Source organism: Streptomyces sp. NPDC050560 (assembly GCF_044457285.1).
Lineage (GTDB): Bacteria > Actinomycetota > Actinomycetes > Streptomycetales > Streptomycetaceae > Streptomyces.
Map to the genome: position 1 here is coordinate 109,667 of NZ_JBITGT010000016.1, position 57,671 is coordinate 167,337.

At 72.4% G+C, this 57,671-nt stretch carries 42 protein-coding genes (1 of these 42 cut by a window edge); 25 read left to right on the forward strand and 17 right to left on the reverse strand.

From position 1 onward, the window contains the following. The first annotated feature begins 442 nt into the window (after nt 1-442). From ACIBIW_RS30770 to ACIBIW_RS30810, 9 genes are all read left to right on the forward strand, one after another. Nucleotides 443-2,104, forward strand: coding sequence for a PucR family transcriptional regulator (locus ACIBIW_RS30770; protein WP_399340759.1), 1,662 nt, complete (start codon nt 443-445; stop codon nt 2,102-2,104). A 220-nt stretch (nt 2,105-2,324) separates the two neighbouring features. Continuing rightward, the gene (locus ACIBIW_RS30775) at nt 2,325-3,770 is read left to right on the forward strand and encodes an aldehyde dehydrogenase family protein (protein WP_399340761.1); all 1,446 of its coding nucleotides are present in this window, start codon (nt 2,325-2,327) and stop codon (nt 3,768-3,770) included. Nucleotides 3,771-4,146: 376 nt separating this feature from the next. Then, nucleotides 4,147-6,093, forward strand: a complete 1,947-nt coding sequence (locus ACIBIW_RS30780; RefSeq protein WP_399340762.1) for an acyl-CoA dehydrogenase family protein — start codon at nt 4,147-4,149, stop codon at nt 6,091-6,093. A gap of 327 nt (nt 6,094-6,420) precedes the next feature. Further along, a complete protein-coding gene (gene dxr, locus ACIBIW_RS30785; RefSeq protein WP_399340764.1) occupies nt 6,421-7,683 on the forward strand; it encodes a 1-deoxy-D-xylulose-5-phosphate reductoisomerase in 1,263 nt (420 codons plus the stop codon). Further along, entirely contained in the window at nt 7,680-8,981 is a 1,302-nt protein-coding gene (locus tag ACIBIW_RS30790) for a M50 family metallopeptidase (protein ID WP_399340766.1), read from the forward strand. Before dxr ends, ACIBIW_RS30790 begins: the two co-directional genes overlap by 4 nt. A 161-nt stretch (nt 8,982-9,142) precedes the next feature. Beyond that, a complete protein-coding gene (gene ispG, locus ACIBIW_RS30795; RefSeq protein WP_399340768.1) occupies nt 9,143-10,297 on the forward strand; it encodes a flavodoxin-dependent (E)-4-hydroxy-3-methylbut-2-enyl-diphosphate synthase in 1,155 nt (384 codons plus the stop codon). Between the two features lie 460 nt (nt 10,298-10,757). Next, on the forward strand, nt 10,758-11,606 hold the full coding sequence (locus tag ACIBIW_RS30800; protein ID WP_399340770.1) for a GNAT family N-acetyltransferase: 849 nt from the start codon (nt 10,758-10,760) through the stop codon (nt 11,604-11,606). Between the two features lie 140 nt (nt 11,607-11,746). Continuing rightward, complete coding sequence (locus ACIBIW_RS30805) at nt 11,747-12,319, forward strand: GNAT family N-acetyltransferase (RefSeq protein WP_399340773.1); 573 nt, start codon at nt 11,747-11,749, stop codon at nt 12,317-12,319. 76 nt (nt 12,320-12,395) lie between these two features. Beyond that, nucleotides 12,396-14,093 carry a proline--tRNA ligase gene (locus ACIBIW_RS30810; RefSeq protein WP_399340776.1) on the forward strand — a complete coding sequence of 566 codons (1,698 nt, stop codon included), beginning with the start codon at nt 12,396-12,398 and terminating at the stop codon, nt 14,091-14,093. Between the two features lie 342 nt (nt 14,094-14,435). Here the strand turns inward: ACIBIW_RS30810 and ACIBIW_RS30815 are convergent, their stop codons facing one another. From ACIBIW_RS30815 to ACIBIW_RS30825, 3 genes are all read right to left on the reverse strand, one after another. Beyond that, nucleotides 14,436-15,428: an aminoglycoside phosphotransferase family protein gene (locus tag ACIBIW_RS30815; RefSeq protein WP_399340778.1), complete on the reverse strand. Its 993-nt coding sequence runs from the start codon at nt 15,426-15,428 to the stop codon at nt 14,436-14,438. 369 nt (nt 15,429-15,797) lie between these two features. Continuing rightward, entirely contained in the window at nt 15,798-16,304 is a 507-nt protein-coding gene (locus tag ACIBIW_RS30820) for a ferritin-like domain-containing protein (RefSeq protein ID WP_399340779.1), read from the reverse strand. Continuing rightward, entirely contained in the window at nt 16,301-16,660 is a 360-nt protein-coding gene (locus ACIBIW_RS30825) for a hypothetical protein (protein ID WP_399340780.1), read from the reverse strand. Before ACIBIW_RS30825 ends, ACIBIW_RS30820 begins: the two co-directional genes overlap by 4 nt. 670 nt (nt 16,661-17,330) lie before the next feature. Here ACIBIW_RS30825 and rimP point away from each other — a divergent pair. From rimP to ACIBIW_RS30865, 8 genes are all read left to right on the forward strand, one after another. After that, the gene (gene rimP, locus ACIBIW_RS30830; protein WP_399340781.1) at nt 17,331-17,879 is read left to right on the forward strand and encodes a ribosome maturation factor RimP; all 549 of its coding nucleotides are present in this window, start codon (nt 17,331-17,333) and stop codon (nt 17,877-17,879) included. Between the two features lie 2 nt (nt 17,880-17,881). Continuing rightward, nucleotides 17,882-18,874 (forward strand): transcription termination factor NusA, encoded by a 993-nt coding sequence (gene nusA, locus ACIBIW_RS30835; protein ID WP_399340783.1) that lies wholly within the window; start codon nt 17,882-17,884, stop codon nt 18,872-18,874. A gap of 127 nt (nt 18,875-19,001) precedes the next feature. Continuing rightward, nucleotides 19,002-19,292: a YlxR family protein gene (locus ACIBIW_RS30840; protein ID WP_399340877.1), complete on the forward strand. Its 291-nt coding sequence runs from the start codon at nt 19,002-19,004 to the stop codon at nt 19,290-19,292. A gap of 145 nt (nt 19,293-19,437) precedes the next feature. Further along, nucleotides 19,438-22,491, forward strand: coding sequence for a translation initiation factor IF-2 (infB, locus tag ACIBIW_RS30845; RefSeq protein WP_399340785.1), 3,054 nt, complete (start codon nt 19,438-19,440; stop codon nt 22,489-22,491). Between the two features lie 170 nt (nt 22,492-22,661). After that, nucleotides 22,662-22,955 (forward strand): DUF503 domain-containing protein, encoded by a 294-nt coding sequence (locus tag ACIBIW_RS30850; RefSeq protein WP_399340786.1) that lies wholly within the window; start codon nt 22,662-22,664, stop codon nt 22,953-22,955. 201 nt (nt 22,956-23,156) lie between these two features. After that, nucleotides 23,157-23,657 (forward strand): 30S ribosome-binding factor RbfA, encoded by a 501-nt coding sequence (gene rbfA, locus ACIBIW_RS30855; protein WP_399340788.1) that lies wholly within the window; start codon nt 23,157-23,159, stop codon nt 23,655-23,657. Beyond that, a complete protein-coding gene (truB, locus tag ACIBIW_RS30860; protein ID WP_399340790.1) occupies nt 23,654-24,562 on the forward strand; it encodes a tRNA pseudouridine(55) synthase TruB in 909 nt (302 codons plus the stop codon). Before rbfA ends, truB begins: the two co-directional genes overlap by 4 nt. Before the next feature lie 442 nt (nt 24,563-25,004). After that, nucleotides 25,005-25,970 carry a bifunctional riboflavin kinase/FAD synthetase gene (locus ACIBIW_RS30865; protein WP_399340792.1) on the forward strand — a complete coding sequence of 322 codons (966 nt, stop codon included), beginning with the start codon at nt 25,005-25,007 and terminating at the stop codon, nt 25,968-25,970. 302 nt (nt 25,971-26,272) lie between these two features. Here the strand turns inward: ACIBIW_RS30865 and ACIBIW_RS30870 are convergent, their stop codons facing one another. The 8 genes from ACIBIW_RS30870 to eccE form a co-directional block, all read right to left on the reverse strand. Beyond that, entirely contained in the window at nt 26,273-27,268 is a 996-nt protein-coding gene (locus ACIBIW_RS30870; protein WP_399340879.1) for an ABC transporter ATP-binding protein, read from the reverse strand. A gap of 458 nt (nt 27,269-27,726) precedes the next feature. Beyond that, the gene (locus tag ACIBIW_RS30875; RefSeq protein ID WP_399340794.1) at nt 27,727-28,857 is read right to left on the reverse strand and encodes an ABC transporter ATP-binding protein; all 1,131 of its coding nucleotides are present in this window, start codon (nt 28,855-28,857) and stop codon (nt 27,727-27,729) included. Further along, the gene (locus ACIBIW_RS30880) at nt 28,803-29,765 is read right to left on the reverse strand and encodes an ABC transporter permease (RefSeq protein WP_399340796.1); all 963 of its coding nucleotides are present in this window, start codon (nt 29,763-29,765) and stop codon (nt 28,803-28,805) included. Before ACIBIW_RS30880 ends, ACIBIW_RS30875 begins: the two co-directional genes overlap by 55 nt. Then, the gene (locus ACIBIW_RS30885) at nt 29,762-30,835 is read right to left on the reverse strand and encodes an ABC transporter permease (RefSeq protein WP_399340798.1); all 1,074 of its coding nucleotides are present in this window, start codon (nt 30,833-30,835) and stop codon (nt 29,762-29,764) included. The genes ACIBIW_RS30880 and ACIBIW_RS30885 overlap by 4 nt, the downstream gene beginning before the upstream one ends. A 110-nt stretch (nt 30,836-30,945) precedes the next feature. Next, complete coding sequence (locus tag ACIBIW_RS30890; RefSeq protein ID WP_399340800.1) at nt 30,946-32,844, reverse strand: ABC transporter substrate-binding protein; 1,899 nt, start codon at nt 32,842-32,844, stop codon at nt 30,946-30,948. 611 nt (nt 32,845-33,455) lie between these two features. Next, entirely contained in the window at nt 33,456-36,806 is a 3,351-nt protein-coding gene (locus tag ACIBIW_RS30895; protein ID WP_399340802.1) for an SCO5717 family growth-regulating ATPase, read from the reverse strand. A gap of 352 nt (nt 36,807-37,158) precedes the next feature. Continuing rightward, on the reverse strand, nt 37,159-37,974 hold the full coding sequence (locus tag ACIBIW_RS30900; RefSeq protein WP_399340804.1) for a hypothetical protein: 816 nt from the start codon (nt 37,972-37,974) through the stop codon (nt 37,159-37,161). Further along, nucleotides 37,974-39,194, reverse strand: a complete 1,221-nt coding sequence (gene eccE, locus ACIBIW_RS30905; RefSeq protein WP_399340805.1) for a type VII secretion protein EccE — start codon at nt 39,192-39,194, stop codon at nt 37,974-37,976. The genes ACIBIW_RS30900 and eccE overlap by 1 nt, the downstream gene beginning before the upstream one ends. 307 nt (nt 39,195-39,501) lie before the next feature. Here eccE and eccB point away from each other — a divergent pair, with 307 nt between their 5' ends. The 7 genes from eccB (at nt 39,502) to ACIBIW_RS30940 (ending at nt 46,962) form a co-directional block, all read left to right on the forward strand. After that, nucleotides 39,502-41,025, forward strand: a complete 1,524-nt coding sequence (eccB, locus tag ACIBIW_RS30910; protein ID WP_399340807.1) for a type VII secretion protein EccB — start codon at nt 39,502-39,504, stop codon at nt 41,023-41,025. Nucleotides 41,026-41,030: 5 nt separating this feature from the next. Beyond that, nucleotides 41,031-42,305 carry a type VII secretion-associated serine protease mycosin gene (gene mycP / locus ACIBIW_RS30915; RefSeq protein WP_399340809.1) on the forward strand — a complete coding sequence of 425 codons (1,275 nt, stop codon included), beginning with the start codon at nt 41,031-41,033 and terminating at the stop codon, nt 42,303-42,305. Between the two features lie 314 nt (nt 42,306-42,619). Further along, the gene (locus ACIBIW_RS30920) at nt 42,620-42,979 is read left to right on the forward strand and encodes a hypothetical protein (protein WP_399340811.1); all 360 of its coding nucleotides are present in this window, start codon (nt 42,620-42,622) and stop codon (nt 42,977-42,979) included. A 29-nt stretch (nt 42,980-43,008) separates the two neighbouring features. Then, on the forward strand, nt 43,009-44,835 hold the full coding sequence (locus ACIBIW_RS30925; RefSeq protein ID WP_399340813.1) for a WXG100 family type VII secretion target: 1,827 nt from the start codon (nt 43,009-43,011) through the stop codon (nt 44,833-44,835). Nucleotides 44,836-44,952: 117 nt separating this feature from the next. Beyond that, nucleotides 44,953-46,149: a S8 family serine peptidase gene (locus ACIBIW_RS30930; protein ID WP_399340814.1), complete on the forward strand. Its 1,197-nt coding sequence runs from the start codon at nt 44,953-44,955 to the stop codon at nt 46,147-46,149. Nucleotides 46,150-46,259: 110 nt separating this feature from the next. Then, on the forward strand, nt 46,260-46,601 hold the full coding sequence (locus tag ACIBIW_RS30935) for a WXG100 family type VII secretion target (protein WP_399340816.1): 342 nt from the start codon (nt 46,260-46,262) through the stop codon (nt 46,599-46,601). A gap of 58 nt (nt 46,602-46,659) precedes the next feature. Next, the gene (locus ACIBIW_RS30940) at nt 46,660-46,962 is read left to right on the forward strand and encodes a WXG100 family type VII secretion target (RefSeq protein WP_399340818.1); all 303 of its coding nucleotides are present in this window, start codon (nt 46,660-46,662) and stop codon (nt 46,960-46,962) included. A gap of 203 nt (nt 46,963-47,165) precedes the next feature. Here the strand turns inward: ACIBIW_RS30940 and ACIBIW_RS30945 are convergent, their stop codons facing one another. Next, nucleotides 47,166-47,486: a DUF397 domain-containing protein gene (locus tag ACIBIW_RS30945; protein WP_399340820.1), complete on the reverse strand. Its 321-nt coding sequence runs from the start codon at nt 47,484-47,486 to the stop codon at nt 47,166-47,168. A 166-nt stretch (nt 47,487-47,652) separates the two neighbouring features. Here ACIBIW_RS30945 and ACIBIW_RS30950 point away from each other — a divergent pair, with 166 nt between their 5' ends. Continuing rightward, on the forward strand, nt 47,653-47,838 hold the full coding sequence (locus ACIBIW_RS30950; RefSeq protein ID WP_399340821.1) for a hypothetical protein: 186 nt from the start codon (nt 47,653-47,655) through the stop codon (nt 47,836-47,838). 20 nt (nt 47,839-47,858) lie between these two features. Here the strand turns inward: ACIBIW_RS30950 and ACIBIW_RS30955 are convergent, their stop codons facing one another. The 5 genes from ACIBIW_RS30955 to eccCa form a co-directional block, all read right to left on the reverse strand. Next, the gene (locus ACIBIW_RS30955) at nt 47,859-49,946 is read right to left on the reverse strand and encodes a serine/threonine-protein kinase (RefSeq protein WP_399340822.1); all 2,088 of its coding nucleotides are present in this window, start codon (nt 49,944-49,946) and stop codon (nt 47,859-47,861) included. 185 nt (nt 49,947-50,131) lie between these two features. Continuing rightward, nucleotides 50,132-52,288, reverse strand: coding sequence for a protein kinase (locus tag ACIBIW_RS30960; RefSeq protein WP_399340824.1), 2,157 nt, complete (start codon nt 52,286-52,288; stop codon nt 50,132-50,134). Nucleotides 52,289-52,299: 11 nt separating this feature from the next. Further along, nucleotides 52,300-53,223 carry a serine/threonine protein kinase gene (locus tag ACIBIW_RS30965; protein ID WP_399340826.1) on the reverse strand — a complete coding sequence of 308 codons (924 nt, stop codon included), beginning with the start codon at nt 53,221-53,223 and terminating at the stop codon, nt 52,300-52,302. Further along, the gene (locus tag ACIBIW_RS30970; RefSeq protein WP_399340828.1) at nt 53,217-53,441 is read right to left on the reverse strand and encodes a hypothetical protein; all 225 of its coding nucleotides are present in this window, start codon (nt 53,439-53,441) and stop codon (nt 53,217-53,219) included. Before ACIBIW_RS30970 ends, ACIBIW_RS30965 begins: the two co-directional genes overlap by 7 nt. A 631-nt stretch (nt 53,442-54,072) precedes the next feature. Beyond that, nucleotides 54,073-57,671, reverse strand: the 3' portion of a protein-coding gene (gene eccCa, locus ACIBIW_RS30975) for a type VII secretion protein EccCa (RefSeq protein WP_399340830.1). The gene runs 370 nt beyond the window's last position; 3,599 of the gene's 3,969 nt are visible here — the last part of the coding sequence; its start codon lies beyond the right edge, outside the window; its stop codon occupies nt 54,073-54,075.

Genomic DNA, 57,671 nt, shown 5'->3' on the forward strand with positions numbered 1-57,671 from the left:
ACGGAGCGCTACGTCGCCGTGTGGCGGGGGAGTAGCGCCCGCGCGCGTGGAGCCGATCTGTTGCGACGTCGGTACGTCCTGCCGTGGTGAGGGTGACCGGCGAGTGACAGCGCCCGTCGGCGGCACGTAGCGCCCGCGCGCTCAGGGGGGCGCAAGGGCGCAGTGGTACGGCGTTCGCCGAGCCGGACGATTCCGTTTGTGCCCGATTGATGCTGTGCCCGTACCGTACAGTGAGGCAGAATCGATATTGACTGTTCATACGCGACGGCCAAGTGATCACGCGGCGCAAGATTCCGCAGGTCCGACGTGTCGTCCGCAGTACCGACCCGAGCCCACGACCCAGCCCCGTGGCCGTTGAGGCCGCCGGGACATCACGCCAGGCCCATGGCACGCATCCGTTGGACCGCCCCGCACGTCATCACTGACCGAAGGCCCAGGCCCCATGCCTCCCACCCTCGCCTCGCTCGTCCACCACTCCGCGCTCAGGCTGACGGTGCGCGCCGGTGAGGAGCACCTCGACCGGGCAGTGCGCTGGGCGCACGCGAGCGAACTCGCCGACCCGGTGCCCTACATGGAGGGCGGTGAACTTCTGTTGATCACCGCCCTCAAACTCGACGCCGAGAACCCCGAGGCGATGACCCGCTACGTGAAGCGCCTCGTGGGCGCCGGTGTCGTGGGTCTGGGGTTCGCCGTCGGGGTGCATTACAAAGAGGTGCCCAAGGCGCTGGTGGACGCCGCGACGACGGAGGGGCTCCCGCTCCTCGAAGTACCGCGGCGCACCCCGTTCCTCGCGATCAGCAAGGCCGTGTCGGCCGCCATCGCCGCCGAGCAGTACCGCGCCGTCACGGCGGGCTTCGCGGCGCAGCGTGAGCTGACGAAGCAGGCGCTGGGCGCCGGGCCCGAAGGGCTGCTCTCCGCGCTCGCCACCCAGGTCGACGGCTGGGCGGCGCTCTACGACGCGTCGGGCGCCGTCGTGGCCACCGCGCCGGAGTGGTCGACGCGCAGGGCCGGACGGCTCACCGAGGACGTCGAGCGGCTGCGCGAGCGCCCCGCCCCGGCCGCCGCCGTCGTCGCGGGCACGGAGGACCGCGTCGAACTGCACTCGCTCGGCACCGGGCGGCGCCCGCGCGCGGCGCTCGCCGTGGGCACCGCGGCCAACCTCGGCACGGCGCAGCGCTACGCCGTGCACGCCGCCATCTCGCTGCTCACGCTCACCATGGAACGCTCGCGCTCCCTGCACGCGGCGGAACTGCGCATCGGCGCCGCCGTGCTGCGCATGCTCCTCGCGAACGAACCGGACCACGCGCGTGCCGTCGCCGGCGACCTCTACGGCGGCCTGCTGGACGCCCCGTACCGGATGGTCATCGCCGAGGCGACGTCGGCCGCGTCCGCCTCGCGTGCGCTGGCGGACGTCCTGGCGCCGAGCCTCGGCAGGTCGGCGGTGGCCGGACCCGCGGGAGGCGGCACGGTGAACATCGACCCGCTGGAGGCGCTCGTCGACGTGGTCGAGTCGGCCGCCGCGCGGTCGGGCGAGGCGGTGCTCGCGGTGCCCGAGGGAGGCCGGCTCGTCCTGCTGGTCGGCGACGGGGGAGCCGCCGCCGACGCCTGCGCGGGTTACGCCGAAGCGCTGGAGATGGCCCGCGGCGTCGCGTCCGATCCGGCGAAGGCCGGCGACTTCGCCGTCGTCATGGGGTGCTCCGCCCCGGCGGGCCCCGTGGCCGCCACCACCGCGTACAAGCAGGCGCAGCAGGCGCTCTCCGTGGCACGGCGGCGTGGACGCGCGCTCGTGGAGCACGCGGAGGTCGCGGCCGGCTCCGTCCTGCCGCTGCTGGCCGACGACGCCGTACGGGCCTTCGCTGACGGACTGCTGCGCGCGCTGCGCGAGCACGACGCGACGGGGCGCGGCGACCTGGTGGCGTCGTTGCGCGCCTGGCTGTCCCGGCATGGCCAGTGGGACGCCGCTGCCGCCGATCTCGGGGTGCACCGGCACACGCTGCGTTACCGCATGCGCAGGGTCGAGGAGATCCTCGGACGCTCCCTCGACGACCCGGACGTTCGCATGGAGCTGTGGCTGGCGCTGAAGGCGACGTCGGGCACGGAGTAGGCACACGACGCGGACACCGCGCGGGAGGCCGCTCGCCGTACCCCTGGGGAAGAGCGCCGTTGCCAGCATGCCGCGGGGCAACGCTGCTCCGCCCGAGTGACGGCGGCCAATCTGTAGTAGCGGCCTGGCCGACTGCTACGTGGCGGACAAACGACCACCCCGCGCGTCGCCCCTACGGTGGGAGCCAAGAGACCCCATCGCGGAAGGGCCGGTCACCGAAATGACGTCCACCCACGCCTTCTGGCTCGCAGGCCGTCAGGCCACCGGCGAGCGCACCGTCGATGTCACGAGCCCCTGGGACGGGCGTGTGGTCGGGCGGATGGCCATCCCCACCGACGCCCAGGTCGAGGAGGCCGTGGCGGCCGCGTACGCGGTGCGCGACGAGTTCGCCCGCACCCCGGCCCATGTGCGCTCGACGGCGCTCGACCACGTCTCCCGGCGCATCGCGGAGCGCACCGAGGAGATCGCCGCGCTGATCTCGGCGGAGAACGGCAAGCCCATGAAGTGGGCCCGCGGCGAGGTCGGCCGCGCCATCTCGGTGTTCCGCTTCGCCGCGGACGAGGCGCGCCGCTTCAACGGCGGCGACGGGCAGCGCCTGGACACCGACCCCGGCGGCGCGGGGCGCCTCGCCTTCACCCGGCGCTTCCCCAAGGGCGTCGTCCTCGGGATCGCGCCGTTCAACTTCCCGCTGAACCTGTGTGCGCACAAGATCGCGCCGGCCATCGCCGCGGGCGCGCCCATCGTCCTCAAGCCCGCGCCCGCGACGCCCCTGTCGGCGATGCTGCTCGGGGAGTTGTTCTCCGAGACCGACCTGCCCGCGGGCGCCTGGTCCATCCTCCCGGTGGAGAACGACCGCATGCCCTCCCTCGTCCAGGACGAGCGCCTGCCGGTGATCTCCTTCACGGGCTCCGACAAGGTCGGCTTCGCCATCCTCGACTCCGTGCCGCGCAAGCACTGCACGCTCGAACTCGGCGGCAACGGCGCGGCCGTCGTCCTCGCCGACTACTCCTCCGACGCCGACCTCGACCACGCGGCGTCGCGGATCGCGGCGTTCTCCAACTACCAGGCCGGCCAGTCCTGCATCTCCGTGCAGCGGGTGATCGCCGACGCCTCCGTCTACGACCGGCTGGTGCCGCGCATCGTACGGGCCGTGGAGGCGCAGGTGACCGGGGACCCGGCCGACGACGCGACCGACGTGGGCCCGCTCGTCAGCGAGGACGCGGCGCAGCGCGTGGAATCCTGGGTCGACGAGGCGGCGGGCGCCGGTGCCACGGTGCTCACCGGCGGCAAGCGCGACGGTGCCGCGTACGCCCCCACGGTGCTCTCCGACGTCCCCGGCGGTGTCACGCTGGCCCACGAGGAGGTCTTCGGGCCCGTGGTCAGCGTCGCGCGCGCGGAGGGCGAGGAGGCGGCGTTCGCGGCCGTCAACGAATCCAAGTACGGCCTCCAGGCGGGCGTCTTCACCCATGACGTGCAGGCGGCGTTCCGGGCGCACCGCGCGCTGGAGGTCGGCGGCGTCGTGATCGGCGACGTGCCCTCGTACCGCGCGGACCAGATGCCCTACGGCGGCGTGAAGCGGTCCGGCGTCGGGCGGGAGGGCGTGCGCTTCGCCATGGCGGACTACACGTACGAGCGCGTCATGGTGCTCACTGGGCTCGACCTGTAGGCATACAACGCGCGCATTGCCCGCCGCGCCAGGTCCGCTCCGAACACTTCCTTCAGGGGGCGTACGAACTTTCATCGCGCGCCCCCTGAAAGTGTGTTGCGGGCATATGCGCGCGGGCCGTTCCCGGTCGCGGCAGGGACCCTCGCTTTCGGTGCGTCCGGCGCCATACGCGCGCGTTTTGTACGCGAACGGTGTGCGACGTAGCGGGAGGCGGCGCTTCCCCGGAGGACGGGACGCGGGGGAGCGCGGTGCTGCGCCGAACGGCCCCGGGCTGATAGCAATCGCGGCAAGCGGGTACATACGACCGAGTACAACCGGCCGGTAACCCGTCGACCGGAAGACTTCCCACAGCCCAGTCGCGGCGAGGTGACGCACTATGTCCGCACCCACGACCCCCACGCCCCGTCCCTCCGTCAGCGAACACGAGGCCCGCAAGGTCGCCGAGGAAGCCAGGGAGCAGGACTGGCACAAGCCGAGCTTCGCCAAGGAACTGTTCCTCGGGCGTTTCCGGCTCGATCTCATCCACCCGCACCCGCTCCCCGCGGACGACGACGTACGGCGCGGAGAGGCGTTCCTGGAGGCCCTGCGCGACTTCTGCGAGAACCAGGTGGACTCGGCGTTGATCGAGCGCGAGGCGCGCATCCCCGACGAGGTCATCAAGGGGCTCAAGGGCCTCGGCGCGCTCGGCATGAAGATCGACACCAAGTACGGCGGCCTTGGGCTCACACAGGTGTACTACAACAAGGCGCTGGCGCTTGCCGGTTCGGCGAGCCCCGCCATCGGCGCCCTGCTGTCGGCGCACCAGTCGATCGGCGTGCCGCAGCCGCTGAAGCTCTTCGGCTCGCAGGAGCAGAGGGACGCCTTCCTGCCGCGTTGCGCGCGTACCGACATCTCCGCCTTCCTGCTGACGGAGCCCGACGTCGGCTCCGACCCGGCCCGCCTCGCCACCACCGCCGAACCCGACGGCGACGACTACGTCCTCGACGGGGTGAAGCTCTGGACCACCAACGGCGTCGTCGCCGACCTCCTGGTGGTCATGGCGCGCGTGCCGGCCTCCGAGGGGCACAAGGGCGGCATCACCGCCTTCGTGGTCGAAGCTGGCAGCGAGGGCATCACCGTGGAGAACCGCAACGCCTTCATGGGGCTGCGCGGCATCGAAAACGGCGTCACGCGCTTCCACCGGGTCCGGGTGCCCGCCGCCAACCGCATCGGCCCCGAGGGCGCGGGTCTCAAGATCGCGCTGACCACCCTCAACACCGGACGCCTGTCCCTGCCCGCCATGTGCGCGGGCGCGGGCAAGTGGTGCCTGAAGATCGCCAGGGAGTGGTCGGCGGTCCGCGAGCAGTGGGGCAGGCCCCTGGCGCGGCACGAGGCCGTCGGCGCCAAGATCTCCTTCATCGCGGCCACCACCTTCGCGCTCGAGGCCGTACTCGACCTGTCGTCCCAGATGGCCGACGAGGACCGCAACGACATCCGCATCGAGGCCGCGCTCGCCAAGCTCTACGGCTCCGAGATGGCGTGGCTCATGGCCGACGAACTCGTCCAGATCCGCGGCGGCCGCGGCTTCGAGACCGCGGCGTCCCTCGCGGCCAGGGGCGAGCGCCCCGTCCCCGTCGAGCAGTTGCTCCGCGACCTCAGGATCAACCGCATCTTCGAGGGCTCCACCGAGATCATGCATCTGATGATCGCCCGCGAGGCGGTCGACGCCCACCTGTCGGTCGCGGGCGACCTCATCGATCCCGAGACGACGCTCGGCGACAAGGCACGCGCGGGCGCGCGCGCCGGTGGCTTCTACGCACGCTGGCTGCCGAAGCTCGTCGCAGGGCCCGGCCAACTCCCCGGCTCGTTCGCGGAGTTCCACCCCGCGGGCCACGCCGACCTCGCCGGGCACCTGCGCTACGTCGAGCGTGCCGCGCGCAAACTGGCCCGCTCGACCTTCTACGCCATGTCGCGCTGGCAGGGCCGCATGGAGACCAAGCAGGGCTTCCTCGGCCGCGTCGTGGACATCGGCGCCGAACTCTTCGCGATGAGCGCGTCCTGCGTCCGCGCGGAGATGCTGCGCACCACGGGCGAGCACGGGCGCGAGGCGTACCAGCTCGCCGACACGTTCTGCCGGCAGGCGCGTATTCGCGTCGACGAGTTGTTCTCCCGTCTGTGGACCAACACCGACGGCACGGACCGCCAGGTCGTGAAGAAGGTCATGGACGGGGCCTACACATGGCTGGAGGAAGGCATCGTCGACCCCAGCGGTGAGGGCCCCTGGATCGCCGACGCCGAACCCGGCCCCTCCCGGGCGGAGAACGTGCACCGTCCCATTCGCTGACCTGACCACCCGCGCGTATGGCCCGACCGCTCAGGACGTAGCGGGCGGGCCGCGCGACGTGGCGGCATCGGGGCGGACCGCACCGGGAACACGGAGCACGTCGCGTGACGGGGTGCACAACGGTGCGCGGAACGAGGCCGACGACGCCGCACCGTCCCACGCGCTCCTGCACCGTCGCCCGCCGCACCCCGCGCCGCCCCGTTCCGCCGCGTCCCGAGTCGCCCCCAGCCGCGCCGTACGGGGCCAGGAGGCCCGGTTCGCCCACTTCATGGCGGAAGTCCGGGGCGCCCTGTCAACGCGCACAGACGGAGCGGCAACAATGGGGGGATGACCGACAGGCCCTCACCGCTCGCAGACCCGCATATCGCCTTCGCCCCACACGGGGCGGCCGACGGCGCGCGGGACATCGTCATCCTCGGTTCGACAGGTTCGATCGGCACCCAGGCCATCGACCTGGTGCTGCGCAACCCGGACCGCTTCCGGGTCACCGGACTCTCCGCAGCGGGCGGGAAGGTGGGGCTGCTCGCCGAGCAGGCGCACCGGCTCCGGGCCGAGACGGTGGCGGTCGCCAGGCACGACGCGGTGGACGCGCTGCGCGAGGCGCTCCGCGCGCAGTACGGCCGGAACGACACCATCCCGGAGATCCTCGCGGGCCCCGAAGCCGCCACACAGCTCGCAGAGAGCCCCTGTCACACGGTCCTCAACGGCATCACAGGCTCCATCGGCCTCGCTCCGACCCTCGCGGCACTACGGGCCGGACGCAGCCTCGCGCTCGCCAACAAGGAATCGCTCATCGTCGGCGGCCCGCTGGTGAAGGCCCTGGCGAAGCCCGGCCAGATCATCCCGGTCGACTCCGAGCACGCGGCGCTGTTCCAGGCCCTCGCAAGCGGCACCAGGGCCGACGTACGCAAGCTGCTCGTCACGGCCTCAGGAGGGCCCTTCAGAGGCCGCAGCAAGGCCGATCTGGCCGACGTCACCCCCGAGGACGCGCTCGCCCACCCCACGTGGGCCATGGGACCGGTCATCACCGTCAACTCGGCCACCCTCGTCAACAAGGGCCTTGAGGTCATCGAGGCCCACCTGCTGTACGACATCCCGTTCGACCGCATCGAAGTGGTCGTGCACCCGCAGTCGTACGTGCACTCCATGGTGGAGTTCACCGACGGCTCCACCATGGCGCAGGCCACGCCGCCGGACATGCGGGGGCCGATCGCGATCGGACTCGGCTGGCCGGAGCGCGTGCCCGACGCGGCGCCCGCGTTCGACTGGACGAAGGCCCTGTCCTGGGAGTTCTTCCCGCTGGACGACGAGGCGTTCCCGGCGGTGGGACTCGCGCGGCACGTGGGGCAGCTCGCGGGAACCGCGCCCGCGGTGTTCAATGCCGCAAACGAGGAGTGCGTGGACGCGTTCCTGAACGGCGTCCTGCCGTTCAACGGCATCATGGAGACTGTCACCGAGGTCGTCGCGGAACACGGCACGCCTCGCGCGGGAACCTCACTGACCGTCGCGGACGTCCTCGAAGCGGAGACCTGGGCGCGCGCCCGGGCACGTGAACTGACGGCGAAGGCGACCGCGGAGGCCCGCGCATGACGGCACTGATGACCCTGCTCGGGATAGTCGTCTTCGTCCTCGGACTGCTGGTCTCCATCGCCTGGCACGAGCTGGGGCACCTGAGCACGGCCAAGATGTTCGGCATCAGGGTGCCGCAGTACATGGTCGGCTTCGGCAAGACCATCTGGTCCCGCAAGCGGGGCGACACCGAGTACGGCGTCAAACTGATCCCGCTCGGCGGCTACATCCGCATGATCGGCATGTTCCCGCCCGGCCCCGACGGCCGCATCGAGGCGCGCTCCACGTCGCCCTGGCGCGGCATGATCGAGGACGCGCGATCGGCCGCGTTCGAGGAGCTGGAGCCCGGCGACGAGACCCGCCTCTTCTACACGCGCAAGCCGTGGAAACGGGTCATCGTGATGTTCGCGGGCCCCTTCATGAACCTCATCCTCGCCGTCGCGGTCTTCTTCGGCGTCATGATGACGTTCGGCGTCCAGACCCAGACCACGTCGGTCGGCAAGGTCTCCGACTGCGTCATCCACCAGAGCGAGCAGCGCGACACCTGCCGCAAGGGCGACGCTCCCACCCCCGCCAAGGCGGCAGGACTCGAACCAGGCGACAAGATCGTCGCCATAGACGGCAAGCCGATGCGCAACTGGAACCAACTCCAGGACACCATCCGCGACACCATCGGCCCCGCCACCATCACCGTGGACCGCGACGGCGCCCAGAAGGACCTGCACGCGACGCTCATCAAGAACCAGGTCAACAAGACCGACAGCGACGGCGAGTACGTCGACGGCCAGTACGTCACCGCCGGCTTCCTCGGCTTCAACCCCGCCTACGGCATCGTGAGGCAGTCGTTCGGAGAGTCCTTCGACCGCATGGGCGACATGATCGAGTCGGGCTTCGAGTCCTTCGTCGACCTGCCGTCGAAGATCCCCGCACTGTGGGACTCCGCGTTCCACGACGCGCCGCGCCAGCCCGACTCGCCGATGGGCGTGGTCGGCGCCGCCCGCGTCGGGGGACAGGTGTTCAACCTCGACATTCCGCCCGAGAACCAGATCGCGATGATGCTGTTCCTGGTCGCGGGCTTCAACCTGTCGTTGTTCCTGTTCAACATGCTGCCGCTGCTGCCGCTCGACGGCGGCCATATCGCGGGCGCCCTCTGGGAGGCCGTCCGGCGGCATACCGCGCGCGTGTTCCGCCGCCCCGACCCGGGCCCGTTCGACGTCGCCAAGCTCATGCCGGTCGCGTATGTGGTCGCCGGGATCTTCATCTGCTTCACGATCCTTGTCCTGATCGCGGACGTCGTTAACCCCGTCAGAATCTCCTGACAACCGGCGATTCACCCAGGCCGGGCACCGTGGGGTGCCCGGCCGACTCCGATGGGGGCAATCGGGACCGGGTCGCGTCCGCCCGGCGGCCGGTGACGTAATCTCGAAACCCGAGCCCGCCGACGACGGGACACCGTCCAGATCTTGGGGATGCACAGCAGATGACTGCGATTTCTCTCGGTATGCCGACCGTACCGATCAAGCTCGCCGAGCGGCGCAGGAGCCGTCGGATCCAGGTGGGTTCTGTGGCGGTGGGTGGGGATGCGCCGGTGTCGGTGCAGTCGATGACGACGACGCGGACGTCGGATGTGGGTGCGACGTTGCAGCAGATCGCGGAGTTGACGGCGGCGGGGTGCCAGATCGTGCGGGTGGCGTGTCCGACGCAGGATGATGCGGACGCGTTGCCGGTGATTGCGCGGAAGTCGCAGATTCCGGTGATTGCGGATATTCATTTCCAGCCGAAGTATGTGTTTGCGGCGATTGATGCGGGTTGTGCGGCGGTGCGGGTGAATCCGGGGAATATCAAGCAGTTTGACGACAAGGTGCGTGAGATTGCGGGGGCGGCGGCGGGGGCGGGGACGCCGATTCGTATCGGGGTGAACGCGGGGTCGTTGGACAGGCGGTTGTTGGAGAAGTATGGGCGGGCGACGCCTGAGGCGTTGGTGGAGTCGGCGTTGTGGGAGGCGTCGTTGTTCGAGGAGCATGGTTTCCGGGATATCAAGATCTCGGTGAAGCACAATGATCCTGTGGTGATGGTGAATGCGTATCGGCAGTTGGCGCGGGCGTGTGATTATCCGTTGCATCTGGGGGTGACGGAGGCGGGTCCTGCGTTTCAGGGGACGGTGAAGTCGGCGGTGGCGTTTGGTGCGTTGTTGTCGGAGGGGATCGGGGACACGATTCGGGTGTCGTTGTCGGCTCCTCCGGTGGAGGAGGTGAAGGTGGGGGCGCAGATTCTGGAGTCGTTGGGGTTGCGGCAGCGGGGTCTGGAGATTGTGTCGTGTCCTTCGTGTGGGCGGGCGCAGGTGGATGTGTACCGGTTGGCGGATGAGGTGACGGCGGGTCTTGAGGGGATGGAGGTTCCGTTGCGGGTTGCGGTGATGGGGTGTGTGGTGAATGGTCCGGGGGAGGCGCGGGAGGCTGATCTGGGGGTGGCGTCGGGTAATGGGAAGGGGCAGATTTTTGTGAAGGGTGAGGTGGTGCGGACGGTGCCGGAGTCGAAGATCGTGGAGACGTTGATCGACGAGGCGATGAAGATCGCGGAGCAGATGGAGAAGGACGGCGTCGCCTCCGGCGAACCTGAGGTCTCCGTCAGCTGAGTTTGTGGCTTCAGGGCGAATCGCCCCTCATCGGTTGTGTCGACCGGTGAGGGGCATTGCTGTTTCGTGGGTGGCATTTCTTCGACATGCTTATTCTCGTATGAATTCGTCCTCGATTTTTGGAGCGTGGTGGCGTGCTCGCCGCGTTGGCGTGGGGCGCGAGCCGTGCGTGGGTGGTCGAGTGCCGGGCGCCGTTCTACGTCGCGCACGTCGCCGTGCCGCGTCGCGCTATATCGCGTGATGGCGACGTAGCGGGCGTCGGACCGCGCCGACGTCGCGCGTGGCGGGCGCACCGTGGCGGTGACGTAGCGCCCCGGGACGTCGCTACGTGTGTGCTCGGCTCCGCTCCGTCGTGAGCGCTCCGCCCGCACCGTTCCGCCCCCTGAACCGGGCGGCGTACTGAAGAATCGACAGGTACAGTGCGGAGACCAGCAGACCGTATGGTGAGGGCTCGCCCAACGTGTTGACTCAGACGACCACCAGGGTCCTCGAACCGAGCGACCTCTCCGCCGCTCTCGCGGTACTCGACCGTGAGCCCGTGGCCAATGCCTTTGTGGCGTCCCGTGTCCAGGTCGCGGGGCTGGACCCCTGGCGGCTCGGCGGGGAGATGTGGGGCTGGTACGCGGACGGAGTCCTGCAGTCGCTGTGCTACGCGGGCGCCAACCTCGTACCGATCTGCGCCTCACCGGAGGCCGTACGCGCCTTCGCGGACCGGGCCAGGAGGGCGGGACGGCGCTGTTCCTCCATTGTCGGCCCCGCGGAGTCCACAGCACGCCTCTGGCGGCTCCTGGAGCCCACCTGGGGCCCCGCGAGGGAGGTCCGCGCGCGCCAGCCCCTCATGGTCACCGACCGGCTTCCCGGCGACGTCGCCCCCGACCCGTACGTGCGCCGTATCCGCAGGGACGAGATCGAGGCGATCATGCCGGCCTGCGTGGCGATGTTCACCGAGGAGGTCGGCGTCTCGCCCCTCGCGGGCGACGGCGGGCTGCTCTACCAGGCACGCGTCGCCGAGCTTGTCTCGGCGGGCCGCTCCTTCGCCCGCCTCGACCAGAACGGCAACGTCGTCTTCAAGGCCGAGGTCGGCGCCGCCACCGACCGCGCCTGCCAGATCCAGGGCGTCTGGGTCGCCCCCGAGTACCGCGGCCAAGGCCTCGCCGCACCCGGAATGGCCGCCGTCCTGCGCTACATCTTCGCGGACATAGCCCCCGTCGCCAGCCTCTACGTGAACGACTTCAACACCCCCGCCAGGGCCGCCTACCGCCGCGTCGGGTTCCAGGAACACGGCGCGTTCATGAGCGTCCTCTTCTGACACTCCCCGCCGCGGGCCCGCGCCCGTATAAAGCGCGTTCCGTCTTCTACGGCTCCGGTTTCCAGGACGCTTCGGACCATTCGAACCAATAGCCGAAGATCCCTCGGGCCCGCCCACCACGGAGGGGTAGTCTCGCCGACATGCTGCGCATCCCCGGCCGCTCGGCCCACGCGCCCGACGACAACGTGCTGATCGGCCCCCTCGACCTGGCCGCACGCGTGGACGACGCGCTGGCCGTACAGGCCCTCGCCTTCGGCCTCACCGACGACGAGATCAGCGTGCGCAGGCAGATCGTGTTGCGCCATATCACCTACCCGGGCGCCCGCGCCCTGGGCGCCACCCGCGACGACGGCCGACTCGTCGGCTTCGTCTACGGCATGCCGAACAGCCGCGCCCACTGGTGGTCCACCGTCGTCGAGCCCTACCTGTACACGCGCGGGCAGAGCGGCTGGCTGGACGACTCGTTCGTCATCACCGAACTGCACGTCCTGCCGCGCTACCAGAACCGCGGCGTCGGCCGCGCCCTGATCACCACGATCACCGACAGCGCCGAAGAGCCCCGCTCGATCCTCTCGGCCATCGACATCGAGAGCCCAGCCCGCGGCCTTTACCGCTCCCTCGGCTACCAGGACCTCGCGCTACAGGTGCAGTTTCCGAGCGCCCCGCGCGCCTATGCCGTCATGGGCGCACCGTTGCCCCTGCGCCGTCCCTGAGGCCCCTTATCGATTTCCGCGCGTGTGCTCAGCCGGGCTAATCTCCTGCCACACCCGATCCCCGCAGGAGTTCACCATGGCCCACGTCCAGCGCATGTCCCGTCTGATGGCCAAGACGCTGCGCGACGACCCGGCGGACGCCGAGACGGTGAACCACAAGCTGCTGGTCCGCGCGGGCTACGTACGGCGCAACGCCGCCGGGCTCTGGAGCTGGCTCCCCCTCGGCAAGAAGGTCTTCGACAACGTCTCGCGCATCGTCCGCGAGGAGATGGACGCCATCGGCGCCCAGGAGGTCCTGCTGCCCGCCCTGCTGCCCAGGGAGCCCTACGAGACCTCGGGGCGCTGGGACGAGTACGGGGACCTGCTGTTCCGGGTGAAGGACCGCAAGGGCGGCGACTACCTCCTCGGACCCACGCACGAGGAGATCTTCACCCAGGTCGTCAAGGACCAGTGCACGTCGTACAAGGACCTGCCGGTCATCCTCTACCAGATCCAGACCAAGTACCGGGACGAGGCGCGCCCCCGGGCCGGAGTGCTGCGCGGGCGCGAGTTCCAGATGAAGGACTCGTACTCGTTCGACACCACGGACGAGGGCCTCGCCGCCTCCTACGCGCTGCACCGCGAGGCGTACCAGAAGATCTTCCGGCGGCTCGGCCTCGACTACCGCATCGTGTCCGCCGTCTCCGGCGCCATGGGCGGCTCCGCGTCCGAGGAGTTCCTCGCCCCCGCCGCCGCCGGTGAGGACACCTTCGTGCACTGCTCCGCGTGCGACTACGCCGCGAACACCGAGGCCGTCACCTTCACCGCGCCCCCCGCCGCCGACGCGGCGGCCCACGGGCCCGTGGAGGAGCTGGACACCCCCGACACGCCGACCATCGAGTCCCTCGCCGGCCATCTCGGCGTGCCCGCGTCCGCGACCCTCAAGAACCTCCTGGTGAAGGTCGACGGGGAGATCACCGCCGTCGGAGTCCCCGGCGACCGCGAGGTCGACCTCGGCAAGCTCGGGGAGCACCTGGCGCCCGCCGTCGTCGAACTCGTCACCGCCGAGGACTTCGAGGACCGCCCCGACCTGGTACGCGGCTACGTGGGCCCCCAGGGCCTCGAGAAGGTGCGCTACCTCGCCGACCCGCGCGTCGCCCCCGGCACGTCCTGGATCACGGGCGCCAACAAGCGCGACAAGCACGCGCGCAACGTCGTCTGCGGCCGCGACTTCGACGTCGACCAGTACCTCGACGTCGTGGTTGTCGAAACGGGCGACCCCTGCCCCCGCTGCGGCGCCGGGCTCCGCCTCGACCGCGCCATCGAGATCGGCCACATCTTCCAGCTCGGCCGCAAGTACGCGGACGCCTTCCAACTCGACGTCCTCGACCAGAACGGCAAGCCCGCGCGGGTCACCATGGGCTCGTACGGCATCGGCATCTCGCGCGCGGTGGCCTCTCTCGCCGAGCAGACGGCGGACGAGCAGGGCCTGTGCTGGCCGCGCGAGGTCGCCCCCGCCGACGTGCACGTCGTGGCCGCAGGCAAGGCGCTCCAGACGGAGCTGGCGCTCGACGTCGCGGAGCAACTGGGCGAGGCCGGAGTCAGGGTGCTCGTCGACGACCGCGCCGGGGTCTCCCCGGGGGTCAAGTTCACCGACGCGGAACTCATCGGCGTCCCCACGATCCTGATCGTCGGCCGCCGCGCGGGCGACGGCGTCGTCGAACTCAAGGACCGGCGGACCGGGGAGCGCGAGGAACTGCCGGTGGCGGACGCCATCGCGAGGGTCACGGGCTGAGCCACCGACCGAACTCTGCACCGTCGTCTGGCGTTCGTTGCCTGCCGCTACGTGTCGGCGGGCACGCGCGCCCGCGTGCGCGCGCCCGCGTGCGCGTGCCCGCGGTCGGGGGGTGTGGACGGAGCCGGAACGGTGCGGAGTGGCTGGGCGGGGCTACGTAGTGCCCTGGCTACGTCGCCCGACGCTACGTGCTGCGTGGCGCCCGCTACGCGGCACGTAGCGTCGACGGAGCGGGTTTCAGAGGCCACACGTCGCGTGAGAGCGTGCCGGACGGCACGGTGCCACGTCGCGGAGCTGCGCCGCCGTTGCCGGGCGCCACGCAGCCGAGCAGGGCATGGCCCGTCACAGCCACGCCGCGTACTCCAGGAGCAGTTCGCCGTCCTGGCTGCGGCCCGTGCGCAGGGCGCGCAGCGCGGACTCGACGGCGCGGAACAGCGTCCAGCCCCGTACGCGCTCCGCGTCCAGTTCCAGGGACTCGGCGAGGCGTCGCACCCGGCGGCGTGCCACCGAGGCGCCCGAGGGCGAGGCGATCAGGTCCTCGGCGCGGTCACGGACCAGGCGCGCCAGGTCGAAGGCGCACTCGCCGACGACGGGGTCGGGCCCCACGGCGAGCCATGGCACGCGGTCGGCGGCCAGGACCTTGCTCTGCCGGAACGTTCCGTGCAGCAGCCGCTGCGCGGGCGACGTCGCCGTGAGCCACGCGTGGGCCTCCAGCGCGGCGTCGGCCAGGGCATCGGCGCCCGGTACGTCGCGCACGCCGTCCACCGCCAGCGCGGCCCGCATCGCCGCGGCCTGGCGCTCCGTCCGCTCCGTCACCGTCTCGAACACGCTGTGCGCCGGCGGGGCGACCCAGAGCCGCCTTACCGTTTCTGCGGCCTCCAGCACGGAGCGGCTCTCGGGCAGCGAACGCAGCGACACGTCGGGACGTAGCCGCTCCAGCAGCATCGCGCCGTCGCCCGCCACGTCGCCGCCGTCCGCGGAGTCCAGCAGCCGTACGGCGCCCACGCCTGCCCAGTGCGCGAGTGCCGCGCGCTCGTCTCCGGGACGGGCGGCGTCGGGCGCCAGCTTCAGCACCGCGGGGGAGCCGTCGGCGCCGCGCACCAGGGCGACCACGCTGCTGCGTCCGCCGGGAGCGTGCACGCGCTCGACGGCGACGTTCCGACGGTCGGCGGCCTCCGGGAGCAGCGTGGGCAGGGCGGCCAGCCAGGCGGCGCCGTCGCCATGCTCCTGGGCACCCGCATCGGCGGGAGACGTCGCCCCCGGCAAGCCTTCGCCCCCGGTCCACCGAGCCTCGTCCAGCGCCCGGGCCAGGCGCGGCGGCGGTTCGAAAGCCATGCGTTGCGGTTCCCTTCCGTGAGTGCCCACCACTACAGCACCGAGCCGACGCCCGTCTGACAGCGGTCTCGGCCTTCCGCGCGTCGCCGACCGTGTCACCGCACCGCGGCACCTTCCCTGCGGCGCGGGCGACGCCCCCTAGCGGCTACGTGCTCCGCGACGCCGCTACGTGCCACGAAGCGACCCACGTAGTGGCACTGCCTCCCCACATCGCGCTACGTCGCCCGCGGCCCGCACCGTCCCCGCTACGTCCCTCGCACCCGCTATATCGCGACATACTCACGCCGCACGGAGCGGCAGGCGGCTCCGTCCTGCCGCCGCCCAGCGCCGCCCGCCCTACCGTCGCTACGCCCCCGCAGCCCCGTCCCGCTACGTCCCCGGCTGTGCCGCCGTCGCGCCGCCCGCCACGTCGTCACCCGAGCGTTCCGCGAGCCCCGGGAAGGCTACGCCCGAGCCGCGCCAACGCGCCGCGCGCACCGCCGCCTCCCGCAGTGCGTCGGCGGCCGAGCGGCGGCGTTCCCCGGTGGCCGCCCGCACGAGGTCGGAGTACGCGCCCGCGACGCCGTCCTCAAGTTCGGCGGCGAGCCGGGCCGCAGAAGCGGCGTCGGTCACCTTGAACGGCAGCGCGTAGCCCGCGGCGGCCGCGCGCGGCACGGCGCCCAGGTCCCGCGCCGTCCTCGCCAGCGCGTCGCGGCGCGACCGGTGCGCGTCGTAGCCCGCCTGCGCCGCGTCGCGCCGTGCGTCGCCCGCCTTGGCGCCGACCACCCCGTAGCCGTAGACGGCGGCGTGCTCGGCGGCCAGGGCGGCCTGCACCGCGCGCACCACCTCGCCCTCGCCGTCCTCTCTGTCCTTCCCGCCCTTGTCGTCGTCCGTCACGCGCCGTCCTCCGTCAGCAGATACACGTGGGCCGCTCCGGCCGCGCTGACCGAGGCGAGCAGCCGGGCCAGTTCACCGGACACCTTGAGAAGCTGCGTCGCCCGACGGTCCGCGAGGGAGCGCTCCGCGTCGGCGAGCATGGTGCGCGCGCCCTTCTCGTCGTCCGGTACGTGCACGGCGGCGCCCGTCGACGGGGCGCCGTGTGGCGTCGACGTCGCGGCGCGGGGGGAGCCGGAAGGAGAGCGCCCAGGCGCTCCGAAGGCGCGCGTGTGCCGCACCGTCGCCGCGCGCAGCGGCGCGAGCCGGTCCGCCAGGGCGGGGTGCGCGGTGACCACCGCGTCGTACCGGGCCGTCATGTCCGCACTGTCGTGAGCGGCACGGGCGCGTGCCCGGCTGTCCGCGGGGGACGTCGCGGACCGCCCGGAAGGGCTGTCGTCCTGGGTGCAGCCGGTCAGCAGCGCGGCGCCGGTGCCCCCGGCGCCGAGGAGGAGTGTTCTTCTGCCGGGCCCGGACGGGGCTCGCGACGACGGGGACAGGGCCACAGGACGTCCTTGAGGGGATGCTTGCGCGACGACGGGCTGGAAGACGACCGAAGACGGGGGAACGGACCGGACCGGATGAGACGGGGCGGATGGGATAGGAGGGAGAAAGAGAACGGAACGACGGACGCTTCGTTCGGACACAAAAGCATTGCGGACCGCCAATGACCGGTAATGATCGACATTGACCCCGAAGGAAATGCCGACGAGTTGCGATCGAAAGTGGCGGGGAGAACGGACAGAAACGGAAGCCTTGATCACCGTACCTGTGAACTCTCCGTCACCGTCGCGGCCCCACGCCCCCGCGGACGCGAATACGCGCGTGTCGGCGACACGCGCGTACGGCGATCGGCGTGGACGGCGCCGCCGACCTGGGGCCTCCGCGCACCAGTGCGTGGACCGCAACACCCCCGGGGACCGGATAGGCTTTGAGCCGACCTGATACACGACCTTCTACAACAGCACACGCGGCCGAGGAGTCACCCGGATGAGCACCACCCAGAGCGAGAGGCTGCGAGCACTGCTGGAGCCAGTCGTGGGCTCCAGGGACCTTGACCTCGAAGAGATCACCGTGACCCCGGCCGGCAGGCGCCGTGTACTGCGTGTCGTCGTGGACTCGGACGAAGGCGTGCAGCTCGACACCTGCGCCGAGCTGAGCAGGGAGATCTCCGACAGCCTCGACGAGGCGGACGCCATGGGCGACGGCGAGTACGTGCTGGAGGTGACGTCGCCGGGCGCCGACCGGCCGCTCACCGAGCACCGCCACTACCGGCGCGCACGAGGGCGGCTGGTGAAGTTCAGACTCACCGCAGACGCCGCCGCGCGTGAGGGCGCTGCCGAACTCACCGCGCGGATCACCGCCGTGGACGGCGACGGGCTCGACCTTGAGGTGCCCGGCGTCAAGGGCCGCAAGCCCACCGGCCGCAGGCTGGAGTTCGCGGACATCGACAAGGCCAGGGTCGAGATCGAGTTCAACCGCAAGGACACCGGTACCGCGCCTCCGGCGAAGGCTGCCGAGAACGCAGAGGAGGCGTAGCCGTGGATATCGACATGAGTGCTCTGAGGGGCTTGGTCCGGGAGAAGGAGATCTCCTTCGACCTGCTGGTCGAGGCCATCGAGTCGGCCCTCCTCATCGCCTACCACCGCACGGAGGGCAGCCGCCGCCACGCGCGCGTGGAGCTGAGCCGCGACAGCGGTCACGTGACGGTCTGGGCGAAGGAGGACCCGGACGACCTGGAGGAGGGCCAGGAGGCCCGGGAGTTCGACGACACGCCGTCCGGTTTCGGCCGTATCGCCGCGACGACCGCGAAGCAGGTCATCCTCCAGCGCCTGCGGGACGCCGAGGACGACGCGACGCTCGGCGAGTACGCCGGACGCGAGGGCGACATCGTCACCGGCGTCGTCCAGCAGGGCCGCGACCCCAAGAACGTCCTCGTCGACATCGGCCGCCTTGAGGCCATCCTGCCCGTCCAGGAGCAGGTGCCGGGTGAGACGTATCCGCACGGTATGCGGCTGCGTTCGTACGTCGTACGGGTCGCCAAGGGCGTCAGGGGGCCCTCCGTGACCCTCTCGCGCACCCACCCCAATCTGGTGAAGAAGCTCTTCTCCCTCGAAGTGCCGGAGATCGCGGACGGCTCCGTGGAGATCGCCGCCATCGCGCGCGAAGCGGGCCACCGGACCAAGATCGCCGTGCGCTCCGTGCGGTCAGGGCTCAACGCCAAGGGCGCCTGCATCGGCCCCATGGGCGGCCGGGTGCGCAACGTGATGGGCGAGCTGAACGGCGAGAAGATCGACATCGTCGACTGGTCCGAGGACCCCGCCGAGATGGTCGCCAACGCCCTCTCGCCCGCGCGGGTCGCCAAGGTCGAGATCGTCGACCTCGCGGCCCGCTCCGCGCGCGTGACGGTCCCCGACTACCAGTTGTCGTTGGCGATCGGCAAAGAAGGGCAGAACGCCCGCCTCGCCGCCCGTCTGACCGGCTGGCGCATCGACATCCGCCCCGACACGGAGCAGCCGCCAGAACCGGCCTGACCTGCGCCCGCCACGCACGTACACGGACCGCCCGGAGCCACGGGCGCGTCACGGTCGAGATCAGCACGACAGCCGTTCGATTTCTGCCCCGGAGGGGTGAGGTCGGTACGGGGAGGTAGACTTGAACATGTCTGGCCGGACGCGAGCCCGCGCATGCCCAGAACGAACCTGTGTGGGATGCCGGAAGCGGGCGGCCAAGAGCGATCTGTTGCGGATCGTGATGGAAGGGGATGCGTGCGTCCCCGATCATCGCGGTACGCTGCCCGGCCGGGGTGCGTATGTACACCCGGTTCTGGTCTGTCTCGACCTGGCGGTGCGCCGTCGGGCCTTCGCTCGGGCCTTTCGTGTCCGGTCGCAGCCCGGCACCGAGGCGCTGCGACAGGCTGTCGAGGACAGGTCCCAGCAGGCAACACCGTAAGACGCGCCGTGCGGAACCCCGCGCGGCGTAGGTACCTCGCGAGTCGGAAGTAGGTCGAGATTGCGATGAGCACTCGATGAGTACGCGATGAGTACGCCCATGAAGTAGCGACGGTCCGGCGTAACCCGGACCTAAAAGGAGCGAAGTGGCTAAGGTCCGGGTATACGAACTCGCCAAGGAGTTCGGTGTAGAGAGCAAGGTCGTCATGGCCAAGCTCCAGGAACTCGGTGAATTCGTCCGTTCGGCGTCTTCGACGATCGAGGCGCCCGTAGTACGCAAACTGACCGATGCGTTCCAGCAGGGCAACGGCAACGGCGGCAGGCCCGCGCGTCCGTCCGCGCCCAAGAAGGCGGCCCCGCGTCCCGCCGCGCCCACGCCCGGCCCCGCGGCAGGCACCGGGCGTCCGTCGTCCGCCCCCAAGCCGGCCCCGCGCCCCGCGGCAGGCACCGGCGGGGACAGGTCCGCGCCCGCCCCGGGCCCGCGGCCCACGCCGGGCCCGCGCCCGGCGGCACCCAAGCCCGCGCCCGCGGCGCCCGCGGCTCCGGAGTTCACCGCTCCGCCGTCCGCGCCCACCGCGCCGAAGCCCGGCGCGCGCCCCGGAGCCCCGAAGCCCGGCGCTCGTCCGGGCCCCGGCGGCCAGGGCGGCGGTCAGGGCGGCGGTCAGAGTCAGGGCCGTGGCGACCGGCAGGGCCCCCGTCCCGGCGCCGCGCCGCGTCCGGGCGGTCAGGGCGCGCGTCCCGGCGGCCGTCCCGCGGGTCCGCGGCCCGGCAACAACCCGTTCACGTCCGGCGGCTCCACCGGCATGGCGCGTCCGCAGGCGCCCCGTCCCGGCGGCGCCCCGCGTCCCGGCGGCCCCGGTGCCCCCGGCGGGCCCCGCCCGCAGGGCTCGGGGCAGGGCGGACCCAGGCCCCAGGGCGGCCCCGGCGGCCCCAGGCCCACACCGGGCGGCATGCCACGCCCGCAGCCCCCGCGCGCCGGCGGCGGCCCCGGCGGCAACCGCCCCAACCCCGGCATGATGCCGCAGCGCCCCGCGGCGGGCCCCCGACCCGGAGGCGGCGGCCCCGGCGGCCGAGGCCCCGGAGGCGGCGGTCGTCCGGGCGGCGGCGGCCGTCCCGGCGGCGGTGGCGGCGGTTTCGCCGGCCGCGGCGGTGGCGGCGGGCGTCCCGGTGGCGGCGGCTTCGCGGGCCGTCCCGGCGGCGGTGGCGGCTTCGGCGGCGGCGGTGGCCGTCCCGGCTTCGGCGGCCGTCCAGGCGGCCCCGGAGGCCGCGGCGGCACACAGGGCGCCTTCGGGCGTCCCGGCGGCCCCGCACGGCGCGGCCGCAAGTCGAAGCGGCAGAGGCGCCAGGAGTACGAGGCCATGCAGGCCCCGTCGGTCGGCGGCGTGATGCTGCCGCGCGGCGGCGGCGAGACCATCAGGCTGTCCCGCGGTGCCTCGCTCACCGACTTCGCCGAGAAGATCAACGCCAACCCGGCGTCCCTCGTCGCGGTCATGATGAACCTCGGCGAAATGGTCACCGCGACCCAGTCGGTGTCCGACGAGACCCTGCACCTCCTCGCCGACGAGATGAACTACACCGTTCAGATCGTCAGCCCCGAGGAGGAGGACCGCGAGCTTCTGGAGTCCTTCGACCTGGAGTTCGGCGAGGACGAGGGCGGCGAGGAGAACCTCGTCGCGCGCCCGCCGGTGGTCACCGTCATGGGTCACGTCGACCACGGCAAGACCCGCCTCCTCGACGCCATCCGCAAGACCAACGTCATCGCGGGCGAGGCCGGCGGCATCACCCAGCACATCGGCGCGTACCAGGTCACCACCGAGGTCAACAACAACGAGCGGAAGATCACCTTCATCGACACCCCGGGCCACGAGGCGTTCACCGCCATGCGTGCCCGCGGTGCCAAGTCGACCGACATCGCGATCCTCGTGGTGGCGGCCAACGACGGTGTGATGCCGCAGACGATCGAGGCCCTGAACCACGCCAAGGCGGCCGACGTGCCGATCGTGGTCGCGGTCAACAAGATCGACGTCGAGGGCGCGGACCCGACCAAGGTCCGCGGCCAGTTGACCGAGTACGGCCTGGTGGCGGAGGAGTACGGCGGCGACACCATGTTCGTCGACATCTCCGCCAAGCAGGGGCTGAACATCGACAGCCTCCTTGAGGCCGTCATCCTGACCGCGGACGCCGCGCTCGACCTGCGCGCCAACCCCGAGCAGGACGCCCAGGGCATCGCGATCGAGGCCCACCTGGACAAGGGCCGCGGCGCCACCGCGACTGTCCTCGTCCAGCGCGGCACCCTGAAGGTCGGCGAGACCATGGTCGTCGGCGACGCCTACGGGCGCGTGCGCGCCATGCTCGACGACCTCGGCAACACCGTCGACGAGGCGGGCCCGTCCACGCCGGTCCAGGTCCTCGGCCTGACCAACGTGCCGGGCGCAGGCGACAACTTCATCGTCGTCGACGAGGACCGTACGGCCCGTCAGATCGCCGAGAAGCGTGCCGCGCGTGAGCGCAACGCCGCGTTTGCCAAGCGCACCCGCAGGGTCTCCCTCGAGGACCTGGACAAGGTGCTCAAGGCGGGCGAGGTCCAGCAGCTCAACCTCATCATCAAGGGCGACGCGTCCGGCTCGGTCGAGGCCCTGGAGTCCTCGCTGCTCCAGCTCGACGTCGGCGAGGAGGTCGACATCCGGGTGCTGCACCGCGGCGTCGGTGCGGTCACCGAGTCGGACATCGACCTCGCCATGGGCTCCGACGCCATCGTCATCGGCTTCAACGTGCGCGCCGCCGGGCGCGCCACGCAGATGGCCGAGCGCGAGGGTGTCGACGTCCGGTACTACTCGGTCATCTACCAGGCGATCGAGGAGATCGAGGCGGCCCTCAAGGGCATGCTCAAGCCCGAGTACGAAGAGGTCGAGCTGGGCACGGCGGAGATCCGCGAGATCTTCCGCTCGTCCAAGCTGGGCAACATCGCCGGTGTGCTCATCCGCTCCGGCGAGGTCAAGCGGAACACCAAGGCGCGGCTGCTGCGCGACGGCAAGGTCATCGCGGAGAACCTCAACATCGACGGCCTGCGCCGCTTCAAGGACGACGTCACCGAGATCAGGGAAGGCTTCGAGGGCGGTATCAACCTCGGGAACTTCAACGACATCAAGGTCGACGACGTCATCGCCACCTACGAGATGCGCGAGAAGCCGCGCGTGTAGGCAACGAGGCACCGGCCCCGCCGTCCAGGCGGCGGGGCCAGGCTCTCCGGGGCCGGTCGGCGGGGTAAAACCCGTCGATCGGCCCCGGATGCCGCGTGTACGGTTCTGCTGTTCCCGCCGACTGCCGCGCGGGACCGTCTACCCCGTACCGGCGGGACATCCGGATCTTCATGTATGTGGGGACTCTGTCCTTCGATCTGCTCCTCGGCGACATACGGTCGCTCAAGGAGAAGCGCTCCGTCGTCCGCCCGATCGTCGCCGAACTCCAGCGCAAGTACGCCGTGAGTGCGGCGGAGGTCGAGCACATGGACCTGCACCGCAGAGCCGGCATCGGGCTCGCCCTGGTCTCCGCGGACGCCGGGCACGTCACCGACGTGCTCGACCGCTGCGAACGGCTCGTCGCGGGCCGTCCGGAAGTGGAACTCCTCTCGGTCAGGCGCCGCTTCCACGGCGAGGACGACTGAGCGGGGGAACGCGGTCGGCCGTCGGCATGAAGCGCGCGTGAAGGCGCGCCGGGCCACCGTGTCACAACGGCGGGAGCCGTCGCAGGACCGACCAGGGGGCGGCGGAACCGGCCGGGAAAAGTTCGGATCGGTACGAAACCGATCGCCGGGCGACCGGTCCGGCAAGCATGAGCACGTAAGAAACAAGAGGGAGACGGACCAGTGGCCGACAACGCGCGGGCGAAGAGGCTGGCGGACCTCATCCGGGAGGTGGTGGCCCAGAAGCTCCAGCGGGGGATCAAGGACCCGCGTCTCGGCTCGCATGTGACCATCACGGACACCCGGGTCACGGGGGACCTCAGGGAGGCGACCGTCTTCTACACCGTGTACGGCGACGACGAGGAGCGTGCGGCCGCCGCGGCGGGCCTGGAGAGCGCCAAGGGCGTGCTCCGCTCCGAGGTGGGCCGCGCCGCGGGCGTGAAGTTCACCCCCACCCTGGCCTTCGTCGCCGACGCCCTCCCGGACACCGCGCGCACCATCGAGGACCTTCTCGACAAGGCGCGCGCGTCCGACGCCAAGGTGCGTGAGGCGTCCGCGGGCGCCAGCTACGCCGGGGAGTCCGACCCGTACCGCAAGCCGGACGAGTCCGAGGAGCCCGACGGCTCCGGCGAGGCCGACAGCACCGGCGGCACCGGCAACAAGGACGGCGACGCCGCCGAATGACAGGCAAGAACACGCCCGACGGACTTGTCGTCGTCGACAAGCCGTCGGGCTTCACCTCACACGACGTCGTCGCCAAGATGCGCGGCATCGCGGGCACCCGCCGCGTCGGGCACGCGGGCACGCTGGACCCGATGGCGACCGGTGTGCTCGTCCTGGGCGTGCAGAAGGCCACCAAGCTCCTCGGCCACCTCGCCCTCACCGAGAAGGAGTACGTCGGCACGGTGCGGCTCGGCCAGAACACCGTCACCGACGACGCCGAAGGCGACATCACCACCACCGCCGACGCCTCCGACATCACCCGGGAGGCCGTGGACGCCGCCATCGAGCCCCTCACCGGCGACATCATGCAGGTCCCCTCCAAGGTCAGCGCCATCAAGATCAAGGGGGTGCGGTCGTACAAGCGCGCCCGCGACGGCGAGGACTTCGAGATCGCCGCCAGGCCCGTGACGGTGTCGTCCTTCACGGTCCACGACGCGCACCACGACACCGCCGCGGACGGCACCGGGGTCCTCGACCTCGTCGTGTCCGTCGTCTGCTCGTCCGGCACCTACATCAGGGCGCTGGCGCGCGACCTGGGCGCCGCTCTCGGCGTCGGGGGGCACCTCACCGGGCTGCGGCGCACGCGTGTCGGCCCCTACAAGCTGGAGAGCGCCCGCACCCTCGACCAGCTCCAGCAGGAGCTGACGGTGCTGCCCGCGGGCGAGGCCGCCGCGGCGGCGTTCCCCCGCTGGGACATCGACGCCGGGCGCGCGTCCCGCATCCTGAACGGCGTGCGCCTCGACATGCCCGACGAGTACGCGGCGGCGGGACCCGTCGCCGTCTTCGGCCCCGGCGGGCGCTTCCTGGTCCTCGCCGAGGAGCAGCGCGGCAAGGCCAAGAGCCTCGCCGTCTTCGACACGCCCTGATGGTGCGGGAGCCACCGGCGGCCGAACGGCCTTGAAAGCGCCTCAGGGCCCCCTGGGGCGGCCGTGGCTCCCGTTTCGCCCCCTGGAGTCCGGAGGGGCTCCGTGCGCCGTCTGGGGCCCTCTGGGCTGCCATGGACGGCGGGGGCGGCAGGGGCGGTGGGCCCGGCCCAGGGGTTTCCGTGCGGTGGCCGCGTCGTCCGAAGGCGGTCGGACGCCGCCTCTTGGCGCTTCGTCCGCGCGACGTCGCCGCTGCGTACGGCGCCGTGGGGAGCGCCCCAGGGACGTCGCCGGTGCGACGTGTCACACCGAGACGCCGATGCGGGCGGGGAGGGCCCGGCATGGCACTCTTAGACCTGCGGAATCGGCGAATGTGATTGCCAATGGCACAGATTCGGCTATAGACGGCACCATCAACAGCAGGGTTCGACAAGGAGCGGTCACAGTGCAGCGCTGGCGTGGCTTGGAGGACATCCCCGAGGACTGGGGGCGCAGCGTCGTCACCATCGGCTCCTACGACGGAGTCCACCGCGGCCACCAGTTGATCATCGGCCGCACCGTGCAGCGCGCCAGGGAACTGGGCGTCCCCGCCGTTGTCGTCACCTTCGACCCCCACCCCAGCGAGGTGGTGCGCCCCGGCAGCCATCCGCCGCTGCTCGCCCCGCACCACAGGCGTGCGGAACTGATGGCCGGGCTCGGCGTGGACGAACTGCTCATCCTCCCGTTCACCACCGAGTTCTCCCGGCTGTCGCCCGCCGACTTCGTGGTCAAGGTGCTCGTCGACAAGCTGCACGCCAAGACCGTCGTCGAAGGCCCCAACTTCCGCTTCGGGCACCGCGCCGCGGGCAATGTCGCACTACTCACCGAACTCGGCGGCACCTACGACTACGACGTCGAGGTCGTCGACCTCTTCGTGCAGGGCGAGGCGGGCGGTGGCCAGCCGTTCTCCTCCACGCTGACCCGCCGCCTCATCACCGAGGGCGACGTCGAGGGCGCCGCCGAGATCCTGGGCCGACCGCACCGGGTCGAGGGCGTCGTGGTCCGCGGTGCGCAACGCGGCAGGGAACTGGGCTTCCCGACCGCCAACGTGGAGACCCTGCCGCACAGCGCCGTCCCCGCCGACGGCGTGTACGCCGGGTGGCTCCACACCGGGGGCGAGGCCATGCCCGCCGCCATCTCGGTCGGCACCAACCCCCAGTTCGGCGGCACCGAGCGCACCGTCGAGGCGTACGCCATCGACCGCGTCGGACTCGACCTGTACGGCCTCCACGTCGCCGTCGACTTCCTCTCCTTCGTCCGCGGCCAGGCCGCGTTCGACTCCGTCGACACCCTCCTGGAGGCCATGGCGGACGACGTCAAGCGTGCCAGGGACCTCGTGTCGGCCTACGAGTCCCAGCACTCGGGGAGCTGAACGGGCCGCCCGCGTCGGTAGCGGCGGGCAGTGGTCGACGGGGCGATACGTCGCGGGGGACGGAGCGCCGTGGCGCGCCTTGGGCGCGTGCGCGCGGAGGGCATGGAGAACGGCGGTGCGCACGACACGATGCGCCTCGGGCGCGTGCGCGCGCGTGGCGCCGCTCAAGCGCTACGTGGCCGCTACGTCCCCGGCCACGTAGCGGCCCGCCCCGTGCCCGTCGGCCGCCGCGGCGCACCGTACGGAGCGCATCCCCTGCCCGGCGCCCCGTCGCGGGACCGACGGAGCCGCGACGGGCGTCGTCACGCGCCCCGCAGGGTCTTCGTACGCGCGTGTGTCTGCTGCTGTGCCCAGTGGCAGGCGACCTGGGCGGTGCCGCCGCCGTCCAGGACCGGCAGGTCCTCCGTGCGGCAGGCGTCGGCGACACCGGCGCGCTCCGCCTCGCCGCCCGCCAGGATGTGGCAGCGGGCGTGGAAGCGGCAGCCGCCGGGGATGCGCGACGGGTCCGGCGGCTCGCCGGTGAGGACCACCTCGGGGCCCTCGGCCTCCGGGAGCACCGAGAGCAGCGCCTGTGTGTACGGGTGCTGCGGCGCCGTCAGCACACGCTCGACGGTGCCCGTCTCGACGATCCTGCCGAGGTACATGACGGCGACACGGTCAGCGATGTTCCAGGCGAGCCCCAGATCATGGGTCACCACCAGCGCGGCGAGGCCGAGTTCGTCCCGCAGCCGGAGCAGCAGGGCCAGGATCTCGCCGCGCACGGAGGCGTCGAGGGACGCGACGGGCTCGTCCGCGACGATCAACTCGGGTTCGAGCACCAGCGCGCCGGCGATCACCACACGCTGCCGCTGGCCGCCCGACAGCTCGTGCGGGTAGCGCAGGAAGAACCGCTCCGGAGGCCGCAGTCCTGCGCGCGCGAGCGCCCGCGCGACGGCGGCCTGCTCGTCGCCCCCGTAGCGGTGGATGCGCAGCCCCTCCGCCACCGCGTCGTACACCGTGTGGCGCGGGTTGAGCGAGCCGCTGGGGTCCTGGAGGACGAGCTGCACCCGCTTGCGGTACGCCTTGAGCGCGCGTGACGCGTAGTCGAGCGGCTGCCCGCCGAAGGTGACGCGGCCCGATGTCGGGGGCACGAGGCCGAGCAGGGAGCGGGCGAGCGTCGTCTTGCCGCAGCCCGACTCGCCCACGAGGGCCACGATCTCGCCCTGCCTGATGTCCAGGTCCACCCCGTCCACGGCACGCGCCGGATCGGCGCCGCGCCGCCCCGGGAAGGTGATGTGCAGCGCGTCGGCGCTCAGCAGCGGTGCCGCGACCGCGTTCCCCGCGCCGCCGCGCGCCGCTACGTCCCCCTCCTCGGCCGCTACGTCTCCCGCGGCGTCCGTCTCCGCTACGTCCCCGCCGTCGCCTCCCACGGAGCCCGCCTGCCCCGCCGCTGGAGCCTCTTCCGCGGCCTGGGCGGGCGCGGGCACGCCCGGAGCGCCCTCCGCGGCGTCCGGGGCGTCTGTGGCGCCCTGCGGCGGCGGGGGAGTGCCCTGCCCGCTCCGCGCCCCGTCGGCGGCGTCAGGGGCGGCCGAGGACGGCTCGGGCGGCGTGGCACCGTCCGGCTCCGCCGCCGCGGCGTCGTCGGAGCCCCGTCGCGCCGTCCCGTCGCGCTGCGACGTCGCGGCGTCCGCCTCCGGTGTCGCGGCGGCGCCGTCCCGCGACGTCGCGGCGGCCTCCCGCGGCGACGTCTCCGGGCGGTCGGGTGATTCGGATGTGCTCATGTCGCGCTGCTCCTCGATTCCTCCGCGTCGCCCGGCTCCGGCGTGTCCGACGCCGCCCCGTCCGCCGTATCGCGCGCGTGCGCGTCCACGTGGACGCACGCCGCGGAGCGCTCGGGTCCCGCGTCGCGCAGGAACTGGTCCTCGACGGCGCAGACGTCCATCGCGACCGGGCAGCGCGGGTGGAAGGTGCAGCCGGCCGGCAGCGCCGACGGGTCAGGAGGGTCGCCGGGCAGCCCCTGCGGCGCGAACCGCGACGAGGCGTCGCCGATGCGGGGGAACGCCGTCGACAGCGCCCGGCCGTACGGGTGGCGCGCGTCGTCGTACACCTGCCGGGCCGGGCCCTCCTCGACGACGCGGCCCGCGTACATCACCGCGAGCCGGTCGCACGTGTCGGCCAGCACCGCCAGGTCGTGACTGATCATGATCAGGCCGATGTTCTTCTCGCTCACGAGCTGTTCGATCAGGCGCAGGATCTGGGCCTGGATCATCACGTCGAGGGCGGTGGTGGGTTCGTCGGCGATGATCAGCCGGGGGTCGCAGGCGAGCGACATCGCGATCATGACGCGCTGGCGCTGGCCGCCCGACAGCTCGTGCGGATAGGCGTTCGCGCGCGCCGCGGGGAGCCCCACGTCCTCCAGCAGTTTCGCGACCCGCTTCCTGGCCCCCGCGGGGGTCGCGGTCTTGTGCAGGAGCATCGGTTCCGCGATCTGGTCGCCGATGCGGTGGACGGCGTTCAGGGAGTGCATCGCGCCCTGGAAGACGATCGACGCGCCCACCCAGCGCACCGCGCGCACCCGGCCCCACTTCATGGCCAGGACGTCGTCGCCTTCCAGCATGATGCGGCCGGTCGTCGTGCTGCCGGAGGGCAGCAGCCGCAGCATCGCCAGGGCGAGCGTCGACTTGCCGCACCCCGACTCGCCCGCGATGCCCAGCTTCTGTCCCGCGGCCACGGTGAGGTCGACGCCGCGTACCGCCGCCACGCCGCCCGGGTACGTCACCGTCAGGTCGCGGACGTCGAGCAGCGGATGGGAGGTGGCGGCCTCCGGCCGCGCCGGAGTGGTCTGTGCGGTGCTCATCGGCCGGCCCTCAGCTTCGGGTTGAGTACGGACTCGATGGCGCGCCCGCACAGGGTGAACGCGAGCGCCACCACCGCGATGGCGATACCCGGCGGCACGAGGTACCACCAGTGGCCCGAGCTGACGGCGCCCGCCTCGCGCGCGTCCTGGAGCAGGCCGCCCCAGGAGGTGTTCGTCGGGTCGCCGAGGCCGAGGAAGGCCAGCGTCGCCTCGGTCAGGATGGCGTTCGAGATGCCGAGGGTGGTCTGGGCGAGGACCAGAGGCATCACATTGGGCAGGACATGACGCCCCATGATGTGCCAGTGCCCGCCTCCGAGCGCTTTGGCCCGTTCGATGTACGAGCGTGACTCGACGGCGAGTGTTTGTGCCCGGACGAGGCGTGCCGTGGTGGGCCATGTGGTCACGGCGATCGCGATCACGATGGTCGCGAGCGACCGTGACATCACGGTGGCGAGGGCGATCGCGAGGACCAGCGTCGGCATGACCAGGAACCAGTCGGTGACCCGCATGATCACCGTGGAGTACAGGCCGCGGAAGTGGCCGGCCGTGATGCCGACGAGGGCGCCGATGGCGACCGAGAGGACGGCCGCGAGCAGCCCCACCAGAAGGGAGATCCGCGACCCCCACAGCACCAGACCGAACAGGTTCCGTCCGAACTGGTCGGTTCCGAAAAGGAAGTCGCCGCTGGGCCCTTCCAGGGGCTTGCCCGGGGCGTCGGTCACGTCCTGCACGTCGGAGCCCACGGTGAGCGGCGCCGTCAGCGCCACCACCGCGAAGACCACCAGCAGGATCAGCCCGGCGAGCCCCGAGCGGTTCGCCCGGTACTGCACCCAGAAGCGGAGCAGGGAGCCCCTTCTGCGCTGCCAGGCGAGCGCCCTGGGGCCGGCCGGCGCGGGGGAGGGCGGGGGTGTGGCGGCCGGGCCGCCTGCGCCGGTCGCGTCGCTCGTTTCTGTCGTCATCGGCCCACCCGGGGATCGAGCAGTGGATAGATCAGATCGGCCAGGGTGTTCATCACGATCACGGCGGACGCGAACACAAAGAACAGCGCCTGGACGAGGGGCAGGTCGGGCACGCTGAGCCCCTGGTAGAACAGGCTGCCGAGGCCCGGCCAGGAGAACACCGTCTCCACCAGGATGGTGCCCGCGACGACCCGTCCCAGGTTGACGAACATCAGGGTCACGGTGGGCAGCATGGCGTTCGGCACCGCGTGCCTGCGGCGTACCAGGTCGTTGCTGAGGCCCTTGGCCCGTGCCGTCGTCAGATAGTCGCTGCCCATCTCGTCGAGCAGGGCGGAGCGGGTGACCAGCAGGGTCTCGCCGTACTGCACGGCGACCAGGGTGATCACGGGCAGCACCATGTGGTGAAGCACGTCGATCACGTGGCCGAAGCCCTGGGAGTCCCCCGACTCCATCCCCCCGGTGGGGAACAGACCCGGAATCGGCCCCATCCCCACCGACAGGATGATGATCAGCATCAGACCGAGCCAGAACGAAGGCACCGAGAAAAGGACCAGCGCGAGTCCGGTGTTGAACCGGTCGGTGAGACTTCCGTTCCGCCAGGCCGACCGCGTGCCGAGCACGAGGCCCAGCAGCGAGTAGAGGACGAAGGCGGCCCCCGTGAGCAGCACCGTGTTCGGCAGGGCCTCCCGGATCTTGTCCATCACGGGGCCGTTGAACTGGTACGACGTTCCGAAGTCGCCGGTGAGCGCCTTGCCGCAGTACTGGGTGAACTGCTCCCACAGCGGCAGGTCGAGGCCGAACTCCTTGCGGTACGCGGCGAGCTGCTCGGCCGAGACCTGACGGCCACCGGTCAGGTACTTAACCGGATCGCCCGGAATCAGGCGGAAGAGAAAGAAACTGGTGACGAGGACGGCGAACAGCGAAACAATCGCGCCGCCCAGCTTGCCCGCCACATAGCGCAGATACGCGGCGGTGGTACGCGAACGGGGGCCGCGGACCGACGGCCCGGCCGGAGCCGGACCGTCGGCGGGGACGCCGTCCGCGAGCGCCGTGGTGCTGTCAGCTGCCATACGGAGTTCTCCCGGGGGCCGCCGGGGCGGCCCCGCTCGTGACCGTGCGCCGCGCCAGGTGCGCGCCGCGCACGACGATCCCTGCGGTCGTGCCGCTCACGTTACGCACGTCATTCCCGTTCTTCCGCGGTCGACCTGCGGCGCATCACGACGAACACTCCGATGCCCACGACCACGACGACGGCGACCACGATGCCGACGATGACCCCGGTCGAACTCGATCCGCCGGAGGAGCCGTCGGAGTCCGCGGGGACCGCCGACCACCAGCTCCAGTAGCCGTCCTGACCGAAGATGTTCCCGGCCTTGGCGGGCATGGTCTCGATCGACTTGATCTGATCGGTGCGGTACGCCTCGACCGCGTTCGGATAGGCCATCACGCTCATGTAGTCGGAGTCGTACAGCCACGACTCCATCTGCTTGACGATCGTGGCGCGCTTGGCCGGGTCGTACTCGGCGAGCTGCTTGGCGTACAGGCTGTCGTACTGCTTGTCGCAGATGAAGTTGTCGGTGGCCCCGGTGTCCTTCGGCGTCTGCGGCAGCGCGCCGCAGGTGTGGATGGACAGGACGTAGTCGGGGTCGGGGTTGACGGACCAGCCGTCGAACGCGAGGTCGTACTTTCCGGCCAGCCAGGGGTCGGTCACGTTGTCGAGGCAGTCGACGGTGAGCCCGATGCCGAGCTTGCCGTACCACTCCTTCATGTACTTGCCGACCGCCTTGTCCTCGGGGTCGGTGGCGTGGCACAGGATGCGGTAGTTCAGTGGCTTGCCGTCCTTGCCGACTCGCTTGCCGTCGCCGTTCTTCTTGTAGCCGGCCTCGTCGAGGAGCTGTGCGGCCTTCTGCGGGTCGTACGTCTGCTCCTGGTCGCCCGACGGCTTCCAGTAGTACGTGGAGAAGCGCGGCGGTATGTAGCCCTCGCCGTTGACCGCGTGACCTTGGAAGACTTTGTCGACGATCGTCTTGCGGTCGGTCGCGAGGAAGAGCGCCTGCCGCACCCGCTTGTCGCGCAGCGACGGGTCGCCGTCGCCGAACTTGGTGCCGTCCTTCGCCTGCGCGCCCGGGTTGGTGGCGAGGGCGTAGAAGCGGCGGCCGGGGGCGTCGTTGACCTTGATGTCCGACGTGCTCTTCAGTGCCGCTGCCTGGGCCGGTGTCAGGTCCTGGACGAAGGAGACCTCACCCTTCTGGAGGGCGGCCACCGCGGCGTCGTTGTCCTTGTAGTACCGGAAGACCAGCTCGTCGAACTTGGGGGCGCCGCGCCAGAAGTGCTTGTTCGGCACCAGCTTCACATAGCTGTCCGGCTTGTAGTCCGTGAGGATGAACGGGCCGTTGCCGACGATCGGGAACTTCTTGTCGTTGTTGAACTTCGAGAAATCGCCGACCTTGTCCCACACGTGCTTCGGCACGATCGGCACGTCGAGCGCCGCCATCGTCGCCTGCGGCTTCTTCAGCTCGACGACGAGCTTGGTCGGGCTGGGCGCGGTGACCTTCTTGAAGTTGCTGACGAAGCCGCCGTTCGCGGTGGCGGCGGCCTGGTCGGTCATCATCTTGTTGAACGTCCACGCGGCGTCCTCGGCGGTGGCCTGTTGCCCGTCCGACCACTTGGAGTTCTTGCGGATCGTGTACGTCCAGGTCAGCTTGTCCGCGGACGGCTTCCAACTGGTGGCGAGACCCGGTATCGCGTGGTTGTCCTTCGGGTCGTAGTTCGTCAGGTACTCGTACATCAGCCGGTGGATGCTGGTGGAGACCAGACGGACGGCCAGGAACGGGCTCAGCGAGTCGACGCTCTGGGCGACCGCGACCGTCAGTACCTTCTTGCCGCTGTCCGCGGCCGCGGCGTGCTGGGGCGCGGGGTTCATCGGCGTGGCCAGCCCCGCGGTCAGGGTGAACGCCGCGGCCCCCGCCGCGAGCAGCAGCCGGAACCGGCCGCCGGATATTCGCCGCGCCAGGCGCCCGAGGACGCCGGGCCGCACGGGACCGTACTGATCTGGGGCGTGCTGATCTTGTCTGTCCATGGGTCGGTGACCTCGCGTCGTCGCTCGCACAGCCGGCTCGTCGATCATGCGCCGCCGACTGGGTTGATGTGTGTGTCTATCAGCGCTGGTCTGCGCACGTCAACGGCCGGTGAACCCCACGTGGCCTGCGGAAATAACGAGTTGACCGGTATTTGACGCCCATTGGTCGAGACCGGTGAAACCCGGCAGGCCACGGGGTGGCGCCGGGGAGTGCGGCAGGTGGGACGGGTCCGGTCAAGAAGTGGACACGGCGTCACCCGACAGGGCGTCCCGGGGCGGCATCCGGGCCTGTCGGGACACGGCGCGGAGCGGCCCCGGGAGGGGCGGCTCAGGGGGTACGGGGCGCGGCAGGGGTGCTCCGGGCGAAGCGGGAGTCTGCCGTACGGCGCGGCGCCGCGCCATGTCGGGACGTCGCGGCGGCGGCGCCGATCGAGCACTACGCGCGCGCGTGGTGCTCGATGTGCACGGGACGTAGCGCCGTATGACGCGTGTGGCGCCCCGTGCTGCGCTACGTCCCGCGCCGTTCGGCCGTATACGCGCGCGATGGCGGACGGCAGCGCGCCGCGGCGTCGGCTCCTCCCGGACGCCCGCGCCGCGGCGGCTCCGTACCGCTACTGCTGCTGAGGCGGGTACTGCTGCTGTTCCTCGCCCTGGGCGGGCGGCTGCGACTGGGCCTGCTGCCCGTACGGGCCCGGCGCGCCCTGCTGCGGCGGCGGGCCCTGGAGGCCGCCGGGCGGCACGGGTCGGCCCGGAGCCTGGGGGCCGGGCCCCTGCTGGGGCGGCTGGCCGCCCGGCGGCAGCGCTCCGGCCGGGAACCCCGGCTGCGCCTGCTGCTGGCCGGGGAAGGGCTGCCCCTGCCCCTGTCCTGGCGGCTGCGCGGCGCCCTGCTGCCAGCCCTGCGGGGGCCCCGCGGGCGGCTGGGCCGCCCCTTGCTGCGGATAGCCGCCCGGCATGGGCTGCCCGGGCGCGGGTTGCTGCCCCGGCATCTGCTGGTACGGCTGCGCGGGGTACTGCTGCTGCCCCGGCATCGGGGGCGCGATCTGCGGCGGTGGGTTGCCGTCCGCCGTCCACAGCCCGTGCGACTGCTGGTGGCGCGCGAAGTCCTCCGCGACCAGGGCCGACAGGTTGAAGTACGCCTCACGCACCTTGGGCCGCATCATGTCCAGGTCGACCTCGGCGCCCGCCGCGAGGTGCTCGTCGAACGGGACGACGACGACGCCGCGGCAGCGCGTCCTGAAGTGCCCGACGATGTCGTCCACCTTGATCATCTTTCCGGTCTCGCGGACCCCGGAGATGACCGTGAGGGAGCGCGCCACCAGGTCCGCGTAGCCGTGCGCGGAGAGCCAGTCCAGCGTCGTGGAGGCGCTGCTCGCACCGTCCACCGACGGCGTCGAGATGATGATCAACTGGTCGGCGAGGTCGAGGACGCCGCGCATCGCGCTGTACAGCAGGCCGGTGCCCGAGTCCGTGAGGATGACCGGGTACTGCTGGCCGAGCACCTCTATCGCCCGCCGGTAGTCCTCGTCGTTGAACGTCGTCGACACCGCGGGGTCCACGTCGTTCGCGATGATCTCAAGACCGGACGGCGCCTGCGACGTGAACCGCCTGATGTCCATATAGGAGTTCAGGTACGGGATCGCCTGCACCAGGTCGCGGATCGTGGCACCGGTCTCTCGGCGCACCCGGCGGCCGAGGGTCCCGGCGTCGGGGTTCGCGTCGATGGCGAGGATCTTGTCCTGGCGCTCGATGGCGAGCGTGGAGCCGAGCGCCGTGGTCGTCGTCGTCTTGCCGACGCCGCCCTTGAGGCTGATCACCGCGATGCGGTAGCAGGACAGCACCGGGGTCCTGATCAGCTCCAGCTTGCGCAGCCGCTCGGCCTCCTCCTTCTTGCCGCCGAGCTTGAAGCGGCCGCCGGGCCCCGGCCGTCCGCTGCGGGTCTTCTGCCGCTTGTTGTTCAGCAGCCGGTCGGAGGACAGCTCGACCGCGGCGGTGTAACCGAGGGGGGCGTGCGGGTTGGTGGGCTCGCGCTGGTCGTGCTGGACGGCCTGGGGGTAAGTGGCACCCGTGCGTGGATCGACGCCGGGCTGCGCCGCGCCCTGCGGCGGCTGCTGCGGATACCTGCCGCCCGGCGGCACCTGGCCCTGGCCCGGCTGCGGCGGCACGGCCCCGTGCGGCGGCGTCCCGTACGGCGGCATGCCCTGGCCCTGCGGTGGCACCGGCACCTGCCCGCCCTGCCCCTGCTGGGGCGGCTGCGGGGGGCCCTGCTGCTGCGCGGGCACCGGCAGGTTCTGCTGCTGCCCCTGGGCGGCGGGCGGCGCCCCCCACGGGCCCTGCCTGCCCGGCTGCGCCGGCTGCCCGGGGCCGCCGGGCGCCGCGCCGGGGAAGCCGTAGCCGCCCTGCTGCGGCTGGGGGGCCTGCGGAGCCTGCGGGGCGGCCTGCGGCGGCTGCCCCTGCGGGAAGCCGTAACCGCCCTGCCTGGGGTCGACCGGCGCGCCGGGCGCGCCCTGGTACGGCGCGGGAGCGCCGGGGGGCAGCGGCTGGCCCTGCTGGGGCGCGGGCTGGGGCGCCCCGGGGAAGCCGTAGCCGCCCTGGGGAGGCTGCGGGGGAGCGGCGGGGGCCCCGGCGCCGTACTGCTGCGCGGCGGGCGCCTGCGGGGCCGCGGGGGCGCCCGGCCAGGCCGGGGCTCCGGGCTGCGGCTGCTGCGCCGCCTGCGGTTGCGCGGCGTCGGACCCTGCCGGGGGCGCGCCCGGCACGCCGCCCCTGGGCGGCCACTCCGCCGCGGGGGCCGGTGCCGCGGGCTGGAAGTCCGGTGGCAGCGGCGGCAGTCCGCCGCTCTCGGGCGCCGTGGGCTGCCACGGAGCGGGCTGCGCCTCCGAAGCCGCCGGGGCGTCGTCCGCGGCGCCGTCGTCTGCGCCCTGCGGCGCGGCGTCGTCCGACGCGTCGTCACCGGAGTCCGCCGCCGCGGGCGCCCCGTCGGGCTCCGCGGCGTCCCCGGCGGCGTCCGGGGGCTCCGTCGCCGCCGCACCGTCCTGGTCGCCGTCCGCTCCGTCCGGCGCTCCGTCATCCGCCTGCGCACCGGCGGCACCCGGGTCCGTACCGGCGACGTCGCCGCCGAACGACGGCGTGCCGCTCCCGGCCCCCCAGGTGTCGGCGCCGCCCCTGGGGTCCGCGGCGTGCTCCTCGGCCTCGTCATCGCGCGCACCGTCCGCGGCGTCCACGTCGCCCGCCGCCGCACCGTCGTCGCCCTCGGGCCCGCCGACGTCGCCGAGGTCGCGGCGCAGGCGCGCGGAGGAGATGCGCATCGTCGTGCCGCTCTCCACGTCGCCGTCGGCGTCCTGGTCGTCGTCGACGCCGCCGGGCGTGGCGGCGTCGTCCGTCATCGGGGCGCCGTAGGGGGCGTCGGCCGGGGCCGGGGCGCCCTGGGCGCCGCCCTCCGTGCCGGAGTCGCCCTGGTCCGTGGCGGAGCCCGCCGGGTCGTACGCGGGGGGCGCGGAGGGCGGCACGGGCGGGTACGACGGTGCGGGGGCCGCGCCGTTCTGCGGTGCGCCGCCGTACGGGGCCGGTGGCGGGGGCATGCCGTAGTCGCCGGTGCCGCCCGCGCCGTACCCGGTGCCGGGGGCCGCGGGCTCGGAAGCGCCGCCCGGCTGCGCCGTACCGCCGCCGGGCGCGGCGTCGTAGCCGGGCACCGCGCCGTTGGTGCCCCACGGGGACGCGAACCCGCCGTCACGCGGCGGCTGCGGCGGCTCGACCGGGGCGGCCGTGGTCGGCGGCGGCGCCGGGGCCGGAGAGGCCGCGGCGGGGTACGACTGCTGCGCGGAGCCGGACGAGTTCTGCGTGTACCAGGCGGGCGGGGCGTAGTCGATGGTGAACTCGCCCGTCGCCTCGACGGCGGACTCGGCGTCGGACTGGTCGTCGTCGGCTGTCCCCCAGCCCCCGCGCATCCCGTCCCGATCGCTGTTCACGGTTCCTCCTGTGTGGTCGTACACTCTCGTGCCCCGCCCGGGCGACCGCTCTTGCCGACCGTAGCTCTTCAGCGAAGCTGTCAGAAGTTGTCGGAAATCGCCAGAGAATGTCCCGTGTTGCCGGGACCCTCCGATGCTCCCCCGGAGACGCCGAGGGACCGCTCGCGGGCTCTCGTGCACCCCGGACCCAGCCTAATCACCACAAGCACGCCGCGGGCAGGCCCGCCGGGAGAGGGGAATGCGACACCGGACACCCCAACAAGCCACCGGGCGCCCCCAGAACGCGCGTGACGCGCCCAACTCCCCGCGCGAAACCCGTACAAACGGGCCGGAGCGGGAGGAAAAATCGCCGTCAGTCCATCCGCCGCGGCATACCCAACAATCCGGTCTCGGCGTCGGTGGCCTGGGTCATCACGTACTGCCTGTCGCGGGCGGCACACCAAAGAGTGACGCCGTCGGCGAGGCTCGGCAGCGACTCCACGTCGCCCGCGGGAAGCCCCAGAACCCTGCCCAGTTGACCGGCCTCGTCAGGGGAGACCCGCTGCACCCCCACCAGCCGCGCCTGCCGGATGAGACGGGGCGCCACCGGGCTCAGATACGGCAGCAGCGTCAGCACGGACTGCCAGGGCCCCGCCACCACGCGCCCGCGCGGCGGACGCATGCCGCAGTCCCGCACCACCAGCACGGGGCTGCCCGCGGAAGCGCCCAACGGCGGCACCCGGCCCACGTCATGGAGCGTGATGCACTGCTGCGCGCCCCCCGCCGCGTGCGCCAGCGCCGTCCACTCGCCGGCCCGGCCCGTCTCGACCGCCACGCGCGCGCCGGTCGCCGCCGCCCGCAGCGCCACCACCTGCGCCGTCCACAGGCCGCCGATCAGCACCACGTTGTACGGCGTCGGGCGGTGCAGGCCCAGCACGGCGGGGCGGGACTGCGCGTCCACGCCGATCACCACGCCGTCGTCGCCCACGGGCAGCGCCAGCGCGTCCAACTGGTCGCCCGACACGATGTGCTGGCCGCCGCGCGGGCCGATCATCCCGAACCCGGCCCGCGGGCGCTCCCCGGCCCCGTGAGCGGGCTCCACGGCCCCGCCAGGGCCCGGCGGCGCCGGAAACCCCATGGGGCCGCCCTGGACGGGCCCCCGGCCGTTCGCGGGCGTCGTCATGGCCATCAGCGTGTCCCTCCCAGCGGCATCGTCGCCAGCACACCGGGCAACTGCTCCCGGTCGAGGCGTACGAGCCCGGTCCTCGTGTGCCGCGCGGCCTGCTGCACCGCGCGCCGCGCCGCGACCAACTCCGTGTCGCCGCGCCCCGTCACGCGCACATACCCGCGCACCGTCACCTGCTCCTGCTGGTCCCCCCGGCCGAGCACCAGGCTGAACGTCGTCGCCAGCGCGGGCACCGCCGTGATGAGCGCCACCAACTGCGGGAGCGAGGCGCCGGGGCCGCCGAGCTGCGGCCAGCGGCGGACCCAGTACGTCGTGTGCCTGCGGTTGTCGCAGCGCCACGTGCGGCTGGACTCCTCGGTGCGTCGCTGCGGCGCGTCCGCGCGGCCCGCCTGCGCCGTCACCATCGGATTGGCGCACGCGGACGTCGCCACCGCCGCCGTCAGCTCCTCCTCGGTGAGCAGCGTCGCGCGAAAGCCCGCGCCCGTGAGCTGGCTCGACAACTGGTCGGCCGCCCGCACCAGGCACTTCTGGGCGCCCAGCAGCCCGCCGCCGCGCGCGGCCACCGCCTCCGGGCACAGCTCGGGGTCCAGCTTCAGCGCGATCCACGTGATGCGCACCGACGGCGCACCCGTCTGCGCCTGCAAGGGCGCGTAGTTGCTCACCGCCACCGAGTCCTGCGGCAGGTGCAGCGCGGGCGCGGGCTGGGTGTGCAGCACGACCTGCGCCGACTCAAGGCGGATGCCGTCCACGTCCAGCGCGTCGCGCACCAGGCCGAGCGGCAGGGGGCGCCGGTCGCGCTCCACGCGCAGCGCCGTCGCATCCGACTCGAGCTGGAGCACCGCGGTCAGGAACGTCCCGTCGCCGACGAGGCCGACGGGGCGCCGGTCCCGCCCCCCGTACTCGTACGTCCGCAGCGCCGGATCGCACTCCACGGCGGGGGCGAGGCCCGGCTCCGTGCCGGGCGGCAGGACCAGGTTCCTCGCGCGCCTGTTGCGCGCGCGCAGCGCACGCGCCGTCGCGATCCACTCCGGCATCGACCTGCCGCGGCGGCGCACCACCGCCAGCACCACCAGCACGGCCGCCACGACCCCCGCGGGCACCATCAGCAGCGCGTCCGCGACCCACGCCGCGAGCATCAGCGCCACGGCGGCCTCGATCAGCACGAGCTGTTGCAGGCGGTACGAGACGAACTGCCCCGAGCGGCTCGTCGGGCGCAGCGTCACCGCCCCCTGGCCGCCCGGGGACGCGGGCGGTGCCTGCGGCGCGGAACCCTGGCCGCCTCCCTGCCGGGAGCGGGATTGGGACCGCGTCCGTGCCCGTGTTGCGGAAGCCACTGCGCCAAACCCCCGTAAATTCCCCGATAACAGCCCGTGCGCCCCGGCGAGCCGGGCCCGGGCCGGACATGGCACCCTACCCGCCTCGCACGAGCGATCGCTCAGCAGGCATAGTAGGTGCCCGGTCCGACAGCGGAGGGCGGGAACGGCGCCCGTCCGGCGCCGCACGGGGAGTCACGGGGAGCGGCCAAGACTGATGGCATCACGACGCGACGAACTCAACGCGTACACCTTCGCGAAACGCCGCATGCTGGCCGCGTTTTTGCGGCCCTCGCCGACGGGCAGCGAGGAGGACGCGCCGCGTCCGCTGCGCGCCGTCGTGCCCGGCGTGATCATCGCGGTGATCGTCATGGCGGCGTTCGGCGCATGGGGCATGTTCAGTCCGACGGCGCCCAAGGGCTGGGACACGCCGTACGAGAAGGTCATCATCGCCAGCGACTCCACGACGCGCTACGTCGTGATGAAGACGGACGGCAAGGTGCAACTGCACCCCGTCCTCAACATGGCCTCCGCCAAGCTCCTGTTGGACGCCGACAAGGGCGAGGTCATCAAGGTCGACGAGTCCGTCCTCGACAGCGGCAAGATCCCCCACGGGGTCACCGTCGGCATCCCCTACGCGCCCGACCGGCTGCCCTCGGGCGGCGAGGCGGGCGCCACCAAGCGCTGGGCGGTGTGCGAACGGCCGGGAGAGGGCGGGCAGTCGATACAGAAGGCCGCGTTCGTCTTCGCCGATCGCGACATGAAGCGCACCGAGGGCGCGGGACGGCTCACCGGCGGTGAACTGCTCTACATCATGGCGCCTGACAAGCAGCGCTACCTTGTGGACGCGCGCGGTACGGCCTACCCCGTCGGCTCCGACGAACTCCTGCTGCGCACCCTCGTCGGCTCCGACCGCGAGCCCGAGCGGGTCTCCCAGGAGTGGATGAACACCGTCCACAAGGGCGACGAGGTGACGTTCCCGAAGGTCGAAGGCGACATCGGCGCCGGCGCCGGCATCTCGGGCAGCCTGCCCGAGCAGGCCAACAAGGTCGGCATGGTGCTCCAGGCCCCCAACGGCACCGGCACCCAGAACTATCTCGTCCTGCCGGGCCGCGTCGCCCCCGTCTCCGACTTCACCGCCCGGCTGCTGCTGAACAGCCGCGACCTCGTCAGCCTCGGCCAGACAGGCAAGGCGCTCCCGGTGAACGCCGCGTCGTTCACCCCCGACACCAAGGGCTTCTACGCCGACCGCAGTTGGCCGCAGGAGGAGCCCGACCCGGTCAACTCGGCCTCCAGCGCCGGCGGCGCGCGCAACACCGTCTGCAACGTCCTGCGCTTCGTCGACGCCAAGAAGGGCACCCAGACGCTGAGCACGTGGGCGGGCACCGCCTTCCCCGCGACGCTGCCCACCGGATCGAGCAGCGCCTATGTCACGCCCGGTTCCGGCCAGCTCTTCCGCCAGTTCCAGGGCACCGAGACCGACGTCGGCGGCGTCTTCCTCGTCACCGACACCGGGCTGCGGTACGCGATGCAGTCGAACAGCGACAGCGACAGCGAGGACAGCGGCATCGGCACGAGCGAGAAGCAGCGCAAGGACCAGCAGGAGGAGGCCGCCCAGGCGCAGACCAGGCTCGGCTACAAGGACGTCACTCCGGCGCCGATCCCCGTCGCCTGGTCCGAGTTCCTGCCGACGGGGCCCCGTCTGTCGACGGCGGCGGCGCGGCAGCCGCAGGGGTCGTGACGCCGGTGCGCACCACACCCTCGCGCGTCACGCGGCCGGGCGAACGCACGCGCGCGCGTAACGGCGCGCGCTGCGCCGCCCTCGCCGCCGCCTTCGGGCTCCTCGCGGCGGGCGGCGTCACGGGCCTCACGGCGGCGCCCGCCGCCGCGGACGACGGCCAGTGCACCTTCCCCGCCAAGAAGTACCCGGGCAAGCCCTGGTCGCTCCAGCGGGTCATGCTCGACGAGCTGTGGGCGCAGTCCCGGGGCAAGGGGGTGAAGGTCGCCGTCATCGACACCGGTGTCGACACCAAGAACCCTCAGCTCGCGAAGGCCGTCGACACCAAGGACGGCAAGAACTTCCTGAAGAAGGGCCTCAAGGACGACCAGGGCTACCCCCTGGAACGCGGCAAGGAGAACGGCACCACCGACACCGTCGGCCACGGCACCCGGGTCGCCGGCATCATCGCCGCGCGCCCCGTGAAGGGCACCGGGTTCGTGGGGCTCGCGCCTGACGCCACCGTCATCCCGCTCAAGCAGAACGACGCCGAGGGCCACGGGACGTCGGACAGCCTCGCCACCGCCATCGACTGGGCCGTGTCGCACGGCGCCGACGTCATCAACATCTCCCAGGACACCTCGAAGGCCATCGCGCCCGGCGGCCCCCTGGAAAGCTCCGTCGAGGCCGCGCTCGCCAAGAACATCGTCGTCGTCGCCTCGGCCGGAAACGAGGGCCTCGGCGGCAAGAACGGTGAGACCTACCCCGCCTCGTACCCGGGCGTCCTCGCGGTGGCGGCCTCCGACCGCAACAACGAGCGCGCGTCGTTCTCCCAGGCCGGCACCTTCGTCGGCGTCGCCGCACCGGGCGTCGACATGGTCTCCACGGTGCCCGGCGGCGGGCACTGCTCCGACCAGGGAACCAGCTTCTCCGCGCCGTACGTCGCCGGAGTCGCCGCCCTCGTCAAGGCCAAGCACAAGGACTGGACCGCGAAGGAGGTCGTGGCCCAGATCGAACAGACCGCGGAGCGCTCCGTGTCGGGACACGACCGCCTCGTCGGCTGGGGCGTCGTCGACCCGGTACGCGCCCTCACGGAGGACGACCACCCGGTGGAGAAGCCGGCGGCCAACCGCGTGCCCCGCGCCGAGGCGCCCACCCCGGCCACACTCCACATGGGCGAGACCGCGCAGCAGCGCACGGCCAGGATCGCCACATACGTCACCGTCGGCGCCGCCGTCGCCGTCGCCGTGCTGGCGGGCGCCGCGGTGACGATACGGGACGCACGCAGGCGACGCGGGGCCTGACCGGGCGGCGCCCCCGAAGCAAGAACCGGCACACGGGGCCTTCGACGTGCCGCCTGAGCGGCCGGGTAAAACGGTCGAATTCCAGCCACACAAGGCTGTTGGGCGGTACCGAGCTGTGACTCGCCTGGTGCAAAGTTCGGTTGGACCGGCCGATCACAAAGACTAAAGTGGGAGGGCTTCCGCTCGAAGCGCCGTGGACGTACGGCGGCGGGCGGCGGGGATGTCACGGGGACGAACGGGGAGGACCAGTGACCGCGGAAGGAATGCGGCGTGGTCTGGAGGCATTGAAGACCTTTCAGACCAAGGTGAACGGCGTGCTGAGCACGTTCGAGGAGTCACCGGGAAGCGCCTCCAAGGTGGGCCATCACACGATCCCGCGGTCCGCGTTCAGCGGAGCGGGCGCGTTTCCCGAGGCCGAGGGCCTGTACACGCAGTACCACCGCGTGCACGAGCGGCTGACCTCGCTGTCCAAGATGCTCGCCGACCAGATCGAGGCCATGTCGATCGCCACACGCGGCGCGGACATCGGCTACGACAACCTGGACGACGACGAGCGTCGGCGTTTCCATGAGATCCAGACCCGGATCAACCGGGAGCACGACAAGTCCCTGCGTGAGAAGCCGGGGCAGAAGCACTCCGACGACAGCAAGTCCGACTCCGGGTGGTACAAGTGAGCGGCGGCGAAGACGGTCTCCCGAAAGGGATGAAGAAGCAGGACCAGCAGCGGGTCAACGGCCAGGTCACCCAGAACAACTTCGACTACGTGGTCCAGGAGGTCGGCCTCGCGCCCCTCCTACGGCTCTTCGGGAACGGCGGGCCGCTCCTGCCCGGCCACTCGAACTTCGAGGGCCACGAGCTCAACGACATGCTCGACCTGGTCGAGCACGCCAATCCGGAACACCTCGAAAGTGCGGGGAAAACGCTCTTCGACGCCCGGGACGCCATCAAGAAGGCGGCCAGTGAGCTGAATACCCACATCACGCAGGTCGACTGGGAGGGCGAGGGCGCCAAAGCCTTCCACACCTGGGGCGGCAACCTGGTGTCGAAGTCGGACCAACTGGCCACGTTCGCCGAGACCGCGGGGACGCAGATCACGTCCGCGGGTTCCGGCCTGGCGTCCGTGCGCGGCTCCATGCCGCCGCGCGACACACGCCTGAACCGCAAGAAGGTCAAGGACATCCCGCTGCCCGAACAGGTCGAGGGAAACTCGGAGTACGACGCCGCGGTCAAGGTGGAGGAACACCGCCAGGAAGCCATCAACCAGATGAACCGGCTGGCGTCCTTCTACAAGGTCTCGGAGTCGAATATGGCGGCTCAGGAGCCGCCTATGTTTGATGCTATGCCGGATATGGGGGTGCCGAAGCCGACCCACAGCTACGACGACGGCGGCGGCGGCGGACGGAACAACGGATCTTCCAGCGGGCGGAACACGCCGGTGGTGACGAAGTTCAGCTCCAACGATGAGGGGTCTTTCGACGCAACGAGTAAGACTTCTCGGGCGACGTCCCACGGGGTCGTGGTCGACCCTTCGGCGCATTCGGTAAACACGGAAATCGACAGCGTGGACGCCCCGCCCGTTCCTACCCAGACGCAGGCGATCGGCCCCCACCACACCCCTGCCGGCAATCCGCCGCCTGTCTCCACGCCTCCGCCGCCCCCCGTCGGGCCGCCCGTCTCCACCACGGGGCGGCGCTTCTCGACGGGCCCCGAGGGGCGTACGCCCACCAATACGGGCCGTACGCTCCCTCCGAGGCGTGTCTCGAACACCGGTGAGTCGGAGAACGTGGGCCGACAGACGTCGCAGGCCCGGCAGATGGGCCGCGCCATCAACTCGATGGGCCGCATGGGGCAGAACCCGAGCCGGGACCAGACGTCCCAGGCCCGCCAGATGGGCCGTGCGATCAATTCGATGGGGCGCGTGGCGCAGAACAACTCCAAGAACGTCTCCAATCCCGGGCGCGGTTCGTCCACCACCGGGCGCCCCGTGTCGGGTGGGAAGCCCCGTCAGACGAACACTTCGAACCAGTCGCGTACGAGCGCCACGGGTGCCCCCAAGAGGACGAACCCGCCCGGGCGCCCCGGGGGAGTGGTCGGAGGCAAGCCCAACACGCCCACGCACGGCACGCCCGCGGCCAAGGTGCCCAAGGGAAAGGTCGTCGGCGCGGACAACGAGGCCGTCAACCGCGCCTCGCGTCCCGGGTCGACGAGCAACCGCGGCGTCATCGGAGCGCAGCGGCCGGCTGGCGAGAACCGTCGGCAGATGCCGCCTCGCCCGGACGGCAGCTCCGAGGGCGTGACGGGTTCGCCGAAGGGCCGGCTTCCCGGCTCCAGGGGCGGAGCGCGTGGTGGCTTCACACCGGGTGGTTCGGGACTCGTAAGGGACTCATGGCTTGAAGTGAGCTACGAGGAGGGGTACGAGGACCATCATCAGCAGGAGTTCCAAGGCGACACCACGCCCGACTCGGACACGGGAGACGTCGAACAGCGGCGGCCCGAGCAGCGGCGAGACGTACCCCCACCAACCGACTGACCACGGGCTAGGACACTGCTGAGCATGAAGCCAGGATTCACACGGCGCGCGCACTCGACGCGTTCTCGGTCTCGAACGTACCTGTTCGCAAGGCGTGCCGCGTCCCTCGGTGCTGCCATGGGTATCTGCGCCGCAGCGGCACTTGGGCAGTCACAGGGGGCGGCTGCGTTCGACGTCCAGGCCGAGGAATGGCATCTGACCGCCATGCACGCGGACGAACTCTGGAAAGTGAGTACCGGAGAGGGGGTCAAGGTCGCTGTCATCGACACGGGCGTGAACGACAAGACCCCCGCCCTCAAGGGACAGGTACTCACCGACAACGTGCCTGCCGAGTCCAGCCGCAACGGGACTGACGACTTCAAGGGCCACGGGACCACGATGGCCGAACTCATCGCAGGTACCGGGGCTGGCGGTGGGATCAAAGGGCTCGCTCCCGGGTCCAAGATCATCCCCTTCCGTATGGATGATTCCAAGGCCGGGAAGAAGGGCCTTACGTCGGCAGATGCCATCAGGGCTGCGGCAGACTCCGACGCGCGAATCATCAACATGTCTTTTGGCGCGGACTACTACGGACAAGATGAGCGCGAGGCCGTGGCCTACGCCGAGAAGAAGGGGAAACTCCTGTTTGCCTCCGCCGGCAACGACGGGGAGGACCATGACAACTTCTTCCACTATCCAGCCGCGTACCCAGGCGTAGTCGGCGTCGCCGCAGCCGACAAGAGCGGAAAGGTGGGCAAGTTCTCCCAGTCCGGCGACTTCGTCTCCCTCGCCTCACCCGGCCTGAACGAGCCCATCTGGTGCGACACCAGCTTCAAGAGCTACTGCCCCAGCCAGGGCACCAGCCAGGCTTCCGCCATCGCATCCGCCGCAGCCGCCCTCATCTGGTCGATCCACCCCAAGTGGACCGCCAACCAGGTCCTCAACGTCATGCTCGACACCGCAGGCCGCGACTGGCCCAAGGACGAGCCCAGTAAGTACCTCGGCTACGGCCTGGTCCGTCCCGCGCCCAATCTGCTGGACGGCAAGGGGGACCCCGGCCCCGCCGACATCAACCCCCTGACGGGGCGCAAGACGACCGGCTCCACCCCCGACAAGTCGGGAACCTCCGAATCCCCCGCGGCGTCCCAAGCTCCGAAGGGCGGCAAGGGGCCGGGCTCCGTGGGCGACGGCCAGTCGGCGGGGGAGGACTCCGCCGCCTCCGAAAGCGACAGCTCCGGCAGCGGCCGGACCTGGCTCATCGTCGGCATCGTCGCCGCGGTGGTCGTGATCGGCGGTGGCGCCTTCGCCTTCGCCAGGCGCGGGCGTGCGAACTGAACCGAGCACACGGGTCCGGCACTTCCGTCGCGCCGCGACGGTGAGGCAGGGTTTCCCACAAGTTCATACGGCAGCACAGACAACGACCGTTCCAGAAGGGATGCCCAGTCATGGCACAACAGGGCCAGAAGATCTCGGACAGCGCTCTTGCCAAGCTTGAGCAGCAGATCGCCGACAAGTTCGACTCGATCAAGGGCCAGGTCCACACCCTCCAGGGCACTATCGACAGCCTTGAGGGCCACTGGCGCGGTATCGGCGCCGGTGCCTTCGACTCGAAGCAGTCGGAGATCAACACCAGCCTGGTCCGGATGGGCAACATCCTGGCCAAGTTCGTCGACGCGATGAACACCACCCGGAAGCTGAAGAACGACAACGAAGACGAGATCCGTGCGTCCGTCCAGGCGATCGACGTCCACGACGGCGCTCCGTCGTCGGCGCTGAGCAGCTACTGACCACACGCCGACCGGACATCCGCTTCGGCACGCATTCACCAGAAGGACGGGGCACACCATGGGGAAGAACAACGGCGACGAACTCGTCGTCAAGTACGGGCCGCTGGACGCCACGGCGACCGACCTGGCCAACCAGGCCAAGAAGCTCGAAGGCGACCTCGAAGCGCTCAAGCAGATGGTCGCCAGCGTCGCCGACATGTGGGAGGGCGAGGCCCACGAGACGTACAAGACGCAGATGCACCTGTGGGACAAGGAAGCACGGGACATCCACCAGGCCCTCGTCTCCATCGCCCACGTCGTCGGCCGCGCGGGCGGCGACTACCGCGGCGGCGACATGAAGGCCGCCAGCTACTACCTGTAGCACTCCGCGGCCCCACGGGGGCCGTATGCGACGACGGGGTGGGCACGCACGGGAGGTGCCCACCCCGCGTGCGTTCCAGGACGCGAGTACCGCCCGGCCGCCCGCGGCGCCTCGGACCCACCCGCGCGTATCCCCGATGGAGCGTATAACGCGCGTTTCACGGCCCGCCGACGCCGCGGCACCCCCCGGGGCCGCTCAGGCCGTCACTCCGCCGCGCCTGCTCCCCGCGCGGCGTCCGCGCCGTCCCCCCGCGCCGTCGGCTTCAGATCGAACTCGCCGTCCCTGGCGCCGAGTACGAACGCGCGCCACTCGGCCTCGGTGTACCTGAGGACCGTGTCGTGGTCGAGCGACGAGCGCATCGCCACCGCGCCCTCCGGCAGATACGCGATCTCCACCCGCTCCTCGTCGGGCGAGGTGCCCGGCGCTCCGTGCCACTCGACGCCCGAGATGTCGAGCGCGTACAACTCGTCCTTCTCGCGCTCCTTGCGTTCCTTCTCGCGGTCGTTGTCCTGTGCCTCGGCCATCGTCGGGCGGTATCCCTTCAGCGCGTACGAACCTGCGGGCCGACCAGCCTACTTGGGCGCATCGCGGTTCGCGGCGGTGTCGCGAAGGCCCCGGAGCCGCCACGGCCCTGTCACACTCCAGTGACGGCACCGGCGTCGCCGAACAGGCGTCGGTATGGTCCCGCGTATGGCTTACGAACCCGCACACTCAGTGGTCCTGGCGGCGTACAAGCACAGTCACCACTACCACCACTCGACCGGTCACTCGGGCAGCGGCGGCACCGCCTCCTCCTGGGTGTGGATCGTCATCCTGGGCATCGTCGTGGTCGGGTTCTGCGTCTGGGGCTACGTCCACCAGCAGTCACGCGGCTGACACGTCGCGGCGGCGCGCCCTCAGAACACCGGCATCGCCCACACGGAGCCGCCGTTGAGGACGAAGACGCGGTTCCCCGCGGCGGCGAGGCGCCACGCCCCCGTACGGTCCTCGAAGAGCCGCCAGGCGCTGTCGCCCGTCCGCCGGTCGCAGACGGTGAGCCCGTGCGCGTCGCCGCCCTCCACGAGCCACATGGTGCCGCCCTGGAAGACGGGCCGCTGGGCGGGCGCGTCGTCCCCGTCGGGCTGGGCGTACCAGTCCTGGGAGTCGCCCTCGGAGCCGTCGTGCGCGGCCACCCGCAGCGGCTGGGGGCCCCTGGCGGCCAGGTCGGACGAGTTCATCGCGACGATCCAGTCGCCGTCGAGCACCGGATCGCCCCAGGGACCGCTGAAGTTGTGCCACTCGCGCTTGCCGTCCGCGGCCTGGTAGGCGGCCAGTTCGGAGCCTCCGAGGTACACGACGCCCCCGGCCAGCAGCGGCGTCGCGGCGCCGTTCGCGGGAGAGTAGCTCACGTTCCACGGCGAGCGTCCCGAGGCGGCGTCGAACGCGGACGCGGTGCCGTTGTCGCCGGACAGCACGAGCAGCCTGCCGTCCGCCGCGGCCCGCGCCGTCTTCCCCACGGGCGTGGGGGACTCCACGGACCACAGGGGCTTGCCGTCGGCGGCGTCCAAGGCGTGTATCCGGTCGCCCCCGGTGGCCAGGTACACGGCCTTCGCGTCGGCGGCCAGGAGGCGCGTCGCGGCGACGTCGCGGCGCCACACCTCGCGCGACGTGGACGCGTCGTGGCAGCGCACCGTCCCGGAGGGGCCCACGGCGGCGAAGCGCTTCGTGCCGACGGCGACGTAGCCCGACGCGGCGGCGACGTCGCCGAGTTGCCACTTGCGGGTGCCGTCGGCGATACGCAGCGCCGTCAGGCCGCCCGCGCGCGCGGACACGACCAGCACGTCGCGCAGCGGGAGCGGCGCGGGCGCGTCGTCCGCCGCGGCCTTCACGGGGCCCCACAGCGCCTTCGGCGGCGGATCGTCCTCGTAGTCCTCGGTGTCGGGCGCGGACACCCGCTTCGCCGCCGCCACGTCGCCCGCGGCAGGCAGCCTCGGTCCTGAGTCGCGGGTGAGCCACCAGGCGGCCGCGCCGCCGCCCGCGGCGAGCACCGTGCCGCCCGCCGCCAGCGCGGTGACCAGACGGCGCCGCGACACCGGCTTGCGGCCGGCGGCGATGACGACCGTGGTGGAGTACTCGCGCCGCCGGTCCTCGCTCTGCGCGATCGTGGAACCGATGTCGCCCGTCGCCCACAGGCGCTTCGTGCCGCGCGGCGGCGCGAACGCCGCGGCGATCTGCGCCGGTTCCGGGCGGTGCTCGGGCTGCTTCGCCAGGCACGGCAGCAGCAGCGGACGCAGCGCCTCGGGCACGGCGCCGAGGTCGGGCTCGCCGTGCACCACCTCGTACTGGACGGCGGCGACGTGCCCGCCGCGGAACACGGGCCGCCCGCCCGCGGCGTAGGCCACCGTCGCGCCGAGCGAGAAGACGTCGGCGGCGCGGGTGACGCGCAGCCCGAGCGCCTGCTCAGGGGCGCCGAACCCCGGCGTCGCCGGGGCCTGGCCCGTGGTGGTCAGCGTCAGCCCGTGCTCGGGGCGCGCGATGCCGAAGTCGATGATCCGCGGGCCCGCCGACGTGAGGATGACGTTCGCCGGTTTCAGGTCGCGGTGGATCAGCCCCGCGGCGTGGATGTCGGCAAGCGTCGTGGCGAGCGCCGCGGCCAGGGCACGCGTCATCGCCTCGTCCAGCGGCCCGTGCGCCGCCACCGCCTGCTCCAGCGTGGGGCCCGCCAGGAACTCCGTGGCGATCCACAGGCGCCCGCCCTCCGTCTGCGCGCCGTGCACGCGCGCCACGCCCTTGCTCGCCACGGTACGCGCGGTGTCGGCCTCGCGGATGAAACGGTCCACGAGGTGCCTGTCGTGGACCAGTTCGGGCAGCAGCACCTTCACGGCGGCCAACTGCCCGGCCTGGTCGTGCGCTACGTACACCTTGCCCATGCCGCCCTCGCCCAGCACCCCCATGAGCCGGTACGGGCCGAGGCGCAGCGGGTCGCCGAAGGCGAGCGGAATCATCAGGTCGGTCTCTTTCCGGGATCGGACGGCGGATACGGCGCGCGGGCGCGAACGGCGCGGCGGGAAGGGGAACGGCGGGGCGGGAATGGCGCGGGGCGGCACGTGTTCCGCGGCGTCCCACGCCGCGCACGCACCGGCCCGGGAGGTCCGCAAGGCGCTGTACGCCCCGCTGCGCCCCTTTCCCGCTACTCCAGGGGAAATGCCACGGCGGACGTCCTCCCCACCCCGTAGAGGCGCTTCGTGGCCCTGTCGAGCACCCATGACGTCGCGGCGGCCGGCAGCTCCCAGACCCGGCGGTGGCTGTCGCGGTCGATCGCGGCGAGTCCGGTGCGGGTGGCGACGTAGAGGTACGCGTCGCCCGCCATCGGGGCGACGTCGGGCAGGGGCGCCGCGTGGTCCTTCGGCCGCTCCCGCCACAGCGGCCGCCCCGTCGCGGCCTGCGCCGCCACCAGGGCGCCGCCGCCCGTGGCCTCGGTGGCGTACACGACGCCGCCGTCGAGGGCGGGCGCACCGTAGCCGCCCGACCCGCCCGGGTACGTCCAGCCCTGCCCCTGGTCCGTGAGCGGACGCGCGCGCAGGGAGGCGCCGCCGAAGTAGGCGTGCACGGTGTCCGCGGCGAGTGCGCTCGCGCCGTCGCGCAGTTCCGCCGCGGGGACGCGGGCGGACCAGTTCCTGCCGCCCGCGTCGGCGCCGTAGCAGGCCGTGTAGGGCCCGTCCGCGTTCTCGCCGCAGACCACGAGGGCGGTGTCGTTGACGGCGGCCGACAGGAAGGTCAGCCCGTCGGGCCCGCCCTTGCCCAGCGGCTCCTGCCAGACGGACTCCCCGGTGGTCAGGTCGAGGGCGTGCAGGGTCCACTCCGCGCCGTCGCCGCCGACCCCGTCGCCGTACGGGTCCTTCTTCGGCCTGGGCGTCGCGACGACGAAGGCGCGGCTGTCGGACACACACAGGAGCCGTTCGTTGCGGATGCCCCCGGCCCAGTCGTCCAGGGTGACCGCGGACGCGGAATTGAGCGCCCCGGTGCCCAGGTCGACGCTGGAGACGGTCATGCCGAACGGCCGCGAGTCCGGCGGAGCCAGCGCGTACAGGCGCCCGCCGCCGGCGGCGGCCCGCCAGGAGCCGACGAGCGCCGGGGACTGCCAGGCCGCCTCGCCGGTCGAGGCGTCGAGCGCGCGCACGGCGTCGCCCCCGTCGACGAGGAGGATGCCGCCGACGACCACGGGGGGACGCCGCCGACCGGCGCGCACCGCGTCGTAGGTGACGCGCCATACGGCGTCGGGTGCCTTGGGCCCGCCGGACGAGCCGCCCGCCCAGGCCCACGCACCGCCCCCGACGGCCGCGGCGGCGAGCACCGAGCCACCGCCGAGCGTCAGCAGCCTGCGCCGTGACATACGCGCGCGCGGTGCGGCCACCGCCGTCGTCGCGCCGCCGTCCGTGCCGTCCGCCGGAGGGGGCAGCCGGTACGGGGCCGCCCGCCAGACGTCGGTGGCGCGCCGTGCGATGTCGCCGAGCAGCGGCTCCGGCAGCAGATCGGCGAACGGCCCGTCCCCGGCGGCCAGCCACGCCGCGAGGCCGTGCGTGGTGGGACGCCGCGCCGGGTCCTTGTCGAAGCACGGTGCGAGCAGGGGCGCGAGGGCGGGAGGCAGCCCCGTCAGGTCGGGCTGCGAGTAACGCACGCGGTACAGCAGATCGGCGGCCTGGCCCGCGCCGAACGGGCCGTGCCCCGTGGCCGCGTACACCAGCACGCCCGCGAGCGCGAAGACGTCGCCCGCGGCGGTGTGCTCCTGCCCCATGGCCTGCTCGGGCGACATGAACGCGGGCGTTCCCGCGGCGGCGCCGGTCCTGGTGAGCCTGGCGTCGCCGATCGCGTGCGCGATACCGAAGTCGATCAGCCGGGGGCCGTCCGCCGTCACCATGATGTTGGACGGCTTCAGGTCCCGGTGCACCACGTCGGAGCTGTGCAGTTGCGCCAGGGCCGCGCACAGCGCGGCGCCGAGGCCGCGCACCGCCGCCTCGGGCAGCACGCCGTGCGCCGCCACCGCGTCGCCCAGCGGCGGCCCGAGCACGTACTCGGTGGCCAGCCAGGGCACCGGCGCCGCGGGGTCGGCGTCGAAAACGTGGGCGCCGTGGTGGCCGATGACGCGCGCGGCGTCCGTTTCAAGCCGGAAGCGGGTGCGCGCGGCGGCGTCGGCCGCGATACGCGCGTGCATCGTCTTGAGCGCGACGGTGCGGCCCGCGGCGGACCGCCCGAGGTACACGGTGCCCATGCCGCCGCCGCCGAGCCGCGCGATCAGGCGGTAGTCGGCCATCCGGTCGGGGTCGTCGTGGGTGAGCGGGAGCAGCATGGGGGAACGGTTCACTCTCCGGGCGCCGTGAGCGGGTGTGCGGGTGCCGCGGCGCCCGGTGTCGGCGCGGCGAGGACCGCAGCCGACTGCCGCGCGAGCGCGGCGACGGCCCGGCCGGGCAGCGGGAACGGCGCGGCGGCGTCCAGCGACGTGGCGTGGGGGTGGCTGCCCGACGTCGCGAGTGCCCGGGCGACGTGGTCCGCCGGTAGGCGCTGCGTGGGGTCCCGGGCGAGGCAGGGCGCGATGACGGCGCGCAGCGCCTCGGGGGGCCGTGCGCGGTGCTCCGCGGCCGTGTGCGGCTGCCCGGTGGCGGCGTACCAGAGCACGGCGCCGAGGGCGTAGACGTCGCCGAGCGGCCGGGGCCGCCCTCCGGCGGCCTGTTCGGGCGCCAGGCACTCAGCCGCCAGCCAGGGCGTGGTGTCGCGCCGTTCGCCGTCGGGCGCCGCGACGCGCGCCGCTCCGTAGCCGGCCATGCGGGCACCCTCGGCGCCGACGAGGACCGTGGCGGGGGAGAGCCCCGCGTGGGTCGCGCCTTGCGCGTGCGCCGCGGCCAGCGTCGCGGCGAGGGAGGCGCCGAGCGCGCGCACGGTGCGCTCGGGCAGCGGCCCGCCATGCGCGGCGAGGACGCCGGGCAGCGGCAGCACGGGCAGGTACGGCGTGGCGTACCAGCGCGGTACGGGGGCGCCGTCGATCTGTGTGACGGGCAGCAGGCCGCGTACCGCGAGCCGGTGCGCGACGGTGGCCTCGGCGCCCCAGCGGGCGGCGTCGGCGCCGTGGGGCGCCGTGAAGAGCAGCACCGTGTCGTCGCCGAGGTGCCCGCGGCCGATGAACGGGGAGGCGGCGGCGGGCTGTTCCGGCGCCGGATCCAGGGCGGCAAGGACGGTGTAGGGCCCGACCCGCGCGCCCGCCGCGGCGTACTCGGGCGACGTCACCACGCGGCGCCCCGCTTCGCCGCGACGTCGCGGTGCCCGGCAAAGCACGCGCGCGTGTCGCCCCGCCCCGACAGCCGCCCGGCAGGAGCGTTGGCGGCGTCGCGCCGTTTCATGAAGCCGGTGACGCCTTCCCCTTCGGCGTCCGCCCCGTCCCGGCGCCCGAGCGCCGACCGCCGCTCGGCGGCTTCGATCCTGAGCCGGGCCCAGTCGTGCCAAGCCATCGGTGCGTACCCTCCCCGTGTCGCCTCTCGCAGGCGGCGCCGGCCCGCACAGGACCCTGCCCCCAGGGGCCGCACGGTGCGGACCCGCCGGGCGGCACCCCTCGGGGCCCCTCGCGAGCTGGGCACTCCCCGTGAGTGCCGTGGACGATTCTTGCATCAACGTTCGAGCGCTGTGCGAGCACATAACGGGCCCAGGCCCGTGGCGTCGTGGGCCGCCGAATTCGTCCGCCAGGTGTCCTCCTGGCCGACGACCGCAGCGGGCGGGCGAGTTGCCACCCTGGCCATGGCCGACGTCGCCACGATGCGTCGCTCCGTGCCCCGACACCGCCCCGCCCGCCCGTCGCTTCTTCACGCGACGCGCACGCGATCCGTCCGTCGGCTCTACAGACCGGCACCAACACGCGTCCACGGGGCGGGCACCGAGCGTGACATCGGGCGAACGCGGTCCGTCGTCACGCGCGCGTGTACGGCTGTCGTCGCATACGGCGTCGGGCGCCCGGCCGCGCCGAGGCCGGCACACGCGCGTAAGGCCCGTACACCTCCCGCGCGTGTCCGCGACAGCACGGGTACGGCGGAGGGCGCCGCACCCGACGGTGCGACGCCCTCCGCAGACCCGATCCACGCCCCGGCGCTACTGCGCCCCGAGGTGGCCCGTCTGCACCAGCGGCCGGCCGCGGCGGCGGGAGACGAACGTCCCGCGTCCCGTCGGCATCGGGCGGGGCCGCACGCCGCCGAGGATGTCGCCCTCCGCCGGGTCGCCCGACAGCACCAGGCCCTGCGCGCCCAGCTCCATCATGCGCTGCACGAACGGCTCGTACAGGGACCGCCCGGCGCCCGCGGTGTTGCGCGCGAGGATGAACCGCACCCCCACGTCGCGCGCGAACGGCAGCATCTCGGTGAGCGTGCTCAGCGGGTTGCCGCTGGACGTGGACACCAGGTCGAAGTCGTCCACCACCACGTACACCGTCGGGCCGCGCCACCAACTGCGGTCCCTCAACTGCTGCGCCGTCACATCGGCGTTGGGCGTGCGGCGCGTCATCAGGTCGGCGAGCGCCGCGACGTGGTGCTCCATCGCGTTGGACATCGGCACGTACTCCGCCAGATGCGAGGCGGGGGTGACGTCCAGGAGCGCGCGCCGGTTGTCGATGACGAAGAACTTGCACACGTCGCCCGAGTAGCGCTCGCTGAGCTGTTTGATGAGCAGCCGCAGCAGGTTCGACTTGCCGGACTCGCTCTCGCCGTAGACCAGGAAGAACGGGTCCTGCTCGAAGTCGAGGAAGACCGGCTCCAGGTTGTTCTCGTCGAGCGCGAACGCGACGCCCAGCTCCGGGTGCTCGTAGCCCGCGGGAAGCCCGGACGCGGCGAACTCGCGCGGCAGCAGCCGCACTCCCGGCGCCCCCGGCGCCGTCCAGTGCCGCGACACTTCGGCCGCGAGCGACGACGTCGCCTCCGCGAGGTCCGTGTCGGACGTCAGCCCGTCGATGCGCGGCACCGCCGCCATGAAGTGCAGCTTCTGCGGCGACTGCCCGCGCCCCGGCACGCCCTGCGGCACGTTGGCCGCCACCTTGCGGTCGAACTCGGAGTCCATCGTGTCGCCGAGCCGCAGTTCGAGGCGGTTCATCAACAGGTCCTTGAGGTTCGAGCGCACCTCCATCGACCGCGACGCCGACAGCACCAGGTGGATGCCGTACCCGAGCCCGCGCGCGGCGATGTCCAGGACGACCTCCTCCAGCGCCTCGTAGTCGGAGCGGAAGTTGCCCCACCCGTCGATGATCAGGAACACGTCGCCGAACGGGTACTCCGCCACCGGCAGGTCGCCGCGCGCCCTGCGCGCGCGGTAGTCCGCGATCGAGCTGATGCCCGCGGAGCGGAAGAACTCCTCGCGGCGTGTCATCACCCCGTACACCTCGGCCACGGTGCGCCGCACCCGCTCCGGGTCCAGGCGCGAGGCGACGCCGCCGACGTGCGGCAGGTCCGCCACCGCGACCATGCCGCCACCGCCGAAGTCCAGCCCGTAGAGCTGCACTTCGTACGGCGTGTGCGTCAGCGCGAGCGACGCGATCAGCGTGCGCAGCAGCGTCGACTTGCCGGACTGCGGGCCGCCGATGAGCTGCATATGGCCCGCCGCGCCCGAGAAGTCGACCCACAGCGAGTCACGGCGCTGCTCGTACGGCTTGTCCACGAGGCCCACGGGGACCACCAGGCGCCCCGCGCCCTCGTACCCGGGCTGGGTGAGCCCGCGGCCCTGAACGGGCGCCAGACCGGGCAGCAGGGCGTCCAGCGGCGGCGGCGAGTCCAGCGGCGGCAGCCACACCTGGTGCGCCGCGGGACCCTGCGCCTCAAGACGCCGCACGATCACGTCGAGGACGGTGTCCGCCAGCGCGTCGTCCTCCGCCCGCGCCTCCGTGCCCTCGCCCTGGCGGGGCTGCGGCACGTAGCGCACCGGCACCGGCGCCGCGGTGAACAGCACCGGGCGCCTGTCCAGCGGCACGGGGCCGCTGCCGAGCGCCGACTGCTGCGCCCCCGACCGGTACACGCCCGACACGTAGGCCGCCTTGAACCGCACCATCTCGTCGGTGCCGAACTTCAGATAGCCGGAGCCCGGCACGTTCGGCAGGTGGTACGCGTCCGGCACGCCCAGCGCCGCGCGCGACTCCGCCGCGGAGAACGTCCGCAGACCCACGCGGTACGACAGATACGTCTCCAGACCGCGCAGCCTGCCCTCCTCAAGGCGCTGCGAGGCCAGCAGCAGATGGACGCCGAGGGACCGGCCGATGCGGCCGATCTGCACGAACATGTCGATGAAGTCGGGCTTCGCGGTCAGCAACTCGCTGAACTCGTCGATCACCAGCACCAGGGACGGGACCGGCTGGAGCGGGGCGCCCGCCGCGCGCGCCTTCTCGTAGTCGTGGATGTTGGCGTAGTTGCCGGCGTCGCGCAGCATCTCCTGGCGGCGGTTCAGCTCGCCGCGGATGGAGTCGCCCATGCGGTCGACCAGCGTCAGGTCGTCGGCGAGGTTGGTGATCACCGCCGCGACGTGCGGCATCTGCGCCATGCCGGCGAACGTCGCGCCGCCCTTGAAGTCGGCGAGGACGAAGTTCAGCGTCTCCGACGAGTGCGTCACCGCGAGGCCGAGCACCAGCGTGCGCAGCAACTCCGACTTGCCCGAGCCGGTGGCGCCGACACACAGCCCGTGCGGCCCCATGCCCTCCTGCGCGGCCTCCTTCAGGTCGAGCATCACCGGCGCGCCGTCCTCGCCGACGCCGATCGGCACCCGCAGCCGTTCCGCCAGCGCGCGCGGGCGCCAGGTGCGGTTGGTGTCCACGGACGCCGCGTCGCCGAGGCTCAGCAGGTCGGTGAACTCCAGGTTCGCCAGCAGCGGCTGGTCGTCCTCGCCGCCCTGCGCCACCGCCAGCGGCGCCAACTGCCGCGCCAGCGCCTCGGCCGCCTCGTGCGACAGCAGGTCGGGCGTGCCCTCGTAGATCATGCCGTCGCCGGACTCCAGGCGCAGCGAGCGCGGCTGCACGGCCACGGAGAGGCCCCCGCGGGCCCCCGCGACGTCCCCGGCCACCACCTCCACCACCGTGACGCCCTGGAGGCCCTCGGGCGTCGCCAGCGTCGACACCGGCGGCAGCGAGACGCCGTCCAGGATGACCACGACGTGCGGCTCGTCCGGCACGGGGGTGCCCGCCGGGTGGAAGCGCGGGCGGCCCGTCAGCCGCGTCGACAGCAGCTCCTCCAGCTCCATGGGGTCGCCGGTGACCAGGCGCCGGGTGCCCGCGCCGTCGAGGTCGCCCGCCGCCTGGCTGTGCGGCAGCCACTTGACCCACTCCCAGTGCCCCGCCGTGTCCCGCCCCGCGGCGACCGCGATCACCAGGTCCTCGGGGGAGTGCAGCGACGCCAGCGAACCCGCAAGAGCGCGCGCCGTGGCGCGGGCACAGTCCGGGTCGCCGCTGATCGTCATGTGGTAGAAGGCGCGCAACGACACCGCCATCGGCAGGTCGTCCAGCGTGGAGTGCAGCGCCACGAAGCGCTGCATCGCGTTCGCCGCCAGCGGCTCCATCTGGTCCACCGGCGTGTTCGGCGGCGGCACGAGCGGCGCGGCCAGCGTCTGCGGCCCCAGGCCGATGCGCACCTGCGCGAAGTCCTCGTCGCCGGGGCGCCGTTCCCACACCCTGCTGCCCTCGGCGACCAGCGCCCACAACTGCTCGGGCGACGGGTGCAGGTAGT

Bases quoted from the DNA above. Each gene is read 5' to 3' on its own strand.
- ACIBIW_RS30790 (WP_399340766.1), top strand. From the start codon at position 7,680: ATGACGGCACTGATGACCCTGCTCGGGATAGTCGTCTTCGTCCTCGGA.
- ACIBIW_RS30825 (WP_399340780.1), bottom strand. From the start codon at position 16,660: ATGACGGCCCGGTACGACGCGGTGGTCACCGCGCACCCCGCCCTGGCG.
- ACIBIW_RS30815 (WP_399340778.1), bottom strand. From the start codon at position 15,428: ATGGCTTTCGAACCGCCGCCGCGCCTGGCCCGGGCGCTGGACGAGGCT.
- ACIBIW_RS30840 (WP_399340877.1), top strand. From the start codon at position 19,002: ATGTCTGGCCGGACGCGAGCCCGCGCATGCCCAGAACGAACCTGTGTG.
- ACIBIW_RS30770 (WP_399340759.1), top strand. From the start codon at position 443: ATGCCTCCCACCCTCGCCTCGCTCGTCCACCACTCCGCGCTCAGGCTG.
- ACIBIW_RS30880 (WP_399340796.1), bottom strand. From the start codon at position 29,765: ATGACGACAGAAACGAGCGACGCGACCGGCGCAGGCGGCCCGGCCGCC.
- ACIBIW_RS30890 (WP_399340800.1), bottom strand. From the start codon at position 32,844: ATGGACAGACAAGATCAGCACGCCCCAGATCAGTACGGTCCCGTGCGG.
- ACIBIW_RS30810 (WP_399340776.1), top strand. From the start codon at position 12,396: ATGGCCCACGTCCAGCGCATGTCCCGTCTGATGGCCAAGACGCTGCGC.
- ACIBIW_RS30960 (WP_399340824.1), bottom strand. From the start codon at position 52,288: ATGCTGCTCCCGCTCACCCACGACGACCCCGACCGGATGGCCGACTAC.
- ACIBIW_RS30885 (WP_399340798.1), bottom strand. From the start codon at position 30,835: ATGGCAGCTGACAGCACCACGGCGCTCGCGGACGGCGTCCCCGCCGAC.
- ACIBIW_RS30950 (WP_399340821.1), top strand. From the start codon at position 47,653: ATGGCTTACGAACCCGCACACTCAGTGGTCCTGGCGGCGTACAAGCAC.
- ACIBIW_RS30970 (WP_399340828.1), bottom strand. From the start codon at position 53,441: ATGGCTTGGCACGACTGGGCCCGGCTCAGGATCGAAGCCGCCGAGCGG.
- ACIBIW_RS30945 (WP_399340820.1), bottom strand. From the start codon at position 47,486: ATGGCCGAGGCACAGGACAACGACCGCGAGAAGGAACGCAAGGAGCGC.
- dxr (WP_399340764.1), top strand. From the start codon at position 6,421: ATGACCGACAGGCCCTCACCGCTCGCAGACCCGCATATCGCCTTCGCC.
- ispG (WP_399340768.1), top strand. From the start codon at position 9,143: ATGACTGCGATTTCTCTCGGTATGCCGACCGTACCGATCAAGCTCGCC.
- ACIBIW_RS30955 (WP_399340822.1), bottom strand. From the start codon at position 49,946: ATGATTCCGCTCGCCTTCGGCGACCCGCTGCGCCTCGGCCCGTACCGG.
- ACIBIW_RS30900 (WP_399340804.1), bottom strand. From the start codon at position 37,974: ATGGCCATGACGACGCCCGCGAACGGCCGGGGGCCCGTCCAGGGCGGC.
- ACIBIW_RS30805 (WP_399340773.1), top strand. From the start codon at position 11,747: ATGCTGCGCATCCCCGGCCGCTCGGCCCACGCGCCCGACGACAACGTG.
- ACIBIW_RS30925 (WP_399340813.1), top strand. From the start codon at position 43,009: ATGAAGAAGCAGGACCAGCAGCGGGTCAACGGCCAGGTCACCCAGAAC.
- eccB (WP_399340807.1), top strand. From the start codon at position 39,502: ATGGCATCACGACGCGACGAACTCAACGCGTACACCTTCGCGAAACGC.
- ACIBIW_RS30935 (WP_399340816.1), top strand. From the start codon at position 46,260: ATGGCACAACAGGGCCAGAAGATCTCGGACAGCGCTCTTGCCAAGCTT.
- rimP (WP_399340781.1), top strand. From the start codon at position 17,331: ATGAGCACCACCCAGAGCGAGAGGCTGCGAGCACTGCTGGAGCCAGTC.
- ACIBIW_RS30930 (WP_399340814.1), top strand. From the start codon at position 44,953: ATGGGTATCTGCGCCGCAGCGGCACTTGGGCAGTCACAGGGGGCGGCT.
- ACIBIW_RS30850 (WP_399340786.1), top strand. From the start codon at position 22,662: ATGTATGTGGGGACTCTGTCCTTCGATCTGCTCCTCGGCGACATACGG.
- ACIBIW_RS30940 (WP_399340818.1), top strand. From the start codon at position 46,660: ATGGGGAAGAACAACGGCGACGAACTCGTCGTCAAGTACGGGCCGCTG.
- ACIBIW_RS30775 (WP_399340761.1), top strand. From the start codon at position 2,325: ATGACGTCCACCCACGCCTTCTGGCTCGCAGGCCGTCAGGCCACCGGC.
- ACIBIW_RS30780 (WP_399340762.1), top strand. From the start codon at position 4,147: ATGTCCGCACCCACGACCCCCACGCCCCGTCCCTCCGTCAGCGAACAC.
- truB (WP_399340790.1), top strand. From the start codon at position 23,654: ATGACAGGCAAGAACACGCCCGACGGACTTGTCGTCGTCGACAAGCCG.